This is a genomic window from Pseudomonas floridensis, assembly GCF_002087235.1.
Lineage (GTDB): Bacteria > Pseudomonadota > Gammaproteobacteria > Pseudomonadales > Pseudomonadaceae > Aquipseudomonas > Aquipseudomonas floridensis.
The window spans coordinates 1-57,671 of sequence record NZ_MUIO01000004.1; the positions used below are offsets into that span (position 1 = coordinate 1).

At 59.8% G+C, this 57,671-nt stretch carries 46 protein-coding genes, 2 tRNA genes and 1 pseudogene (1 of these 49 running past the window's edge); 35 read left to right on the forward strand and 14 right to left on the reverse strand.

Annotated elements, in window-relative coordinates; all coding sequences use genetic code 11:
- The 4 genes from BZK31_RS01535 to BZK31_RS01550 form a co-directional block, all read right to left on the reverse strand.
- A partial coding sequence (locus BZK31_RS01535; protein WP_083181049.1) for a molecular chaperone occupies positions 1-1,368 on the reverse strand: 1,368 nt, incomplete at its 3' end.
- 180 nt (positions 1,369-1,548) lie between these two features.
- On the reverse strand, positions 1,549-2,427 hold the full coding sequence (asd, locus tag BZK31_RS01540) for an archaetidylserine decarboxylase (RefSeq protein ID WP_167377822.1): 879 nt from the start codon (positions 2,425-2,427) through the stop codon (positions 1,549-1,551).
- Between the two features lie 52 nt (positions 2,428-2,479).
- The gene (locus tag BZK31_RS01545; protein WP_083181000.1) at positions 2,480-3,295 is read right to left on the reverse strand and encodes a rhodanese-like domain-containing protein; all 816 of its coding nucleotides are present in this window, start codon (positions 3,293-3,295) and stop codon (positions 2,480-2,482) included.
- A gap of 45 nt (positions 3,296-3,340) precedes the next feature.
- Positions 3,341-4,873 (reverse strand): HDOD domain-containing protein, encoded by a 1,533-nt coding sequence (locus BZK31_RS01550; RefSeq protein WP_083181001.1) that lies wholly within the window; start codon positions 4,871-4,873, stop codon positions 3,341-3,343.
- 206 nt (positions 4,874-5,079) lie between these two features.
- Here BZK31_RS01550 and motA point away from each other — a divergent pair, with 206 nt between their 5' ends.
- Positions 5,080-5,931 carry a flagellar motor stator protein MotA gene (gene motA / locus BZK31_RS01555; RefSeq protein ID WP_083181002.1) on the forward strand — a complete coding sequence of 284 codons (852 nt, stop codon included), beginning with the start codon at positions 5,080-5,082 and terminating at the stop codon, positions 5,929-5,931.
- A 3-nt stretch (positions 5,932-5,934) separates the two neighbouring features.
- The gene (motB, locus tag BZK31_RS01560; protein WP_083181003.1) at positions 5,935-6,966 is read left to right on the forward strand and encodes a flagellar motor protein MotB; all 1,032 of its coding nucleotides are present in this window, start codon (positions 5,935-5,937) and stop codon (positions 6,964-6,966) included.
- Positions 6,967-7,023: 57 nt separating this feature from the next.
- Here motB and rsgA read toward each other — a convergent pair whose 3' ends face one another.
- Positions 7,024-8,055, reverse strand: a complete 1,032-nt coding sequence (gene rsgA, locus BZK31_RS01565; RefSeq protein ID WP_083181004.1) for a small ribosomal subunit biogenesis GTPase RsgA — start codon at positions 8,053-8,055, stop codon at positions 7,024-7,026.
- 109 nt (positions 8,056-8,164) lie between these two features.
- On the opposite strand from rsgA, the gene orn reads away from it, so the two are divergent.
- A complete protein-coding gene (gene orn, locus BZK31_RS01570; protein ID WP_083181005.1) occupies positions 8,165-8,698 on the forward strand; it encodes an oligoribonuclease in 534 nt (177 codons plus the stop codon).
- A gap of 112 nt (positions 8,699-8,810) precedes the next feature.
- Complete coding sequence (locus BZK31_RS01575) at positions 8,811-9,422, forward strand: trimeric intracellular cation channel family protein (protein WP_024695743.1); 612 nt, start codon at positions 8,811-8,813, stop codon at positions 9,420-9,422.
- A gap of 49 nt (positions 9,423-9,471) precedes the next feature.
- Here the strand turns inward: BZK31_RS01575 and queG are convergent, their stop codons facing one another.
- Positions 9,472-10,551: a tRNA epoxyqueuosine(34) reductase QueG gene (queG, locus tag BZK31_RS01580; RefSeq protein ID WP_083181006.1), complete on the reverse strand. Its 1,080-nt coding sequence runs from the start codon at positions 10,549-10,551 to the stop codon at positions 9,472-9,474.
- Between the two features lie 63 nt (positions 10,552-10,614).
- On the opposite strand from queG, the gene BZK31_RS01585 reads away from it, so the two are divergent.
- The 13 genes and pseudogenes from BZK31_RS01585 (at position 10,615) to BZK31_RS30440 (ending at position 25,698) form a co-directional block, all read left to right on the forward strand.
- On the forward strand, positions 10,615-12,105 hold the full coding sequence (locus BZK31_RS01585; RefSeq protein ID WP_083181007.1) for an NAD(P)H-hydrate dehydratase: 1,491 nt from the start codon (positions 10,615-10,617) through the stop codon (positions 12,103-12,105).
- On the forward strand, positions 12,093-12,563 hold the full coding sequence (gene tsaE / locus BZK31_RS01590) for a tRNA (adenosine(37)-N6)-threonylcarbamoyltransferase complex ATPase subunit type 1 TsaE (protein WP_167377820.1): 471 nt from the start codon (positions 12,093-12,095) through the stop codon (positions 12,561-12,563). The genes BZK31_RS01585 and tsaE overlap by 13 nt, the downstream gene beginning before the upstream one ends.
- A 14-nt stretch (positions 12,564-12,577) precedes the next feature.
- Positions 12,578-14,002: an N-acetylmuramoyl-L-alanine amidase gene (locus tag BZK31_RS01595; RefSeq protein WP_083181009.1), complete on the forward strand. Its 1,425-nt coding sequence runs from the start codon at positions 12,578-12,580 to the stop codon at positions 14,000-14,002.
- Positions 14,003-14,034: 32 nt separating this feature from the next.
- Complete coding sequence (gene mutL / locus BZK31_RS01600; protein ID WP_083181050.1) at positions 14,035-15,987, forward strand: DNA mismatch repair endonuclease MutL; 1,953 nt, start codon at positions 14,035-14,037, stop codon at positions 15,985-15,987.
- Positions 15,988-16,959: a tRNA (adenosine(37)-N6)-dimethylallyltransferase MiaA gene (gene miaA / locus BZK31_RS01605; protein WP_083181010.1), complete on the forward strand. Its 972-nt coding sequence runs from the start codon at positions 15,988-15,990 to the stop codon at positions 16,957-16,959.
- Between the two features lie 91 nt (positions 16,960-17,050).
- Positions 17,051-17,311: an RNA chaperone Hfq gene (hfq, locus tag BZK31_RS01610; protein WP_024687522.1), complete on the forward strand. Its 261-nt coding sequence runs from the start codon at positions 17,051-17,053 to the stop codon at positions 17,309-17,311.
- 12 nt (positions 17,312-17,323) lie between these two features.
- Complete coding sequence (gene hflX / locus BZK31_RS01615) at positions 17,324-18,625, forward strand: ribosome rescue GTPase HflX (RefSeq protein WP_083181011.1); 1,302 nt, start codon at positions 17,324-17,326, stop codon at positions 18,623-18,625.
- 96 nt (positions 18,626-18,721) lie between these two features.
- Entirely contained in the window at positions 18,722-19,897 is a 1,176-nt protein-coding gene (gene hflK / locus BZK31_RS01620; protein WP_083181012.1) for an FtsH protease activity modulator HflK, read from the forward strand.
- A complete protein-coding gene (gene hflC, locus BZK31_RS01625; protein WP_083181013.1) occupies positions 19,897-20,766 on the forward strand; it encodes a protease modulator HflC in 870 nt (289 codons plus the stop codon). The genes hflK and hflC overlap by 1 nt, the downstream gene beginning before the upstream one ends.
- Positions 20,767-21,049: 283 nt before the next feature.
- Positions 21,050-22,237 (forward strand): ATP phosphoribosyltransferase regulatory subunit, encoded by a 1,188-nt coding sequence (locus BZK31_RS01630; RefSeq protein ID WP_083181014.1) that lies wholly within the window; start codon positions 21,050-21,052, stop codon positions 22,235-22,237.
- Between the two features lie 54 nt (positions 22,238-22,291).
- Positions 22,292-23,584: an adenylosuccinate synthase gene (locus BZK31_RS01635; RefSeq protein WP_083181015.1), complete on the forward strand. Its 1,293-nt coding sequence runs from the start codon at positions 22,292-22,294 to the stop codon at positions 23,582-23,584.
- A 995-nt stretch (positions 23,585-24,579) separates the two neighbouring features.
- Positions 24,580-24,792, forward strand: a pseudogene (locus BZK31_RS30435) (methyl-accepting chemotaxis protein); the annotation flags it as partial.
- A gap of 201 nt (positions 24,793-24,993) precedes the next feature.
- A complete protein-coding gene (locus tag BZK31_RS30440) occupies positions 24,994-25,698 on the forward strand; it encodes a methyl-accepting chemotaxis protein (RefSeq protein ID WP_425273284.1) in 705 nt (234 codons plus the stop codon).
- Positions 25,699-25,860: 162 nt separating this feature from the next.
- Here BZK31_RS30440 and BZK31_RS01645 read toward each other — a convergent pair.
- A tRNA-Leu gene (locus tag BZK31_RS01645) sits at positions 25,861-25,947 on the reverse strand.
- A gap of 161 nt (positions 25,948-26,108) precedes the next feature.
- A tRNA-Leu gene (locus tag BZK31_RS01650) sits at positions 26,109-26,195 on the reverse strand.
- A 223-nt stretch (positions 26,196-26,418) separates the two neighbouring features.
- Between BZK31_RS01650 and rnr the strand changes: the two genes are divergently transcribed.
- The 8 genes from rnr (at position 26,419) to BZK31_RS01690 (ending at position 36,194) form a co-directional block, all read left to right on the forward strand.
- Positions 26,419-29,052: a ribonuclease R gene (gene rnr, locus BZK31_RS01655; protein ID WP_083181017.1), complete on the forward strand. Its 2,634-nt coding sequence runs from the start codon at positions 26,419-26,421 to the stop codon at positions 29,050-29,052.
- Positions 29,049-29,810 (forward strand): 23S rRNA (guanosine(2251)-2'-O)-methyltransferase RlmB, encoded by a 762-nt coding sequence (gene rlmB / locus BZK31_RS01660; RefSeq protein ID WP_083181018.1) that lies wholly within the window; start codon positions 29,049-29,051, stop codon positions 29,808-29,810. Before rnr ends, rlmB begins: the two co-directional genes overlap by 4 nt.
- Positions 29,811-30,121: 311 nt before the next feature.
- A complete protein-coding gene (gene rpsF, locus BZK31_RS01665) occupies positions 30,122-30,547 on the forward strand; it encodes a 30S ribosomal protein S6 (protein WP_004883583.1) in 426 nt (141 codons plus the stop codon).
- Between the two features lie 28 nt (positions 30,548-30,575).
- Positions 30,576-30,806, forward strand: a complete 231-nt coding sequence (gene rpsR / locus BZK31_RS01670) for a 30S ribosomal protein S18 (RefSeq protein WP_002551829.1) — start codon at positions 30,576-30,578, stop codon at positions 30,804-30,806.
- Between the two features lie 39 nt (positions 30,807-30,845).
- Positions 30,846-31,742 carry a YybS family protein gene (locus BZK31_RS01675; RefSeq protein WP_083181019.1) on the forward strand — a complete coding sequence of 299 codons (897 nt, stop codon included), beginning with the start codon at positions 30,846-30,848 and terminating at the stop codon, positions 31,740-31,742.
- A 19-nt stretch (positions 31,743-31,761) separates the two neighbouring features.
- Positions 31,762-32,208, forward strand: a complete 447-nt coding sequence (gene rplI / locus BZK31_RS01680; protein WP_004883587.1) for a 50S ribosomal protein L9 — start codon at positions 31,762-31,764, stop codon at positions 32,206-32,208.
- A gap of 122 nt (positions 32,209-32,330) precedes the next feature.
- Entirely contained in the window at positions 32,331-33,725 is a 1,395-nt protein-coding gene (gene dnaB, locus BZK31_RS01685) for a replicative DNA helicase (RefSeq protein WP_083181020.1), read from the forward strand.
- Positions 33,726-33,878: 153 nt separating this feature from the next.
- Positions 33,879-36,194 carry a YgiQ family radical SAM protein gene (locus BZK31_RS01690; RefSeq protein ID WP_083181021.1) on the forward strand — a complete coding sequence of 772 codons (2,316 nt, stop codon included), beginning with the start codon at positions 33,879-33,881 and terminating at the stop codon, positions 36,192-36,194.
- Between the two features lie 61 nt (positions 36,195-36,255).
- Here the strand turns inward: BZK31_RS01690 and BZK31_RS01695 are convergent, their stop codons facing one another.
- Positions 36,256-37,587, reverse strand: a complete 1,332-nt coding sequence (locus BZK31_RS01695; RefSeq protein ID WP_083181022.1) for an endonuclease/exonuclease/phosphatase family protein — start codon at positions 37,585-37,587, stop codon at positions 36,256-36,258.
- A gap of 54 nt (positions 37,588-37,641) precedes the next feature.
- On the reverse strand, positions 37,642-38,574 hold the full coding sequence (locus BZK31_RS01700) for a hypothetical protein (RefSeq protein WP_083181023.1): 933 nt from the start codon (positions 38,572-38,574) through the stop codon (positions 37,642-37,644).
- Between the two features lie 542 nt (positions 38,575-39,116).
- Here BZK31_RS01700 and BZK31_RS01705 point away from each other — a divergent pair.
- The 4 genes from BZK31_RS01705 to azu all read left to right on the forward strand — a co-directional run bounded on the left by BZK31_RS01705 (position 39,117) and on the right by azu (position 46,679).
- Positions 39,117-42,395 carry a transglutaminase family protein gene (locus BZK31_RS01705; protein ID WP_083181024.1) on the forward strand — a complete coding sequence of 1,093 codons (3,279 nt, stop codon included), beginning with the start codon at positions 39,117-39,119 and terminating at the stop codon, positions 42,393-42,395.
- Between the two features lie 86 nt (positions 42,396-42,481).
- A complete protein-coding gene (locus tag BZK31_RS01710) occupies positions 42,482-44,989 on the forward strand; it encodes a circularly permuted type 2 ATP-grasp protein (protein WP_083181025.1) in 2,508 nt (835 codons plus the stop codon).
- The gene (locus BZK31_RS01715) at positions 44,989-45,879 is read left to right on the forward strand and encodes a transglutaminase family protein (protein WP_083181026.1); all 891 of its coding nucleotides are present in this window, start codon (positions 44,989-44,991) and stop codon (positions 45,877-45,879) included. The genes BZK31_RS01710 and BZK31_RS01715 overlap by 1 nt, the downstream gene beginning before the upstream one ends.
- A 353-nt stretch (positions 45,880-46,232) precedes the next feature.
- Entirely contained in the window at positions 46,233-46,679 is a 447-nt protein-coding gene (gene azu, locus BZK31_RS01720) for an azurin (protein ID WP_083181027.1), read from the forward strand.
- A gap of 61 nt (positions 46,680-46,740) precedes the next feature.
- On the opposite strand, the gene nadE is transcribed toward azu, so the two are convergent.
- The 3 genes from nadE to BZK31_RS01735 all read right to left on the reverse strand — a co-directional run bounded on the left by nadE (position 46,741) and on the right by BZK31_RS01735 (position 49,823).
- A complete protein-coding gene (nadE, locus tag BZK31_RS01725; protein ID WP_083181028.1) occupies positions 46,741-47,568 on the reverse strand; it encodes an ammonia-dependent NAD(+) synthetase in 828 nt (275 codons plus the stop codon).
- Between the two features lie 25 nt (positions 47,569-47,593).
- The gene (gene pncB / locus BZK31_RS01730) at positions 47,594-48,817 is read right to left on the reverse strand and encodes a nicotinate phosphoribosyltransferase (RefSeq protein ID WP_083181029.1); all 1,224 of its coding nucleotides are present in this window, start codon (positions 48,815-48,817) and stop codon (positions 47,594-47,596) included.
- A 100-nt stretch (positions 48,818-48,917) separates the two neighbouring features.
- Complete coding sequence (locus tag BZK31_RS01735) at positions 48,918-49,823, reverse strand: LysR substrate-binding domain-containing protein (protein WP_083181030.1); 906 nt, start codon at positions 49,821-49,823, stop codon at positions 48,918-48,920.
- 521 nt (positions 49,824-50,344) lie between these two features.
- Here BZK31_RS01735 and BZK31_RS01740 point away from each other — a divergent pair.
- From BZK31_RS01740 to BZK31_RS01765, 6 genes are all read left to right on the forward strand, one after another.
- Positions 50,345-51,481, forward strand: coding sequence for an ABC transporter substrate-binding protein (locus tag BZK31_RS01740; RefSeq protein ID WP_083181031.1), 1,137 nt, complete (start codon positions 50,345-50,347; stop codon positions 51,479-51,481).
- Positions 51,482-51,653: 172 nt separating this feature from the next.
- Complete coding sequence (locus BZK31_RS01745) at positions 51,654-52,568, forward strand: ABC transporter permease subunit (protein ID WP_083181032.1); 915 nt, start codon at positions 51,654-51,656, stop codon at positions 52,566-52,568.
- Between the two features lie 2 nt (positions 52,569-52,570).
- Positions 52,571-53,872 carry a high-affinity branched-chain amino acid ABC transporter permease LivM gene (livM, locus tag BZK31_RS01750; RefSeq protein ID WP_083181033.1) on the forward strand — a complete coding sequence of 434 codons (1,302 nt, stop codon included), beginning with the start codon at positions 52,571-52,573 and terminating at the stop codon, positions 53,870-53,872.
- Positions 53,869-54,744, forward strand: coding sequence for an ABC transporter ATP-binding protein (locus BZK31_RS01755; RefSeq protein WP_083181034.1), 876 nt, complete (start codon positions 53,869-53,871; stop codon positions 54,742-54,744). The genes livM and BZK31_RS01755 overlap by 4 nt, the downstream gene beginning before the upstream one ends.
- Positions 54,741-55,457 (forward strand): ABC transporter ATP-binding protein, encoded by a 717-nt coding sequence (locus BZK31_RS01760; protein ID WP_083181035.1) that lies wholly within the window; start codon positions 54,741-54,743, stop codon positions 55,455-55,457. The genes BZK31_RS01755 and BZK31_RS01760 overlap by 4 nt, the downstream gene beginning before the upstream one ends.
- 751 nt (positions 55,458-56,208) lie before the next feature.
- Complete coding sequence (locus BZK31_RS01765; protein ID WP_083181036.1) at positions 56,209-56,973, forward strand: SDR family oxidoreductase; 765 nt, start codon at positions 56,209-56,211, stop codon at positions 56,971-56,973.
- On the opposite strand, the gene BZK31_RS01770 is transcribed toward BZK31_RS01765, so the two are convergent.
- A protein-coding gene (locus tag BZK31_RS01770; RefSeq protein ID WP_083181051.1) for an AGE family epimerase/isomerase crosses the window boundary here: on the reverse strand, positions 56,974-57,671 show its 3' portion. Its footprint extends 517 nt past the window's final position; 698 of the gene's 1,215 nt are visible here — the last part of the coding sequence; the start codon falls outside the window, past its right edge; the stop codon is at positions 56,974-56,976.

A 57,671-nucleotide genomic window follows, 5' to 3' on the forward strand; every position in this document is an offset into this window, starting at 1 on the left:
CCCCACCAGCTCGCCGGCCTGCAACTGTTGCGGCACTTCCTTGTGCCACGCCAGGCAATAGCCGCCCGGACTGTGGTTGACGATATTGAGGTCGAACGTCGGGAAGGTGTGCTGCGCGTTGGAAGCGGCGTCACCCTCCATGTCGGACTTCTGGTATTCGATTTCCTCGTAGGGCAGCAGCACGGACGAGGTATTGCCGCGCTGCGTATCGAACGCCGAGGACCAGGGGTCGTCATCGTTCTCGTTGACCACCTTGAGCGCAAAGTCGGCAACGTTGCTGGCGGTTTTCAACTGCAAGAGCTGGCTGAACGACTTCTGCCCGGCCACGTAGTAATGCAACGCGCTCATGCCAATGCACAACTTCAACGTGCCCTGGCCTGCAGTGCGCTGAAAAGTGCGCTCGGCGACATCGCCCCAGGCGGCTGCCAGATGCTGGAGCAGATCCGTGTTCACGCCGGTCGGTATCAGCAATTTGGTGGGGCCGCGCTGATCATCCGGCAGAGCCAGGTAATGATTGATCGCATCCGCCAGTGCCATTGGCTGAATCCCGAGCATCTTCGGCAGTTGCTCATCGCTGAACAGGGTGCGATACAGCGGCGGCTTATCGGACGTCGGGTCCAGAGCCAGCAGGCTGTGCCCATCGGCTGGCACCTGCAATGTCACCATCGCACTCCACGCTTCGAGCGCGTCGGCCAGTTTACCGATGTTCAACTGGCGCATCTGATTGCAGCGCGAGCAGCCCATCAGCAACGCAATCACGTAGGTCTGCTCTGCGGACAGCGTACGGGTGTGATGGGCCAGCGGCTCGTCTACCGGTGTGCGATGCAGCTGGAACTGGCGGGCGATCTGATAGAGCTGGTGCAGTTCGAGCCACAGGCCGTCCTGCACCGGACAGTACAACTGATTGGCGCGAATCAGCGGTCCGTTCAGTCCGTGCAGCGCTCGTTGCAGGGCGGTGGCCAGCATCGGACTCTGGTCCTTGCTGTAGCGCGGCGCGATCTGCTGAATGACTTGCTTGTAGCCGGTTGCCAGATGATTCTGCAACGCCTGACACAGGTTGGCGACCTTGCGCGGACGCTCGTCGAGCACGATGGCCTGATTGAGAAAGTGCCGTTCCAGGTGCTTGCAGACGAAATAGACTTCCGGGCGCAACAACTCCAGCATTTGCAGGCGGTTGTCGCTGGGCGTGATCAACTGATTGAGTTCGGCCAGTCCCTGATAGAGCTGACGGGCCATCTCGCCCAGATTCGCTTTAGGCAGCCGGGAGATCCAGCGTTTAAGGTCGCGGGGCGTGGCTTCACTGAATGACAGGCTCGACTGCGTTGGCGTGGGTGCACGCAACAGCAGAGGAAGGCTCAAATTACTCATGTGACAGGCGAACTCCAACGACTCACTGGCCCGAACGGTGGCTTCAAATCGGCTGCCGGTCACATCTCGCGGAGTGGATGTGGAACCCGGCGCCGATGAAAGTGCGACGTATCCTACTGCACCGATGGCCTGACTTTACCAGTAACGCTGCTGAAGCGCAGCTATTATGGCCTGAAGCCATCAAGCCTCGACGGGGTTCGCCGGAACCGCGAGCGCCTGACCCATCTGAACCTTGGACAGAGCGCTCAGTTGTTCAGCCCATTTCACCTGATTCGGGCCGAACAGCACGATAGCCGTGGAGCCCAGCTTGAAGCGGCCCATCTCGGCACCTTTCTCCAAGTGGATCGGCGCGCGTGCGGCTTCGTCATAACTGACGGTTTTCAGCTCACGCTTGGGGGGTGTGACCAGTCCGGCCCAGACGGTTTCCACCGAGGCGACGATCATTGCGCCGACCAGCACGACGGCCATCGGACCGCGTTCGGTGTCGAACAGGCAGACAACGCGTTCGTTACGGGCGAACAGCTCCGGGACATTTTCGGCAGTGGTCTGGTTGACCGAAAAGATCCGGCCGGGAACGTAGACCATTTCGCGCAGGGTGCCGGCCAGCGGCATGTGCACGCGGTGGTAATCCTTCGGCGACAGGTAGACGGTGGCGAACTCACCGCCCATGAACGGCGCGGACAGCTTCGGGTCGCCGCCGAGCAATTCCAGCACGCTGAAGCTGTGGCCCTTCGCCTGGAAGATGCGGCCGTGATCGATGGAGCCCAACTGGCTGATGGTGCCGTCGGCGGGTGACAGCACTGCGCCTGGCGTGGTGTCCAGCGGGCGAGCGTCGGCCTTAAGAGCGCGGGTGAAGAACGCGTTGAAGTGCTCGTAGGCGGTGATGTCCTCAACCAGAGCCTGCGACATGTCGACCTGATAGCGACGCACGAACCAGGCGGTGAACGCATTTTTGAACCAGGTCACGCGGCATTCGGCAACGAGACCGGCCAGACGGGACAGCAGGTGATGCGGTAACAGGTACTGGCTGAGGATAAACAAACGATCTTTCATTGATATTCCTGAACGTGATAAAGAAGCTGCGCGGCTCACCGCAGTGAGCCGGCCCTGATCATTTTTCGACCGGTGTGTCCGGGTGATTGCCCCATTCGCCCCACGAGCCGGCATACGCTTTGACCCTTGGATAGCCCAGCGCCTTGGCCACCAGATAGGTGAAGCCTGAACGATGGTGAGTCTGACAGTGGGTGATCACTTCCTTGTCGGACGTGATACCCAGGTGGTTGAGAATCTGCGGCATGTCCTCGCGGATACGCAGGTTGCGCGTCTTGTCCATGCCCGCGGTCCATTCGAAGTTGACGGCGCCCGGCACATGACCGCCCTTGGCTGCCAGCACTTTTTCACCCGAGTATTCGGTCGGACCGCGTGCGTCCCAGATCGCCAGATCGGCAGCGCCCAGACGGCTTTGCAGGTATTCACGGGTCGCGGTGGGTTCTTCGTGCAGCTTCAGCTTGACCGGGCCGCCGGCCGCATGCGGCACGTCTCGGCTCAGCGGCAGCGATTGCGCTTCCCAGGCCAGTACTCCGCCGTCCACGTAGTGATAACGGTGATGACCGATCACATCCAGCAGCCAGATAAAGCGCCCGGCCCAGCCGCCGCCTTCGTCGTCATAGACGACATAGACCGCGTCGGGGTTATGGCCCAGCTCGCCGAACAGTTTTTCAAGATCGCAATGCGCGGGCAGCAAGCCAGGCGCAGGCGGTTGGCCGAGCTGGGTACGCTTGGGATCAACGAAGTGCGCGCCAGGAATGTGCCCGGTGTCGTAGCGAGCACTGCTGGTCAGGTCCACCAGAATCAGTTCCGGGGCCTCCAGGCGCTCAAGCAGATCGTTGGGCTCGATGACCAACGGTAAGCCAACGAATACGGACATTTGCAGCCTCCGATGTAAAGAAAGATGCGAATTGTACGCCAGCCCTCATGCTTTGCGATGACTAAAAATGCCCAGTGCCCGCTCAATGCATTGCGCGGTTTTTCCGAATGCCTGAACTGAAATTTCCGACAGCGCGCCGCCACCCTGATCGGCGACCACCAGCATCATCACCTTGCCGTTGCTGCTCAATGAGCGAATCAGCCAGTGGTGGCCGCTGAACAGGCTTTTCAGTGGCGCAGGCAGCAGGGCAGAGAACTGCGCGATGTTGGCTGGCGTCATGCGCAACTGGGTCGGCTGGGTCAGGAGCCGTTGCAGAACGGTGCTTTCCTTTATAAAGAGCTGCATGGCTGCGGCTTCCGGTGGCACTCCGGCGCACTGATGCACGCGCAGCACCGTGCCGGTCTTGTCCAGCATCAGCAGCATGACGCGCTGCATGCCGCAGGCGACAAAGGCTTCGCGTGCCGAGGTGGTCAGGTGCATGGCGTTGATGAAGGGCGTGGGATCCTGCAGCAGTTCGGCGCATTGCTTGCGCCAGAGTTGCAGGGCGTCGGCCGAGGGCGGCGGCGCGGGTTCATTGTCTCGCCTTACTCGGCGTGCATCCCATGGCCAGATCAGTGATTCGGCCGGATGCCACAGATCCTTTTCATGATGAGCGCGCGCACTGCTTGCCGCATTCTGGTGGGCCTGCTGCTGCACCTCGCTCAACGGCTGCTGCAGATACAGGCTGGTCAGCCGCTCCCAGCGCAGGCAATGCGGGCTGTCCCACGCGTGTTGAGCGGCCAGGGCCAGGCCGTTGCCCAGCAATACGGTATTGGCTGGCTGGTTCAGCCAGCGCCGCAGATTCGGGTCGGCATCCATCATCTGTTGTTGATGCAAAGGGTCGTCGTCGCGTGCGATGCGCAACACCTTGACCAATTCGCGTCGTTCGCTGAGCAGCAGCTTATAGCCGCGTGTGACCCAGACCGGCAGGCGCCAGAACTCAGCCAGCGCCAGGCCCAGTTCCAGCAGATTGACGCCGAACAGTTCTTTTTCGACGGCAATGCTGGAGTGGCCTTTGTGAATGACCCGCAGTTCCAGCTCTTCGAGCAGCTTGGGATAGGCGAGGGCGATGGGCCACAACGGCGCCAGAAACAGCAGGCTGCCCAGATGAATGTCTTGCCACAGGCGCGCCAGGCGGCTGGCGAACAAGCCGCTGGCCTGCTGCGTGGCGTGCTGGCTGATCAGGACCAGTTGCCGAAAGACGGCCGGAATCTCGTCAGGCTGCCTGGCTGGCAGGCGACCTAGCAGAATTTCGGTACGCGCCAGCCCCAACCGGTTGATCGCGATTTCCAGGCTTTCAGCCTGTTCGGTGATCCCGTGAGTATGGTGGTTGGCCTCGCGCATGACGCTGAGCACAAGCGCAGGGCTTTCCTGCATCATTTCCGCGATTTCGCGCAGCGAACGACGGCTGTCGTTCAGGGCGGCACGGACCCGGTCATGGCTGGCGGCAGGTACGGGCAGATCAACGCCATCAAGCTGCCTGACCCAGGCTTCAAGCGTTTTTGGAATCGGCAGATGTGCGGGTTGCTTTGTCGACATTCGATGGCCTGTACAGCTGATTATCGAGCTGGGAGGCTGCCAGCGTTCAGGGGCGCAACAGCCATTTTCGGTCCCGCGATTCCGGACCGAACTGGTTTTTAGCAAGAACTGACTATAGTCTGGCCCAGTTAGGCCGATAAGGAGAAGAAGAGTTTCAAGAACTTCCGGACTGTCCCTGAACCCGACTCAGTAAAGTATTTTCTCCTATGGCTAAAATTATCGGCATCATTGTCGTTTTCGCGAGTGTCCTCGGCGGATACGTCCTGTCTCACGGCAAGATCATGGCCCTGTTTCAGCCTTACGAAGTGCTGATCATCGGCGGTGCTGCGCTGGGTGCATTCCTGCAGGCCAACCCCGGCCACATGACCATGCACGTGTTCAAGAAGTCGCTGAAGATGTTCGGCACGCGCTTCACGCACGCTTATTACCTCGAAGTGCTGGGCCTGGTTTACGAAATCCTCAACAAGAGCCGCCGCGAAGGCATGATGGCGATTGAAGGCGATATCGAAGAACCCGCCTCCAGCCCGATCTTCGCCAAATACCCCGGTGTGCTTAAAGACGAGCGCATGACTGCCTACATCTGCGATTACCTGCGCATCATGTCTTCCGGCAACATGGCGCCTCACGAGCTTGAAGGCTTGTTCGACATGGAACTGCTGAGCATGAAGGAAGAGCTCGAGCATCCTTCCCATGCCATCACCGGTATTGCCGACGGCATGCCCGGTTTCGGTATCGTCGCGGCGGTACTGGGTATCGTGGTGACCATGGCGTCCCTGGGTTCCGGCGACAAGGCGGCCATCGGTATGCACGTAGGTGCGGCCCTGGTGGGTACATTCTTCGGTATTCTCGCGGCCTACGGCTTCTTTGGCCCGCTGGCCACGTCCCTGGCTCACGATGCCAAGGAAGAAATGAACGTCTACGAATGCATCAAGGCTTCCCTGGTGGCTTCGGCATCCGGCATGCCGCCTTCGCTGGCCGTCGAGTTCGGCCGTAAAGTGCTGTATCCGTTGCATCGCCCCAGCTTCAGTGAGCTGGAACAAGCGGTTCGCGGTCGCTAAGCCATGGAAAATAATCAGCCGATAATCATCAAGCGCGTCAAGCGCTTCGGTGGAGGGCATCACGGCGGCGCCTGGAAAATCGCCTTTGCCGACTTCGCGACGGCGATGATGGCGTTCTTCCTGGTGCTGTGGCTGATGTCGTCCGCCACGCCCGAACAGTTGATCGCTGTGGCCGGTTACTTCAAGGACCCGGTCGGCTTTTCCGACAGTGGCTCGCCTTACGTGATCGATCTGGGCGGTTCGCCCGAGATGTCGCCCAACCAGACGCTTAATCCCGAGGTGAAAACCACGCCTTCTCCGGACACTGTGCCGATCGAATCCGACAACGCCGAATCCAAGGCCGAGGAAGTCGAGCAGGAACGTCTGGAAATGCTGCTTCAAGAACTGCAGAACAAGGTTGAAGAGAACCCGCAACTGCAGAAGTTCAAGGACCAGATTCTGTTCGAGATCACGCAGGACGGCTTGCGCATTCAGATCATGGATGCCGATAACCGCCCGATGTTCGACTCCGGCAGTGCGCGTCTGAAGCCGTACTTCGAGGACATCTTGCTGGCGATGGCCGATACCATCAAAAGTGTGCCGAACAAGATCAGCATCAGCGGTCACACCGACGCCACGCCATTCATAGGCAATGGCGGGTTCGGCAACTGGGAACTGTCTGCCAACCGGGCCAACGCCGCACGCCGCGCCCTGGTTGCGGGCAGCTATCCGGATTCGCAGGTGGCACGGGTTGTCGGCTATGCCTCGTCGGCGCTGTATGACAGTGCAAACCCGACCAATCCGGTGAACCGTCGCATCGATATCGTGGTGCTGACCAAAAAGGCTCAGCAGCGTATCGAAGGTGCCCAGAATTCCGGTGGTGCACCCCAAACGGCTCCGGCCCCGGCTGCCCCACCAGCACCGGGTGCAGCGCCAGGTGCGTCAGCCGCACCGGCACCGGTCGATCCGCAGGCCTATGCACAGCCGCACGAGATTCGGCAGAAGCTGAATATCTTCGAGCAGGGCACATTGAAGGTCGAACCGGCGCAGAACTGAGCCAGAGCCCATACGAAAACGCCGCGATCATCGCGGCGTTTTCGTTTCAGGCGTTGATCAGTAACTGTCTTCCGGCAGGCTGGCGATGATCGAACGATAGCTGTTCATGCGCTGCTGCTGCACGCGTCCGTCTTCCAGCGCCTTGAGCAGGGCGCAGCCCGGCTCGCGGTCATGCTTGCAGTCGCGGAAACGGCAGGTGCCGATCAGATCGTTGAACTCGATGAAACCGGCTTCCACATCAGCGCGGCTCACGTGGCCCAGACCGAATTCACGGATGCCGGGTGAGTCGATCAGATCGCCGCCACGCGGGAAGTGGAACAGTCGCGCGGTGGTCGTGGTATGCGTGCCCTGTCCGGACAGTTCGGACAAGGGACCGACGCGTGTTCCGACTTCCGGCAGCAGGCTGTTGACCAGCGATGACTTGCCGACGCCGGACTGACCCACAAACACACTGATGTGCCCGTCGAGGCGCGCCTGCAACTGTTGCATGCCGTCGCCCTGATGCGCGGACACTTCCAGCACCGGATAACCCAGCGTGCGATAGACCGCCAGCAACGCATTGAGCGCCGGGGCGTTCTGTTCGTCGATCAGGTCAGCCTTGTTGAGCAGCAACAGCGGGTGAATCCCGGCGTGCTCGGCAGCGACCAGGTAGCGGTCGATCAGGTTGGCGTGAGGCTCCGGCATTGGCGCGAACACGATCACGATCAGATCGACGTTGGCCGCCACTGGCTTGAGCTGACCGCGTGAGTCCGGGCGGCACAGTTCGGTGCTGCGCGGCAGTTGCGCAACGATGACGCCGATGCCCTGATTGCCGGCACGCCAGACAACCCGGTCGCCGGTGACCAGCGCGGGCAGGTTGGCGCGCAAGTGACAGCGGAACACCTGGCCGATCTGCTCGCCTTCCTGGGCCTCGACTTCGACCTGAACGCCGAAGTGGGCGATCACCAGGCCGGTCTGTTCCGGGCCCAGATCACCGCCTTCCAGTGTTTCGAGCGCGACAGACTCGCGTTTCGCGGCGCGGGCGGCACGTTCGCCCTGAATCTTTTCGATGCGCCAGTTCTGACGACGATTGAGTTGGCGTTTGGCCATGGGTGTTCCGATGTGATGTAGCTGATGAATTAAGCAGTACGGTGAATCGGGCGGCAGTCTAGCACGGCCGGGTAAGCTAAACTGCGCGCCTACGCTGAGGAGTCATCACATGCAGAACAAGCAGAACCTGATTTGGATCGATCTGGAAATGACCGGTCTGGACCCTGATAACGATGTCATCATCGAAATGGCCACGATCATCACCGACAGCGAGCTGAACACGCTTGCCGAGGGCCCGGTGCTCGCTATTCATCAGAGCGATGAAACGCTGGCCCGGATGGACGAGTGGAACACGCGCCAGCACGGCGGTTCGGGCCTGACCCAGCGCGTACGTGAAAGCTCGGTGACCATGGCCGACGCCGAAGCGCAGACGCTGGCGTTCATCATGCAGTGGGTGCCTGAGCGCAGTTCGCCGATCTGCGGCAACAGCATCTGCCAGGATCGCCGCTTCCTCTATCGCCACATGCCGAATCTGGAAAACTACTTCCACTACCGCAATCTGGACGTCTCGACGCTCAAGGAACTGGCGGCGCGCTGGTCGCCCAACCTCAAGTTCCAGAAAGGCAGCACCCACCTGGCACTGGACGACATTCGTGAGTCGATTGCCGAGCTGCGTTTCTACCGCGAGCACTTCATCAAGTAATACTCGGTGCCTGTGCAGTGAGCGCGCCCTCGCTGCACTCTTTCAGTGCGTAAGCCTTTCGGTGCACAACGGCGCTGGTTAAACTGCGCGCCCTTGCCGCAGAGTCGCCGCCATGTTGCTGATGCTTTACCTCATAGCCATTACGGCCGAAGCCATGACCGGTGCGCTCTCGGCCGGACGGCGTGGCATGGACTGGTTCGGCGTGGTGCTGATTGCCTGCGTCACGGCATTGGGCGGCGGTTCAGTGCGCGATGTGCTGATCGGTCACTACCCGCTGACCTGGGTCAAGCATCCGGAATATCTGGTGCTGACCAGCGTAGCGGCGCTGGTGACCATTTTCATCGCTCCGTTGATGCGCCATCTGCGCTCACTGTTTCTGGTGCTCGACGCGCTGGGTCTGGTGGCCTTCACCCTGATCGGCTGCATGACCGCGCTGGAGGCCGGACACGGCATGCTGATTGCCTCGGTGTGCGGGGTCATCACCGGCGTCTTCGGCGGCATCCTGCGGGACATCTTCTGCAACGACATCCCGCTGATCTTCCGCCGTGAACTGTACGCCAGTGTGTCATTCCTGGCGGCGTGGTGTTTTCTGCTATGCGGCTACCTGGAACTGCCTGCCGAACAGGGCGTGCTGATCACCCTGTTTGGCGGCCTGCTGCTGCGCCTGTTGGCGATCCGTTTTCACTGGGAAATGCCCAAGTTCGTTTACAAAGATGAACCGTGAGCGAGCGCTGCCGAAGACGGTGATCGTGCCTGCGCTCTGCGGGCATTCGCTAGCGCCCATGCCTGCTCAGCGCCCACTCCACATGCTCCCTGACCATCTGCGACGGGTACTCGCGGCGCATCTCCAGCGCCTCGATCACCACAATGGTCGAGGGCGCATTGCCCAGTCCGACTGCCAGATTGCGTAGCCAGCGCTCATACCCGGCGCGGCGCAGGGGCGAGCCTTCGGTGCGGCTTAGAAAGGTGTCCTCGTCCCAGAGAAACAGTTCGGCCAGTCCGGCATTGTCCAGATTGTGACGCGGCTGGAAATCGCTCTGATCGGTCGGGCGGGCGAAGCGGTTCCAGGGGCAGACGATCTGGCAGTCATCGCAGCCGAACACCCGGTTGCCGATCAGGGGGCGCAGCTCTTCGGGAATCGCGGTCTTCAGCTCGATGGTCAGATAGGAAATGCAGCGCCGCGCATCCAGCACGTAAGGACCGACGAAGGCGGCCGTCGGGCAGATGTCCAGACAGGCCGTGCAGCGTCCGCAATGCTCGGTCGCATGAGGGGCATCGACCGGCAACGGAATGTCGACGAACAATTCGCCCAGAAAGAAGAAACTGCCCGCCTTGCGATTGAGCACCAGAGTGTTCTTGCCGATCCAGCCCAGCCCGGCCTGCTCGGCGATGGCTTTTTCCAGAACCGGTGCGCTGTCGACGAAAGCCCGAAAGCCGAACGGGCCAATCGCCTGCTGAATGCGTTCGGCCAGTTGCTGCAGGCGTTTACGAATGAGCTTGTGGTAATCGCGACCCAGGGCATAGCGTGACACATAGGCTTTTTCCGGCTCGGTCAGGCGGCGGGCCATCTCGGTGTCGCCCGGCAGATAGTCCATGCGCAGTGACACCACGCGCAACGTTCCCGGCACCAGTTCGTCAGGATGGGAACGTTTGCTGCCATGGGCTGCCATATAGTCCATTTCGCCGTGATAGCCCGCATCCAGCCAACCCTGTAAATGCTGCTCGTGCTCGGCCAGGTCCAGGCCTGCGATGCCGACTTCCTGAAAACCCAGCTCACGGCCCCACGCCTTGATCGATTGCGCAAGGGTGACAAGGTCGTCAGAAGTGGGATGTTCAGCAGTAATAGCGGACATGCGCAGAGAGAAACCAGAGCCAAGGTGCGTATAATTCTGCCAGACATCGGAGTCCAGAGACGCATGTTAGACACGAAAGCTGATTTACCCGACGCGCTGTACAGTGCTGCGCAGGTCCGCGACCTCGACGCTCGGCTGATTGCCGCTGGCACGCCAGGCTTTGAATTGATGCAGCGTGCCGCTCATGCGACCTGGCGGGCGATCCGCAGACGCTGGCCCGAGGCGAGTGAGCTGACGGTGCTGGCCGGGCACGGCAACAACGCAGGCGATGGTTATCTGGTCGCCTCTCTGGCACACAAGACCGGTTGGCAGGTGCGCGTGCTGGCCGTGGGCGATCCGGCAGCCCTCAACGGCGACGCCGCGCAGGCTCATGCCGCTGCGGCAGGGGTGGATATCCAGCGCTGGGCAGGTCAGCCGCTGGCCGGGATTGTCGTGGATGCCTTGCTGGGCACTGGCCTTCAAGGCGATGTCCGCGAACCGTATCTGTCCGTCATCAACACCATCAATGCCAGTGGCCTGCCGGTGGCGGCGGTGGATATTCCATCGGGGCTGTGTGCTGACACCGGGCATTGTCTGGGTGTGGCCGTTCGCGCCGATCTCACCGTGACCTTCATTGGTCTGAAAATGGGCTTGCTGACCGGTGATGCCCCCGACCTGATCGGGCAATTGGTTTTCGACAATCTGCAGGCTGAGCCTGCGGTGGTTGCGCAGGCCCCGGTCACGGCAAGGCGCCTCGACCCAGCGAGCCTCCCGGCGCTGGCGGGCAGACCCCGCACCGCACACAAAGGGTTGTACGGGCGGGTTCTGGTCATTGGTGGCGATCACGGGTTTGGAGGCGCCGCACTGCTGAGTGCCGAAAGTGCGCTGCGCAGTGGTGCGGGCATGGTGACGCTGGCGACCCGTGCCGAACATGTACCCGCAGCGCTGACTCGCATGCCGGAAATCATGAGTGCCGGCATCAGCTCGGCGAACCAGCTTATGGGCCTGATCGAGGCAGCCAGCATTTTGGTGGTGGGGCCGGGGCTGGGTCAGGACAGTTGGGGGCGCAGCCTGCTGTCGGCAGCGGCCAACGCGGATCGCCCCCAGGTCTGGGACGCTGATGCGTTGAATCAACTGGCAACCGGTCGGGTGGCGCTGCCCGTCAACAGTGTCATCACTCCGCATCCAGGTGAAGCGGCGCGTCTGCTGGGCCTCAGTACTCAGGACGTGCAGGCTGATCGTGCCGCTGCCGCCCATGCGCTGGCTCGCAAATTCAACGCCGTGTGCGTATTGAAGGGGTCGGGAAGCCTGATCGCCGATGCCGATGGCCGAATGGCTTTGTGTGATCGGGGGCATCCGGCGATGGCCACTGCGGGTCTGGGCGATGTGCTGGCCGGTCTGATCGGCGCGCTGATGGCTCAGCACATGAAACCATTCGAGGCGGCCTGTCTGGCGGTGTGGTTGCATGCCAGCGCCGGTCAGGAAATCGGTGCTTCGGGGCGCGGCATGGCGGCCAGCGATATTATTCCGGCCATTCGTCAGTTATTGGAGGAGCTGAAACCGTGTCTGATTTAACGCTTCATCTGATCGGGGAAGAGGCCATGACGAACTTCGGTGCGCGCCTGTCGCAGGTCACCGAAGGCGTGGGCGTGATCTTTCTCGAAGGCGATCTGGGTGCGGGCAAGACCACGATTTCGAGGGGCTTGATTCGTGGATTCGGGCATGCGGGCGCGGTCAAGAGCCCGACCTTCACCCTTGTCGAGCCCTATGAAATAGGTGCCATCAAGGTCTTTCACTTTGATCTCTATCGTCTGGTCGATCCAGAGGAGCTGGAGTTCATGGGCGTGCGTGACTACTTCGACGGTGACTCACTTTGTCTCATCGAATGGCCCCAGCGTGGTGCAGGCTTTTTGCCAAAGCCTGACCTGACCATTACCATTAGGCCGCACGGAGAAGGTCGTTCCGTGATACTGAGCCCCACGGGTTCGCGTGGCGAACGCTGGTGTGCCACTTTGGCTTTGGAATTCAAATAGATATGGGGTTAGGTATGCGCATGCGCGCGCTGGTTACTGTAGTAGGTCTGCTGTTGATGGCCTTGGCTGTCGAAGCGCTGGCCGCTACGCAAGTACGAAGTGTCCGCTTATGGCGAGCGCCGGATAACACGCGCTTGGTTTTCGACCTGTCGGGACCTGTCCAGCACAGCGTATTTACCCTGACTTCACCTGATCGTCTGGTGATCGACATCAACGGCGCGACACTGGGCGGACCACTCAACGTATCCACCGCCAACACGCCGATCACCAGCATGCGTTCCGCGCAGCGCACGGCGACCGACCTGCGCGTGGTCATCGACCTGAAAAAGGCAGTGACACCCAAGAGTTTCACTCTGGCGCCGAATCAGCAGTACGGCAATCGCCTTGTCGTGGACCTGTTCGACAATGCTGCCGACGCCAACCCCACGCCTGTGCCCACCATTGCAGACACCCCTGCGAACACTGCGCCAGCGGTGCCGATCAGCCCGTCCAAGCCCGAAGTCAAGCTGACGCCTGTGCCCAATGGCAAGCGCGATATCGTGGTGGTGATCGACGCCGGTCATGGCGGCGAAGATCCGGGCGCGTCCGGCAGGGGCGGTGAGAAAGAGAAGAATGTGGTGCTGTCGATTGCACGGGAGCTGCAACGCCAGATCAATGCCGAGAAGGGCTACCGCGCCGAGCTGACGCGCACCGGCGACTACTTCATCCCATTGCGCAAACGCACCGAGATCGCCCGTGCCAAAGGGGCCGACTTGTTCGTTTCCATTCACGCCGACGCTGCGCCTTCGACGGCGGCCTTTGGTGCATCGGTCTTTGCTCTGTCTGATCGCGGTGCCACATCCGAAACCGCGCGCTGGCTGGCGGACAGTGAAAACCGTTCCGACCTGATCGGTGGTGCCGGTGCCGTGAGTCTGGATGACAAGGACCGCATGCTCGCAGGCGTACTGCTTGACCTGTCCATGACCGCGTCCCTGTCGTCGAGCCTGAACGTGGGCCAGAAGGTCCTGAGCAACATCGGTCGGGTGACCTCGCTGCACAAGTCCCGTGTCGAGCAGGCCGGCTTCATGGTACTCAAGTCGCCGGATATCCCGTCGATTCTGGTCGAAACCGGCTTCATCTCCAATGCCAACGAAGCCAACAAACTGTCGTCGGCCTCGCATCAACAGGCACTGGCGCGCTCCATCAATTCCGGTGTGAAGCAATTCTTCCAGCAGAATCCGCCACAGGGCACCTACATTGCCTGGCTGCGTGACAACGGCAAGCTGGCCCAGGGGCCGCGCAATCATGTGGTGCGCTCCGGCGAAACGCTGGCCATGCTGGCTGCGCGTTACGACATGAGTGTGGCTACGTTGCGCAGCGCCAATGCCCTGAAAACCGATGAGTTGCGCGTCGGTCAGGACTTGAGAATTCCAAGCGCCGAGGTTGCGACACAGCCATGAGCGAGGAAACAGCCATGAGCGATGAGGCGACCATGAGCGATCTGCTTCTCGACGGCGCCCGCGAAGGTGCCGATCAGATCACGCTGAATGCGGCCCGTATCGAACTGCTCAGTCCGCGGCTGGCCAACCAGATCGCTGCGGGTGAAGTGGTCGAGCGGCCTGCGTCGGTAATCAAGGAGTTGCTGGAAAACAGCCTTGACTCCGGTGCGCGCCGCATTGATGTCGATGTCGAACAGGCGGGCATCAAGCTGCTGAAAGTGCGCGACGATGGCAGCGGTATTTCTTCCGATGATCTGCCGCTGGCACTGGCCCGTCACGCCACGAGCAAGATTCGCGATCTGGAAGACCTCGAACGTGTGATGAGTCTGGGTTTTCGCGGTGAGGCGCTGGCGTCCATCAGTTCGGTCGCACGCCTGACCCTGACGTCCCGCACCCGCGATGCCGATCAGGCCTGGCAGGTCGAAACCGAAGGTCGCGATATGGCCCCTCGCGTGCAGCCTGCCGCGCACCCGGTCGGTACGTCGGTGGAAGTGCGCGACCTGTTTTTCAACACGCCTGCCCGGCGCAAGTTTCTTAAGGCCGAAAAGACTGAATTCGATCATCTGCAGGAAGTGATCAAGCGCATGGCGCTGGCGCGTTTCGACGTGGCTTTCCACCTGCGCCACAACGGCAAGACCATACTCAGCCTGCACGAGGCCCACGACGACACGGCCAGAGCGCGTCGCGTGTCGGCCATTTGCGGGCCGGGCTTCCTGGAACAGGCATTGCCCATCGAGATCGAGCGCAATGGTCTGCATCTGTGGGGCTGGGTCGGATTGCCGACCTTCTCGCGCAGTCAGGCAGACCTTCAATATTTCTTCGTCAACGGCCGCGCCGTGCGAGACAAACTGGTCGCCCATGCGGTGCGTCAAGCGTATCGCGATGTGCTGTTCAACGGGCGTCATCCGACCTTCGTGCTGTTTTTCGAGGTCGATCCGGCGGCCGTAGACGTCAACGTTCACCCGACCAAGCACGAAGTCCGCTTCCGCGATGGACGCAATGTGCATGATTTCCTGTATGGCACCTTGCACCGCGCTCTAGGTGATGTGCGTCCGGAAGATCAGGTGTCCGGTAGCGCGCCGGTCACCGCGATCGTACGCCCGACCGGCCCTGAAGCAGGCGAGTTCGGGCCGCAGGGCGAGATGCGTCTGGCCAACAACGTACTGGAACGGCCGCAGGGCGAATCCTATACACGTCCCGCGGACACCGGCTCAGGCTCAGGCGGCGGCTACCAGTATCAATATTCGCCACGCCCTGCGTCGGGTGCTCCGGTGGCGGAGGTGCAGAGCGCCTATCGCGAGTTCTTCGCGCCGCTGCCCAGCGCCATCACGTCTGCCTCGTTGCCCGAATCAGCGGCCGACATTCCGCCACTGGGCTATGCACTCGCGCAGCTCAAAGGCATTTATATCCTGGCTGAAAACGCCCACGGGCTGGTGCTGGTGGACATGCACGCCGCTCACGAGCGGATCATGTACGAACGCCTGAAAATCGCCATGGCCAACGAAGGCCTGAGCGGACAGCCGTTGCTGGTACCCGAATCCATCGCAGTCAGTCAGCGCGAAGCGGATTGTGCCGAAGAGCACATCACCACGTTCCAGCGTCTGGGCTTCGAACTGCAGCGCCTGGGTCCTGAAACGCTGGCTATCCGACAGATTCCTGCCTTGCTCAAGCAGGCCGAAGCCAACCGGCTGGTCAGTGATGTGCTGGCGGACCTGATGGAATACGGCACCAGCGACCGGGTGCAGGCGCATATGAACGAACTGCTGGGCACCATGGCCTGCCACGGCGCGATCCGTGCCAACCGCCGTCTGGCAATTCCGGAGATGAACGGGCTGCTGCGCGACATGGAAAACACCGAGCGCAGTGGGCAATGCAACCATGGACGTCCGACCTGGACCCAGATGGGTCTCAACGACCTGGATAAATTATTCCTGCGCGGTCAATGAATGAATGCTTTACCTCCGGCCATCTTTCTCATGGGTCCAACCGCTGCGGGCAAGACTGACCTTGCCATTGAGCTGACCAGGGTACTGCCGTGCGAACTGATCAGCGTAGATTCGGCGCTGGTCTACCGCGACATGGACATTGGCACGGCGAAGCCTTCGAAAGCGCAACTGGCTGAATTCCCGCATCGTCTGATCGACATCCTCGACCCGTCCCAGAGCTACTCGGCGGCCGATTTTCGTACCGATGCCTTGACCGCCATGGCTGAAATCACCGCACGGGGAAATATTCCTTTGCTGGTGGGCGGCACTATGTTGTATTTCAAGGCTCTATTGGACGGGCTCGCCGATATGCCGGCGGCCGATGCAGCGGTCCGGGCACAGCTCGAAGCCGATGCGCTGGCCCACGGCTGGCAGTCGTTGCACGATCAATTGGCGGTGGTCGACCCGGTGTCGGCTACCCGTATTCACCCCAATGATCCGCAACGCCTGATCCGTGCGCTGGAGGTGTATCGCGTCAGCGGGATGAGCATGACTGCACATCGCGAGCAACAAACTGCGCAAAGTACCGAAGCGGCCGCATCAGGGCGTCAGCAATTGCCCTATACTGTCGCCAGTCTTGCGATAGCTCCGGCTGATCGCAAGGTGCTGCATGACCGCATCGCACTACGTTTTTTGCAAATGCTGGACCAGGGGTTTCTGGACGAAGTACTGGCATTGCGCTCACGAGGCGACCTGCATTCAGGTCTGCCGTCGATACGAGCCGTCGGTTATCGCCAGGTCTGGGATCACCTGGATGGAAAGCTGACACGGGACGAAATGCAGGAGCGCGGCATCATCGCAACCCGGCAACTGGCCAAGCGGCAATTCACCTGGCTACGCAGTTGGGAGAATTTACACTGGCTGGACAGCCTGTCTTGCGACAATCTGCCACGCGCCTTGAAATACCTGGGATCGGCCTCCATATTGGGCTGAGTCCTTGCAATAGCCGTCTATCCTTGGGGGGTGGCCGGTAAGCCAATCGAATTCGATTTATTATTTATTGATCCTTAAAGGAGTGCGGCACATGTCAAAAGGGCATTCGCTACAAGACCCTTACTTGAATACCTTGCGTAAAGAGAAGGTCGGGGTATCGATCTACCTGGTCAACGGTATCAAGCTGCAGGGCACGATCGAGTCATTCGACCAGTTCGTCATTTTGCTGAAAAACACTGTCAGCCAGATGGTCTACAAGCACGCTATTTCCACCGTCGTACCGGTTCGCCCGATTCGTCTGCCTAGCGCTACTGACGCTGATGGCGGCGATGCCGAGCCAGGTAACGCCTGATAGGAGTCTGCCTTGTTCTTTGAGCGCCACAGTGGTGGTGAGCGGGCCATTCTCGTTCATCTGGATAATCAGGACCCTGAGGCGCGCGAAGATCCGCAGGAGTTTCAGGAGTTGGCCATGTCGGCCGGTGCCGATACCGTCGCGTTTATCAACGTGCCGCGTCATCGGCCATCTGCCAAGTTCCTGATCGGCTCTGGCAAGGTCGAGGAGCTTCGCGACCAGGTCAAGGCCGAGCAGGCCGACATCGTGATCTTCAATCACACCCTCACGCCCAGTCAGGAACGTAACCTCGAACGCGTCTTCGAGTGTCGCGTGCTTGACCGCACCGGTCTGATTCTGGACATCTTCGCCCAGCGGGCTCGTACTCACGAAGGCAAGTTGCAGGTTGAACTGGCCCAGCTTGAGCACATGAGTACCCGTCTTGTTCGCGGCTGGACCCACCTTGAGCGACAGAAAGGCGGGATCGGCTTGCGCGGCCCGGGTGAAACCCAGCTCGAAACCGACCGTCGTCTGCTTCGGGTTCGCCTTCGACAGATCAAGGGGCGGCTGGAAAAAGTTCGCAGTCAGCGTGATCAGGCCCGTCGTGGTCGTCGTCGCGCCGACATTCCTTCGGTTTCGCTGGTGGGCTACACCAACGCCGGCAAATCGACGCTTTTCAACGCCGTGACCGATTCGGACGTGTTCGCCGCCGACCAGCTCTTCGCCACACTCGACCCTACTCTGCGTCGTCTGCAGCTCGACGACCTGGGGCCTGTGGTGCTGGCGGATACGGTGGGCTTCATTCGCCATCTGCCGCACAAGCTGGTCGAAGCCTTTCGCGCCACGCTCGAAGAGTCGAGCAACTCCGATTTGCTGCTGCACGTGATCGACTCGCACGAGCCTGATCGCATGTCGCAGATCGAGCAGGTCATGGCCGTGCTCGGCGAGATCGGGGCCGAGGGCTTGCCGATACTCGAGGTCTATAACAAACTCGATCTGCTTGAAGGCGTGGAGCCGCAGATACAGCGCGATGCCGATGGCAAGCCGCAACGTGTCTGGCTGTCTGCGCGTGACGGTCGTGGTCTGGACCTGCTCAAACAGGCGGTAGCCGAACTGCTGGGTGACGATCTGTTCGTCGGCACCTTGCGTTTGCCTCAGCGTCTTGCCCGACTGCGTGCCCAGTTTTTCGAACTGGGCGCTGTGCAGAGCGAGACGCATGACGAGGAAGGCTCGAGCCTGCTGGCAGTGCGTATACCGCGCGTTGAACTCAATCGTCTGGTGACTCGCGAAGGATTGCAGCCGCTGGAGTTCATCGAGCAACACACTTTGCAATAAAAGCACGAGAAAGCCGTTGTACGGCTTTCGCGGGCATTCTGTAGCATGGGGCGGCGCGCCGAAGGTGCGTCTTTGCTTTATCAGATGGAGAGCGCTATGGCTTGGAATGAGCCGGGTGGCAACTCGAATAATCAAGATCCCTGGGGTGGTAAACGCCGTAACGGCGACCGCAAGGGACCACCTGATCTCGACGAGGCCTTCCGTAAGCTGCAGGAAAGCCTGAATGGGTTGTTCGGCGGCGGTAAGAAACGCAGTGGTGACGGCAGTGGCGGTAGTTCAGGCGGCGGTGGCGGCTTCGGCCTGCTCGGCATTGGCCTGGTCGTGCTCGTCGCTTTCTGGCTCTACAGCGCGATCTATGTCGTCGACGAGCAGGAGCAGGCAGTCGTACTGCGTTTTGGCCAGTACCACGAAACCGTGGGCCCGGGCCTGAACATCTATTTCCCGCCGTTCGACCGCAAGTACATGGAAAACGTGACGCGCGAGCGTGCCTACAGCAAGCAGGGCCAGATGCTCACCGAAGACGAGAACATCGTCGAAGTGCCGCTGACCGTGCAGTACAAGATCAGCAACCTCCAGGACTTCGTGCTGAATGTCGATCAGCCTGAAATCAGCCTGCAGCACGCCACCGAAAGTGCGCTGCGCCATGTCGTGGGTTCCACGGCGATGGACCAGGTGCTGACTGAAGGCCGTGAGCTGATGGCGAGCGAAATCAAGGAGCGCCTGCAGCGCTTCCTCGACACCTATCGCACCGGCATCACCGTCACTCAGGTGAACGTGCAGAGCGCTGCCGCACCGCGTGAAGTGCAGGAAGCGTTCGACGACGTGATCCGCGCCCGTGAAGACGAGCAGCGCGCCCGCAACCAGGCCGAAAGTTATGCCAATGGCGTGATCCCGGAAGCCCGTGGTCAGGCTCAACGTATCCTCGAAGATGCCAACGGCTACCGCGATGAAGTGGTCTCCCGCGCCAAGGGTGAGGCTGATCGTTTCACCAAGCTGGTCGCCGAATACCGCAAGGCACCTGAGGTGACCCGTCAGCGTCTGTATCTGGACACGATGCAGGAAGTCTTCAGCAATACCAGCAAAGTGCTCGTGACCGGTGATAAAGGGCAGAACAATCTGCTGTATCTGCCGCTCGACAAGATGATGGAAAACAGTCGCAGCGGTACCGGTAACACCCCGTCTACCGGCAGTTCATCCACGACTGGAACTGACGTCGGTGTTCGGGCGGCCGATACTCAGCAGCGCGATGTACGTACCAGGGAGAGTCGCTGATGAGCAATAAATCACTGATCACCCTCATTGTTGGTGTGGTGCTGGCAGTCATTGCCTGGAACAGCTTCTACATCGTGTCCCAGACCGAGCGTGCGGTGCTGCTGCAATTCGGTCGTGTGGTACAGGCCGATGTGCAGCCGGGCCTTCATGTGAAGGTTCCATACGTTAACCAGGTGCGCAAGTTCGATGGTCGTCTGCTGACCCTCGATGCGCCGACTCAGCGTTTCCTGACGCTTGAGAAGAAAGCCGTGATGGTCGACGCCTACGCCAAGTGGCGCGTGAAGGATGCCGAGCGTTTCTACACGGCGACTTCCGGTCTGAAGCAGATTGCCGACGAGCGTCTGTCACGGCGTCTGGAGTCCGGCCTGCGTGACCAGTTCGGCAAGCGCACCCTGCACGAAGTCGTGTCGGGCGAGCGTGACGCGCTGATGGCTGACATCACCGGTTCCCTGAACCGCATGGCCGAGAAGGAACTGGGTATCGAAGTGGTCGACGTCCGCGTCAAGGCCATCGACCTGCCCAAGGAAGTGAACCGCAGTGTCTTCGAGCGCATGAGCACCGAGCGTGAGCGCGAAGCCCGTGAACACCGCGCCAAGGGCAACGAACTGGCGGAAGGCATCCGTGCCGACGCCGATCGTCAGCGCCGCGTATTGCTGGCTGAAGCCTATCGCGAGTCTGAAGAGGCGCGTGGTGATGGTGATGCTCAGGCCGCTGCGATCTACTCCAGGGCCTATGGCCAGGACCAGGAGTTCTACGCGTTCTATCGCAGCCTGCGTGCCTACCGTGAAAGCTTCGCGAACAAGAGCGACATGCTGGTGCTTGACCCGAACAGCGAATTCTTTCGCTATCTGGAAAAAGCCAAGCCGTAAGACACGGCTGCAATAAATCACCCGCCGGGCGGCAAAACTGCCCGGTGGGGTGATCGTACGGTAAAACGTGTGTATCATGCGGCAGCCGGGAAATTCCCGGCTTTTTTGCGTCTGCACGATTGATTGGCTGTCGCCTGACTGGCGAATGGCAAGATTTTTCGAGGAAAGTGGTCTGCAAGGCCTGTCTCGGGTGTTTGTCGTGCCCGTCATACAGCGCATCACTTTCTGCTTCACTCAAGGCTGGCCTCGAAGCTGGCCGCCCGGATCACAGGGGAATGGCGTAATGGCAACGGTTGACCGCTGGCTGCTACCAGATGGCATCGAAGAAGTACTGCCGCCGGAAGCGGCGCGTATTGAAGTAGCGCGCCGTCAGGTGTTGGATCTGTTTCAGAGCTGGGGCTATGAGTTCGTCGTCACCCCGCATATCGAGTATCTGGAGTCCCTGCTGACTGGCGCGGGCTCGGATCTGGATCTGCGCACCTTCAAGGTCATCGATCCGCAATCCGGTCGGCAGATGGGCTTTCGTGCCGACATCACGCCACAGGTTGCGCGGATCGATGCCCACACCCTCAAGCGTGAAGGGCCGAGCCGCCTGTGCTATGCGGGCAGTGTTCTGCATGCCCAGCCGCGTGCGCTGTCATCCTCGCGCAGCCCGATTCAGCTAGGTGCCGAGCTGTACGGTGATGCAAGTCCAAGCAGTGACGTTGAAGTCATCAGCCTGATGCTCGCCATGCTGCAACTGGCCGATGTGCCGGATGTGCACATGGATCTGGGGCATGTCGGCATTTACCGTGGTCTGGCGCGTGCTGCCGGTCTCTCGGGCGAGGTCGAGCAACAGCTGTTCGACGCGCTGCAGCGCAAGGCCATCGACGAAGTCATCGCGCTCACGGCGAACCTGCCGCAAGACCTGGCCGCGATGCTGCGAGCGCTGGTCGACTTATGTGGTGGTCGCGAAGTGCTGGCTGCGGCCCGTGACCGTCTGGCCGGTGCGCCCGCGCCGGTGCTGGCGGCGCTGGACGATCTGCTGAGCATCGCTGATCGTCTTGCAGCGCGTTTCCCGCAGTTGCCGCTGTATTTCGATCTCGGTGAGTTGCGCGGCTATCACTACCACACAGGTGTGGTGTTCGCGGTGTTCGTGCCGGGTGTTGGTCAGTCGATTGCCCAGGGCGGTCGTTATGACGATATCGGTGCCGACTTCGGGCGCGCCCGTCCGGCAACCGGTTTTTCCACTGACCTGAAAACCCTGGTCACGCTGGGGCAGGCAGAAATCGTATTACCGTCCGGTGGCATCTGGATGCCGGACAGTACGGATGCGGCACTCTGGCAGTTGGTGTGCCAGTTGCGCAGCGAAGGTCAGCGTGTGGTTCAGGCCTTGCCTGGGCAGCAGGCGAGCGCCGCGCGTGAAGCCGACTGTGACCGGCAATTGATTCAGCATGGCGAGCACTGGCAGGTAATGCCGCTGGCTTCTTGAGTATTCCTGCCGGCCGCCGCCGGCACCAAGTTTGCGTGAATGAGGACGAGTGTTATGGGTAAGAATGTCGTAGTCCTGGGCACCCAGTGGGGTGATGAGGGCAAAGGCAAGATCGTTGATCTGCTGACCGAACATGCTACCGCCGTAGTTCGTTACCAGGGTGGCCACAACGCGGGCCACACCCTGGTGATCGACGGCGAGAAAACCGTATTGCACCTGATTCCGTCCGGTGTGCTGCGCGAAGGCGTGCAGTGCCTGATCGGTAACGGTGTGGTGGTGGCTCCCGATGCACTGCTGCGCGAAATCATCAAGCTGGAAGAGAAGGGTATTCCGGTGCGCGAGCGCCTGCGCATCAGCCCTTCCTGCCCGTTGATCCTGTCGTATCACGTTGCGCTGGACCAGGCGCGTGAGAAGGCCCGTGGCGAGTTCAAGATCGGCACGACCGGTCGCGGCATCGGCCCGGCTTACGAAGACAAGGTCGCACGTCGCGGCCTGCGCATCGGCGATCTGTTCCACCGTGAGCGTTTTGCCTCCAAGCTGGGCGAGCTGCTGGACTACCACAACTTCGTGCTGGTCAATTATTACAAAGAGCCTGCGATCGATTTCCAGAAGACACTCGACGAGTGCATGGAATACGCAGACCTGCTCGAGCCGCTGATGCTGGACGTGACCGCCACGCTGCATGAGATGCGTCGCGACGGCAAGGACATCATGTTCGAAGGCGCCCAGGGTTCGTTGCTGGACATTGACCACGGTACCTACCCGTACGTCACCAGCTCCAACACCACGGCTGGCGGCATCGCCACCGGTTCGGGTTTCGGTCCGATGTACCTGGACTACATTCTGGGCATCACCAAGGCTTACACCACTCGCGTGGGTTCGGGTCCGTTCCCGACCGAGCTGTTCGATGACGTGGGTGCGTTCCTGGCCAAGCGCGGTCATGAGTTCGGTGCAACCACCGGTCGCGCACGTCGTTGTGGCTGGTTCGATGCCGTGATCCTGCGTCGCGCTATCGAGATCAACAGTATCTCGGGCCTGTGCCTGACCAAGCTGGACGTGCTCGACGGTCTTGAAACCATCAACATCTGTGTGGGTTACAAGAACGAAAACGGTGCCGTCATCGAAGCGCCTACCGATGCCGACAGCTACATCGGTCTGGAGCCGGTCTACGAGCAAATGCCAGGCTGGAGCGAGTCCACCCTTGGCGTTCAGACGCTGGAACAGCTGCCAGCCAATGCGCGCGCCTACATCAAGCGTGTTGAAGAGCTGGTCGGTGCGCCTATCGACATCATCTCGACCGGTCCTGACCGCAACGAAACCATCGTTCTGCGTCACCCGTTCGCGTGATACGTCAGTAGCTGCAAAAGAAGGGTCGCCATGTGCGGCCCTTTTTCATGCCTGGCCGTTTTGCTCCGCGATCGTCTTTGCTCGCAGAACCGTGATGCGCATCACGGCACGGCCTTTGCTGAACAACTGACGGGAAAGTGCCATTATTTTATTGGCGCTCAAGGTGGAAGGATTCTCCTGTGTCGGCTGTGTTATCGCTTTTGCAAAGTCGTTTGCTGCGTCCGGTCTTTATAACTCTGGGCGTCGCCCTTTTGGTGCAGGTGGTGGTGGCGGTTGCGCTCACCCGGAGCACGGTCACCGCCCTCGAGGCGGAGCTTGCCAATCGTCTGGGGGTAGATTCGCAACACGTATCCTCGGAGCTCGAGCGGGCGAGTAGTGAAGTGACATCAAGTCTGGACGCGCTGTCTTCCAGTACGCGTCAGCGGCTCAGTGCCGGACTGTCGTCGCGCCTCAAGGAAGAGCAGGCGCAACTGCGGGCCACGCTGGAAAAGGACCTCAAGGATTCGGCCACTGACATGGCCGAATTGCTGGCGGCAGTCGCGCCGCGCGCCATGTGGGACAACGACACGCCGACACTTTCCGAGTTTGCCCGTCGGGCGCAGCGTAATCCCAACGTGCTGTTCGTGGTGTATGACGACGCGGCGGGCGAGCACCTGACGCGTTATATGAATCGTGACAACCCGCTGGTCAAAGCGCTTCTCGCCAAAGGGGAGGGCGAGCGGGCGATGGACAAGATTCTCAGCGCTGCGCGCAATGATGCCTCGGTGTATTACGTCGAGGCCTCAATCAGCCCCAATGGCGTTGAAATCGGCAAGGTACGCATGGGCGTTTCCACAGCCTCGGTCGAGGAGAATCTCGCGGCGCTGGACAAGCGCTTCGCCACGTTGATTGCCAGTGGTGAGCAATTGGTTTCGGACAGTCTGGCGGGGGCTTCCAAAGACAGCTCTGCGGCGTTGCGCACCCGTTTGGAATCGGCGCAGACGGCAGCCACTGCAATGGCCAGCAACACCCGATCTGCTGTTCAACAGGCGGCACAGGAGTTGCGCTGGAAAATCGGCGTCGGCCTGGCGCTGATCGGCTTGTGCGTCTTGCTGTTGCTAGCCGTTGTGCTGGGTCGCCGCGTTGTCAGCAAGCTGCACCTGTTGATTGCCGCGCTCAACGACCTGGCCGCAGGCGAGGGTGATCTGACCCGCCGGGTTAAGCTTGCGAGCAATGACGAAATCGGCGACATGTCCGCCGCCGTCAACCGGTTCATCGACAAGCTCCAGCCGATAGTCCGCGAGGCGGGCGAAGTCGCGCAACTGACCGGCGTCGAGATTGGTGCCATGAGCCAGCGCAACGCGGGGGCCGATGCCGCCGCTGCATTGCAGCGCGATGAGGTGGCAGCCAGTCTTCAAGCATTGGCGCAGATGGCAGGCGAGGCTCAACAGGAAAGTCAGGTCATGCAGGAGGCGCTGCGTCAGGTCATCGACATCAAGCAGGCGACCGATGAGAACACGCGTACCTCCAATCAGGTGGGCGGATTGATCGAGGCGCTGGCCGGTCAGGTTGAAACCGGCGCTCACGTCATCGAACGTCTGGCACAGCAAAGCCAGCAGATCGAAGTCGTGCTGGAAGTCATTCACGGCATTGCTGAACAGACCAACCTGCTGGCGCTCAACGCCGCCATCGAGGCGGCCCGAGCGGGCGAGACAGGTCGTGGCTTTGCGGTGGTCGCCGACGAGGTTCGTGCCTTGGCCAGCAAGACCCGGAGTTCGACTGGCGATATTCAAGCGCACATCACCAAATTGCAGGCAGGCGCCAAAGAGGCCGTCGCGACCATCGGTCTTGCCGGGCGTCAGGCCAAGGAAGGTCTGGCAGTGCTGCGTGACAGTGCTCGCCTGCAGCAAAGGGTACAGACGTCAGTCGAGCAGGTTCATGCGGCCATCGGTCTGGCCACCCGCGCAGCTGAACATCAGGCACAGGGCGCGCAAGCAGTGAGAGGGCGTGTTGAGGTGATTCACGCCCAAGCCGAAAAGGCGGCTCAGGCAGTAGTTGAGACGACAGCAAGTGGCCGGACGCTGGACGCGTTGTCGGTGCGGTTGAGGGCGAGTCTGGGGCAGTTCAGGGCGTGATGGGATCGCGTTGGCTGGAGGCTGGCTGATCACGTATCTGTCAGCGTTTTCTAAGCCTGCCGTGAAGGCAGTCTGTAACCGGTGAGGTTACCGCTTTGTACGGGCGAATAATTTGAATATTTCAAATAAAAAAACCGAGCCATTGGCTCGGTTTTTTGAATATGGTGCCCAGAAGAAGACTCGAACTTCCACGACCTTGCGGTCACCAGCACCTGAAGCTGGCGTGTCTACCAATTTCACCATCTGGGCAGATCAGCGACGTCTCCGTTGCTGATGGGGCGCACTATACGGCGATCGTTTTGTTCTGTAAACCCCTGTTTTGATTTGATAATCAAAACCCTGGAATGCAAAAACCCGCTTGCGCGGGTTTTTGTGAAGCATCAACCTGTTGTAGGCTTATGCTTTGAATATGGTGCCCAGAAGAAGACTCGAACTTCCACGACCTTGCGGTCACCAGCACCTGAAGCTGGCGTGTCTACCAATTTCACCATCTGGGCAAATCTTCAGGCATCAACCTGTCGATGGCGCGCACTATACGGAGCCTCTTTTGGGCTGTAAAGCCCGTCAGTGAAAAAAACTCCAAAAAATTCGCCAGCGGTGTGGATCGGGTGTTTCAGGGCAGATCGAGGCGTTCCGGATGAGTTGTTTGAGCGTGAAATTTCCCGTTTCATAAGGTCTATGCCAAACTAACCCGCATATATACAAGGTGAAAACTATCTAATGGCCGATTGGCAGTCCCTCGATCCCGAGGCCGCTCGTGAAGCGGAAAAATACGAAAACCCTATTCCCAGCCGTGAGCTGATCCTTCAGCACCTCGCCGAGCGTGGTTCGCCGGCAAGTCGCGAGCAACTGGTCGAAGAGTTCGGCCTGACCACCGAAGATCAGTTCGAGGCTCTGCGTCGTCGCCTTCGTGCGATGGAGCGCGATGCTCAATTGATCTATACCCGACGCGGCACCTATGCCCCAGTGGACAAGCTCGACTTGATCCTCGGCCGCATTTCCGGTCACCGCGACGGTTTTGGCTTTCTGGTCCCCGATGACGGTTCCGACGACCTGTTCATGAGTCCGGCGCAGATGCGTCTGGTGTTCGACGGCGACCGTGCGCTGGCGCGCGTTTCCGGTCTGGATCGCCGTGGGCGTCGTGAAGGCGTGATCGTCGAAGTCATCTCGCGTGGTCACGAAACCATCGTGGGTCGCTATTTCGAAGAAAGCGGCATCGGGTTCGTGATTCCCGACAACCCGAAGATTCAGCAGGAAGTGCTGGTGACGCCGGGTCGTAATAACAACGCGAAGATCGGTCAGTTCGTCGAGGTGAAGATCACTCACTGGCCAACGCCGCGCTTCCAGCCGCAAGGTGACGTGGTTGAAGTGGTGGGCAACTACATGGCGCCCGGCATGGAAATCGATGTCGCGCTGCGCACTTACGACATCCCCCACGTTTGGCCTGAAGCCGTGCTCAAGGAAGCAGCGAAGCTCAAGCCGGAAGTCGAGGACAAGGACAAGGAAAACCGCGTCGATCTGCGTCATCTGCCGTTCGTTACTATCGACGGTGAAGATGCTCGCGACTTCGACGATGCGGTCTACTGCGAAGCCAGGCCCGGCAAGCTGCGCCTGTTCTCGGGCGGCTGGAAGCTCTACGTGGCGATTGCCGACGTATCGAGTTACGTGAAGATCGGTTCGGCGCTTGACGCGGAATCCCAGGTGCGTGGCAACTCGGTGTACTTCCCCGAGCGCGTCGTGCCGATGCTGCCTGAGCAGTTGTCCAACGGTCTGTGCTCGCTGAATCCGCATGTCGATCGTCTGGCCATGGTGTGCGAAATGACCATCTCCAAGACTGGCGAGATGACGGATTACGTATTCTATGAAGCGGTCATTCACTCTCACGCTCGCCTGACCTACAACAAGGTCAGCACGATTCTCGAACAGCCGAAAACCGCAGAAGCCAAGAGTCTGCGTGGTGAATACGGCGACGTGGTTCCGCACCTCAAGCAGCTTTATGCGCTGTACAAAGTGCTGTTGGGCGCACGTCATGTGCGCGGTGCCATCGACTTCGAAACGCAGGAAACCCGGATCATCTTCGGTTCCGAGCGCAAGATTGCCGAGATTCGTCCGACCACTCGCAACGACGCTCACAAGCTGATCGAAGAGTGCATGCTGGCGGCCAACGTTGCCACGGCCGAGTTCCTGAAGAAGCACGAAATTCCAGCGCTGTACCGCGTGCACGATGGTCCGCCGCCAGAGCGCCTGGAAAAGCTGCGCGCGTTCCTGGGTGAGCTGGGTCTGTCCTTGCACAAAGGCAAGGAAGGGCCGACGCCGAAGGATTATCAAGCGCTGCTTGAGACCGTTCGCGACCGTCCTGACTATCACCTTATCCAGACCGTGATGTTGCGTTCGTTGAGTCAGGCGGTCTACAGCTCCGACAACAACGGCCACTTCGGTCTGAACTACGAAGCGTACACGCACTTCACCTCGCCGATTCGTCGTTACCCGGATCTGCTGACCCACCGTGCGATCCGCAGCGTGATCCGTTCCAGGCAGGATACGCCGCACGTGCGTCGTGCCGGTGCGGCGAGCATTCCGAAAGCGCGCATCTATCCGTACGACGAAGCGTTGCTGGAACAGTTGGGCGAGCAATGCTCGATGAGTGAGCGCCGTGCCGACGAGGCCACCCGCGACGTCGTCAACTGGCTGAAATGCGAGTACATGAAAGACCGCGTAGGCGAGTCGTTCCCGGGCGTGATCACCGCCGTGACCGGCTTTGGTCTGTTCGTCGAACTGACTGATATCTACGTGGAAGGTTTGGTGCATGTCACGGCGTTGCCCGGCGACTACTACCATTTCGATCCGCTGCATCATCGTCTGGCAGGCGAGCGTACCGGTCGCAATTTCCGCTTGGGTGACACTGTGGAAGTGCGCGTCATGCGTGTCGATCTGGATGAGCGCAAGATCGACTTCGAAATTTCCGAGAAGTCTGCCGCGACAACATCGGCACCAGGTCGCAAGCGCCGTGGTCAGGAAACTGCAGCACCGGCGAGCACTGAAAAGGAAAAGGCTCCGGCCAAGTCCGGTCGTCGTACTGCGGCGACCAAAGAAGCGCCGGTCGAAGCTTATCGGCCGAGCGACGCTGCGGCGAAAAACGCAGAAGTGCGCAAGAGTCGTGAAATGAAGAAAGCCCTGCTGGCTGAAGCAAAGGGTGGTAGCAAGGCATCGTCGGGAAAGTCTGACAGGCCCGCTTCGGGCTCTGCGCCATCCTCCGGCAAAACCAGTAAACATCGCAAAGGTGGCTCGTCGAAAACGGGCGCCGCGTCATCGTCCAAAAGCGGTAGCGTTCGTAAACCCAAGGCCAAGTCATGAGTCAGCTGGAAAAAATCTACGGCGTGCATGCCGTGGAATCTTTGCTTCGTCATCACCCGAAGCGCGTCAAGCACATCTGGCTGGCGGAGGGTCGTAACGACCCGCGCGTTCAAGTGTTGGTCGAGCTGGCGAGCGAGAATCGCGTCACCATCGGCCAGGCCGAGCGTCGCGAAATGGATGCATGGGTCGAAGGTGTGCATCAGGGAGTCGTCGCTGATGTTAGTCCGAGCCAAGTCTGGGGTGAGGCGATGCTCGATGAGCTGCTCGATCGCACCGAGGGCCCGCCTCTGCTGCTGGTACTTGACGGTGTGACCGACCCGCACAACCTGGGTGCGTGCTTGCGTACGGCCGATGCCGCTGGTGCGTTAGCCGTTATCGTGCCCAAGGACAAGTCTGCAACGTTGACGCCTGCTGTGCGAAAAGTGGCGTGCGGTGCTGCGGAAGTGATTCCGTTGGTGGCGGTGACGAATCTGGCACGTACGCTGGAAAAGCTTCAGCAGCGTGGTCTGTGGGTTGTAGGCACGGCGGGGGAGGCTGAGCAGGAACTCTATCAGCAGGACCTGACCGGCCCGACGATCATCATCATGGGCGCGGAAGGCAAAGGCATGCGTCGCCTGACCCGTGAGCACTGTGATTATCTGGTGCGCCTGCCCATGGCCGGTAGTGTCAGCAGCCTGAACGTCTCGGTGGCAACCGGCGTTTGCCTGTTCGAAGCGCTGCGTCAGCGCAGCGTCAAGGCGACCGGCAAGAAAGGCTGAGCCACTTGGCCGGCGTGCCCGCAAATAGCTGAATTTCAGTCGCTGATTATCTGGCGGATGTATCGGGTTATTTGTGAGCACGCTCATTGCCGCGTCCAGCGCTCGGCTTGCCCCGGCGATCCTCTCGGGTGCTGTGCGTCCTGCTCAAATAATCACCAATTACCTTGCGCCTCCCCGGACCCTTCTCTACAATTGCGCCCCTTGCTGTCATGGCAGGCGCGCATGTGCCTGTCCCTGAGCAAGACCAACAGTGTCATTCACTCCTTGTCTGACCGCTTTCGGCGGCAGGCTACAACCCGTAAGGAGCATTCATGCGTCATTACGAAATTATCTTTTTGGTCCACCCGGATCAAAGCGAGCAAGTCGGCGGCATGGTAGAGCGTTACACCAAGCTGATCGAAGAAGACGGCGGCAAAATCCACCGTCTGGAAGATTGGGGCCGTCGTCAACTGGCTTACGCAATCAACAATGTTCACAAGGCTCACTACGTGATGCTGAACGTTGAGTGCTCTGGCAAGGCTCTGGCCGAGCTGGAAGACAACTTCCGTTACAACGATGCTGTGATCCGTAACCTGGTCATCCGTCGCGACGAAGCCGTTACCGGCCAGTCCGAGATGCTCAAGGCTGAAGAAAACCGCAGTGAGCGCCGTGAGCGTCGTGACCGTCCTGAGCACTCCGACAGCGCCGATGGCGATGACGGCGACAACAGTGACGTTAGCGATAACGCTGACGAGTAATCCACGGACCTTTTGAGGAGCCAATTACATGGCACGTTTCTTCCGTCGTCGTAAATTCTGCCGCTTCACCGCTGAAGACGTCAAAGAGATCGATTACAAAGATCTCAACACTCTGAAAGCCTACGTATCCGAGACCGGCAAAATCGTTCCAAGCCGTATCACTGGTACCAAAGCACGTTATCAGCGTCAGCTGGCCACCGCTATCAAGCGCGCCCGCTTCCTGGCCCTGCTGGCCTACACCGACAGCCACGGCCGCTGAGACCAGGTAGTCGACAAAACGTAACAAAGGATAGAAAGCATGCGTGCCTTGGCTGAATTCATCATGCGCGGCCGCATGCAAGCCACTCTGGTAGTGGCTGGATGTGCGGCATTGCCGCTGTTTTTCTGGTTGAGTGCTGCCGCAGGTTGCCTTGTGCTTCTGCGGCGCGGGTTCAGCGATGCCGTTGGTGTCCTGTCCTGGGCTCTGCTGCCGGCCTTGGTCTGGTGGTATTTCGGCGAACCGCGTACAGCCATGGTGCTGGCCGGTTCGCTGAGCTTGGCAATGGTGTTGCGTGCCAGCGAGTCCTGGGTCCGCGTGCTGCTGGTCAGCGTAGCGTTGGGTGTGGTGTATGCAGTGGTGCTGGGCGCGGTTTTTCGCGAACCCATTGAAGCGATGTCGCAGGAGTTGCAGAAACACCTGCCGGCCATGCTCTCTGGGCTCTACGAGCAAATGAACGTAGAAGAGCGCGCGCGTCTGGCGGCACTGATTGCTCCCGTCCTGAATGGCCTGATAGCGGCTTTGCTGCAAATCGTCAGTGTGCTGAGCCTGATTCTTGGGCGCTACTGGCAAGCGTTGTTGTACAACCCTGGTGGTTTCGGGCGCGAATTTCGCGCTGTGAGACTTCCGCTGGTGCCCGCGTTGGTGCTGTTGGTGTGCATGCTGGCGGGACCGAATTTCGGTCCGCAGATGGCAATGCTTACACCGCTCTGCAGCGTACCGCTGGTATTCGCAGGGCTGGCATTGATACATGGCCTGGTCGCTGAAAAGCGCCTGTCCAGGTTCTGGCTGGTAGGGATGTACATCACACTGCTGGTGTTCATGCAACTGATCTATCCGTTGCTCGTGGTGATAGCCATTGTCGACAGCCTGATTGATTTTCGCGGTCGCCGGGTATCGAAAGATTCCGGCAATGGCCCTGCGAACGGTGAAGGTTAAAAGTTAAGAGGATTTCCACATGCAACTGATCCTTCTGGAAAAAGTCGCCAACCTGGGCAACCTGGGCGACAAAGTAAACGTTAAGGCCGGTTACGGTCGTAACTACCTGCTGCCTTACGGCAAAGCCACCGCTGCAACCGCTGCCAACCTGGCTGCGTTTGAAGAGCGTCGCGCCGAGCTGGAAAAACTGGCTGCAGACAAGAAAGCATCTGCCGAAACTCGCGCTGCCCAACTGGCTGAGCTGGAAGTGACCATCACTGCCACCGCTGGTGACGAAGGCAAGCTGTTCGGTTCGATCGGTACTCACGACATCGCTGATGCACTGACCGCCTCTGGCGTTGAAGTTGCAAAAAGCGAAGTTCGTCTGCCGAACGGCACTATCCGCAACGTTGGTGAATTCGACGTAGCCGTGCACCTGCACAGCGACGTAGAAGCGACCGTACGCGTTGTCGTAGTGGCTGCTTAAGCAGTACGTAATCGTCTGGCGGCATCGCCGTCAGAGGATTAACATCGGGCACGATCCTGTTCACAGGTCGTGCCCTTTGTCTTTGTGGCATTCCATTCTGTAAACCTCGAATTCAAGTGGCCATGAACGATATTTCCAGCCCTGAGCAATACGATCTGCAAACCGCTGCCCTCAAGGTGCCGCCACATTCCATCGAGGCCGAACAGGCTGTGCTCGGTGGTCTGATGCTGGACAACAACGCCTGGGAGCGGGTACTCGATCAAGTCTCGGATGGCGATTTCTATCGACATGACCACCGCCTGATCTTTCGCGCTATCGCCCGACTGGCGGACCAGAACAGCCCGATCGACGTGGTCACGCTGGCCGAACAGCTGGACAAGGAAGGGCAGACCTCTCAGGTCGGCGGCCTTGGCTACCTCAGTGAGCTGGCGAAAAACACCCCATCGGTCGCCAACATCAAGGCGTATGCGCAAATCGTCCGTGCGCGGGCGACCTTGCGGCAATTGATCGGTATCAGCACTGAAATTGCCGACAGCGCGTTCAACCCGGAGGGGCGTACTGCCGAGGAGATTCTCGACGAGGCCGAACGGCAGATCTTTCAGATCGCTGAAGCGCGTCCCAAGACGGGGGGGCCGGTCAGCGTCAATGACCTGCTGACCAAAGCCATTGATCGCATCGATACGCTGTTCAACAGCGATAACGCGATTACGGGTCTGTCCACCGGCTATACCGATCTGGACGAAAAGACCAGCGGCCTGCAGCCAGCCGACCTGATCATCGTCGCCGGTCGTCCGTCGATGGGTAAGACCACCTTTGCCATGAACCTCGTCGAGAACGCCGTGCTGCGCAGCGACAAGGTGGTGCTGGTCTACTCGCTCGAGATGCCAGGCGAATCGCTGATCATGCGTATGCTGTCGTCGCTCGGACGTATCGACCAGACCAAGGTGCGTGCCGGTCAACTGGATGACGACGACTGGCCGCGCCTGACGTCGGCGGTCAATCTGCTCAATGACCGCAAGCTGTTCATCGACGACACGGCCGGTATCAGCCCTTCGGAAATGCGCGCGCGTACCCGGCGTATCGTGCGTGAGCATGGCGACATCGCGATGATCATGATCGACTACCTGCAGTTGATGCAGATTCCCGGTTCGAGCGGCGACAACCGGACCAACGAGATTTCCGAAATCTCTCGCTCGTTGAAAGCCCTGGCCAAGGAATTCAATTGCCCGGTCATCGCCCTCTCGCAGCTGAACCGCTCTCTGGAGCAACGTCCCAACAAGCGCCCGATCAACTCCGACCTCCGGGAATCCGGAGCGATCGAGCAGGACGCCGACGTCATCATGTTCGTGTACCGCGATGAGGTGTACCACCCGGAGACCGAGCACAAGGGCATTGCCGAAATCATCATCGGCAAACAGCGTAACGGGCCAATTGGCACCACACGCCTGGCGTTCATCGGTAAGTACACGCGCTTCGAAAACCTGGCGCCGGGCAGCTACAACTTCGACGACGATTGATGTCGGTCGACGATGAATCCCGGTGAGGCTGAACGGCACGACCCGCAATCCGCATGCTCCACTCAATTCCGACCATCGCCGTCGGATTTGATCAAAAAATGTGCTATATTCCGCGCCCGCGATTTTTCCAACGTGCAAACGTAGGTCCTGAACATGCAAGCAGCCAAGCCGTTATTTGACTATCCCAAGTACTGGGCCGAATGTTTCGGACCAGCACCCTTCCTGCCCATGAGTCGGGAAGAGATGGATCAGCTTGGCTGGGATTCCTGCGACATCATCATCGTGACCGGTGATGCGTATGTGGATCACCCGTCCTTTGGCATGGCGATCATCGGCCGACTCCTTGAGTCCCAGGGCTTTCGCGTGGGCATCATTGCCCAGCCCAACTGGCAGTCCAAAGACGACTTCATGAAGCTCGGCGAGCCGAACCTGTTCTTCGGTGTCGCTGCTGGCAACATGGACTCGATGATCAACCGTTACACCGCGGACAAGAAAATCCGCTCCGATGACGCCTACACACCGGGCGGAATGGCGGGCAAGCGCCCGGACCGTGCGAGTCTGGTTTACAGCCAGCGCTGCAAGGAAGCCTACAAGCACGTTCCGATCGTGCTCGGCGGCATCGAAGCATCCCTGCGCCGTATCGCGCATTACGACTACTGGCAGGACAAGGTTCGCAACTCGATCCTGATCGACGCCTGCGCCGACATCTTGCTGTATGGCAATGCCGAGCGTGCAATCGTTGAGGTTGCTCAGCGTCTGTCGTGGGGCCACAAGATCGAAGAGATCACCGATGTGCGCGGCACCGCGTTCATTCGCCGCGACACGCCGCAAGGCTGGTATGAAGTCGACTCCACGCGTATCGACCGTCCGGGCAAGATCGACAAGATCATCAACCCGTACGTCAATACTCAGGACACCGAAGCCTGCGCCATCGAGCAGGAAAAAGGTCCGGTTGAAGACCCTAACGAGCCGAAGGTTGTGCAGATTCTTGCCAGCCCGCGCATGACCCGTGACAAGACGGTCATCCGTCTGCCATCGGTCGAGAAGGTTCGTAACGATGCCGTGCTGTATGCTCACGCCAACCGCGTGCTGCACCTGGAAACCAACCCGGGCAATGCTCGTGCGCTGGTGCAGAAGCATGGCGAGGTGGACGTCTGGTTCAACCCGCCGCCCATTCCGATGACTACCGAAGAAATGGACTACGTGTTCGGCATGCCTTACGCACGCGTTCCGCATCCTGCGTACGGCAAGGAGAAGATTCCCGCCTACGACATGATCCGCTTCTCGGTGAACATCATGCGTGGCTGCTTCGGCGGCTGCACCTTCTGCTCGATCACCGAGCACGAAGGCCGCATCATTCAGAACCGTTCCGAAGAGTCGATCATTCGTGAAATCGAAGAGATCCGCGACAAGGTCCCTGGCTTCACGGGCGTCATTTCCGACCTCGGCGGGCCGACCGCGAACATGTATCGCATCGCCTGCAAGAGTCCGGAAATCGAATCCGCATGCCGCAAGCCGTCCTGCGTGTTCCCCGGCATCTGCCCGAACCTGAACACCGATCACTCATCGTTGATCCAGTTGTATCGCAGCGCTCGTGCCCTGCCAGGCGTGAAGAAGATTCTGATCGCATCCGGCCTGCGCTACGACCTGGCCGTTGAGTCGCCTGAGTACGTCAAGGAACTGGTGACCCACCACGTGGGTGGTTACCTGAAGATCGCCCCGGAGCACACCGAGGAAGGTCCGCTCAATCAGATGATGAAGCCGGGCATTGGCAGCTATGACAAGTTCAAGCGCATGTTCGAGAAGTACACCAAGGAAGCGGGCAAGGAGCAGTACCTGATTCCTTACTTCATCGCAGCCCACCCCGGCACCACCGATGAAGACATGATGAACCTGGCCTTGTGGCTCAAGGGCAATGGTTTCCGTGCCGACCAGGTGCAGGCGTTCTACCCGTCACCGATGGCCACGGCCACCGCGATGTATCACTCGGGCAAGAACCCGTTGCGTAAGGTGACTTACAAGAGCGACGCGGTGACCATCGTCAAGAGCGAGGCGCAGCGTCGTCTGCACAAGGCGTTCCTGCGTTATCACGATCCGAAAGGCTGGCCGATGCTGCGCGAAGCGCTGGAGCGTATGGGCCGTGCCGATCTGATCGGGTCGGGCAAGGATCAACTGATTCCGCTGCATCAGCCTGCAACCGACAGCTATCAGAGTGCACGTCGCAAGAACTCGACCCCCGCAGGCAGTCACAAGGTGGCGAAGGCAGCGAAAACCACGCTGATCCAGACCCAGCATACCGGTTTGCCGCCTCGGGGTAGCGACGGCAGCAAGCCGTGGGACAAGCGTGAAGAAGCCAAGGCCGCTGCCATGGCGCGCAACAAACAGGCTGCCAAGGAGCGGATGGAAGCGGCCAAGGGTGGTAAGGGCAAGGGCGGCAAGCCAGCGCGCAAACCCGTCGTTCCGCGCTAGTCGCCTTACGAGATCAGTCCCTTCCCTGCATGAGGCGGAAGGGGCGGTCTGACTCCACCTGTCAGGGAAAGCTGAACTCGTAGCTGACCGCCAGATGGTCCGAAGGACCCATTGTGTCGATGCGACCGCTTCGCGGCGTTTCAGAAGTGCCATTGGCAACCGCGTAATCCAGCATGGCCTGTGGCGCAGTACTTGGGTGAGTTGAACCGTTGGCCATGACCAATTGCGCGATGTCGGGTGGAGATATCCAGTTTCCGCGTCGTGCAGGATATGCGGTGTTCGACACCCTTGGATCCCTGTTGAAATCTCCCACAAGAATATAGGGGGTTTGCGTGTGCCAGCTGATTTCCCTGAGCATACGGGGTGCATTCGGGCCGCCGCCTGAGATAGCGTGGAAGCTGAATACCGTAACTGTCTCGGGGTTTACGGCACTTTGCCTGCGGATTTGCACGCCCAGTGCGGGACGGGTGACAGGCGCCCCGTTACTGTCGGGCAAGCCATCGGACACCACGACCATATCCCGTACATCAATGTCTCTATTGGCAGGAACCACAATCGCGAGATTGACGCGAAGCCGCTGAACATCCAGAAAAAAGACATGGTAGGTCTCGGGACGGGAGGCGGTTCCAGCCTCCCAAATCAACTGATCCACCCTATAAGCGGTGCCAAACTGGTCCTGCAATGACAAGCGAGTGATGAGCCTTGAAGAGAAAGGGCTGACACCTGCTTCCTGAATCGCCACCACGTCGTTGGCCCTCGCCAGTTCAAGAACCTTGGTTCGCCATTTGGTATTGGATGTCTCAGAAGTGCCTTGCATATTCCAGGTGGCCACACGAATTTGCTGAGTTGTCGTTGCGTGCAGCCTGCCAAGCTCGATGTGCTGAGTGTTGACGTACCGTCGAATGCGCGCATGGTAATAATCCCTGATCGCCCCCATCATCCGGATGTGAGCAGGCCAGGGTCCATAGGCAGCACCGACGATAATTTGTAGCATTCTCAACGGGTCGTTTGCGTCCAGAAGCAGCGGGCCGTCGGGGGATCGCAGGCCGTTCATGGTGAAGGCATGATGGATGCGGTACAGGTTGAGCAAAACGGCGTAGCCGTCTGCACGGGTGCCTGCATTCAACCTCACAATGAAGGTGCTATCGTTGTAAAGGCGACGAAACAGGAGCGTCATGTGTGACGCGTAGTCAGCCTGCATGTTGTCATTGTCGCTGCGCATGAGCAGCCTGGAAAAAGAGTAGGCCAGGTAAGCACTGGTATGTATTGCACTGGTGGGGACGGTGCTCAGCAGGTCCATAATGTCGGTAATGACAACTTCAAGTTGGGTTTGGATATCACCGTCATGAAGATGTGTGTCAATGTACAGGCGTAGACGGTCATCGACGGGCATTGAGTGCCCTCCAGATAAATGATGAAGATGGAAGTCTTATTTAAATGAGCAGGGTTAAGCGGGCAGCGTACTTTCCAGGTACGTCGCGATGAGTAGGCCATCCTGCGTATCGAGTGAGGGAGATCCGCTCGCGCTCAGCCCGCGGCTCAAAACAACCGGACTGAGTGCGTTGCCGTCATAACCGTATTGATGCAATTCCGATGAAGACGTTGATGATAAATTGCAGAAGACGAGTTTCAGGAGGCCATTGTGTATGGTAATGCCGGGAGAGTGAGCGAAGTCGGCTCCAATAAAAGCGATAGGGCTCGTCCAGGCCTCGCCATCACTTTTCAGTAGAAAAAAGCCTCCGTTCTTGTCTTTGTAAATGATATGGATCAACCCCTGATAAGTGATTGCCACCGGACTTAAATAAGTGGAGATTGTGTCGGACTCATTTTTCTTCAATAACGCGGGTTTGGTCCATTCTTTCATGTCTGTGGTCTGGATATACCAGATGTTGGGACTGTCATGCAGTTTGAAGAACATGTAAAGCACGTCGTTCAACTGAGCAAACGTCGCGGACTGCTCGATGTTCAGGTTGAGCCTGTGCACAGGGAGGAATGCTGCGTGGCTATCGCTCCAGGCCCTGATGACCGTTGATGCGGAATCATCGGTGTAGACCAGCCACAACTTCTTGTTAAAGGAGACAAGGCTCGGGACATTGGTTTTATTGCCAATGATTTCCGGGGCATCGTGTACTTCATTGGTTGCAGGCTCCTCTTCTGGTGTCTCTGTGGTGCTGCCGGAGAAATGTTTCAGCTGGAGTGGCGTGCCCCAGGGTGCAAACTGCGGCTTCATGACATACATGACTCTGCGCCCTTCGCCCAGATAAGCGCAAAATAATGAGTCATTGTGAAGCGCGGTCCTGCAGCCTGACACGGCGTCGTCGGTAATCGTGTTGAATTCACTCAGTATGCCGTGGATGTTTGCAGCGCTGTTCAATTTCATGTGGGCTACTCATTGTTGAGGTGAGAAGCAATTAGATAGCGTTGAATGGAGCGTTTCTATCGGACCTCAGTCGGCGTTGTGTAGGAATGGGCTTTGTTTAACGATCACTTTGTTGGGCGTGTCCGAAAGGTGGTAGTTATATATAGGTTTGATAATTATGTTCTGCTAAAAATCCGGTTTTTATGCGTGTCTCGATCGCTGTGTTCAGTGCATGTCCGGCCTTTGGATCAGGCTCGATTGAGGAGCGTCGGTAGATCCCATGATTCGCACGCGTCACGCTGCATGCGGGCACGTCCCGCAGGACAGCCTTGCAGATCCGCTCAGTCGGACGGCGCGCGCAGACCCCGTGACCTCTTTTCGGCGAGCGGTTTAATAAATTTTCATCCCTATGCCTTGTTTCTGTGCAACCCTTGCACCACGGAGCAGGGCAGGCGCTTTAATGGTGCCTGGTTTTGTCTCCCCGTCGAGTAACCACCGTATTTGCCCGGATGGCATAAGTCTTGCGCGGATTATTTACCGTTCAGGCTCGCAGGAGGCACGCCGTGTCGATTCATATTGCCTTGCACCATGTCACGCATTACCGCTACGAACGCGCCGTCGAACTGGGACCGCAGATCGTTCGCCTGCGTCCGGCAGCCCATAGCCGCACGCGTGTGCTGTCCTATTCGCTGAAAGTGCAGCCTGAAAACCACTTCATCAACTGGCAGCAGGACCCGCAGGGTAACTACCTGGCGCGGCTGGTGTTTCCCGAGAAAACCGACGAGTTTCGTGTCGAGGTCGATCTGGTCGCCGAGATGGCGGTGTTCAACCCGTTCGATTTCTTCCTCGAACCGTATGCCGAGAACATCCCTTTTCTGTACGCCAGCGAAGAACAGCGCGAGCTGGCGCCGTACCTGGAAAAGCTGCCGCTGACGCCGAAATTTCAGGCGTATCTGGACAGCATCAGTCGTGAGCCGATACCTGCGATCGACTTCCTGGTCGGGCTCAATCAGCGTCTGAGTCAGGACGTTGCGTACTTGATCCGCATGGAGCCGGGTGTGCAGACGCCCGAGTACACGCTGGAACATGCCTCCGGTTCCTGCCGTGATTCGGCGTGGTTGCTGGTGCAACTGCTACGTCATCTGGGCATGGCGGCGCGTTTTGTGTCCGGTTATCTGATCCAGTTGAAGGCCGATGTGGCAGCGCTGGACGGTCCGTCCGGCACTGACGTCGACTTCACCGACCTGCACGCCTGGTGCGAAGTGTATCTGCCCGGCGCTGGCTGGGTCGGCCTGGACGCCACGTCGGGGCTGTTCGCGGGTGAGGGGCATATTCCGCTGGCGTGCAGCCCGGAACCGTCTTCCGCCGCTCCTATCAGCGGTCTGGTCGAGCCTTGCGAAACGCAGTTCAGCCACGAGATGTCAGTTGAGCGGATCTGGGAAGCGCCGCGCGTTACCAAACCGTACACCGAAGAACAATGGCAGGACATTCAGGCGCTCGGTCATCAGATCGACGCCGATCTGGCCAGAGAGGACGTGCGCCTGACCATGGGCGGCGAGCCGACGTTTGTGTCCATCGACGATCGCGATGGCGCGGAATGGAACACCGCAGCGCTCGGCCCTCGCAAACGCGAGCTGTCGGCGGAGCTTTTTCAGCGCATGCGCGACCATTACGCGCCGCTGGGCATCGTGCATTTCGGGCAGGGCAAATGGTACCCGGGCGAGCAACTGCCGCGCTGGTCGCTGAACTGTTTCTGGCGCAAGGACGGTCAGCCGGTCTGGCGCAACAACGCGTTGATCGCCAGCGAGACGCAAAGTTATGGCGCGACGGGCGAACTGGCCGGACGCTTTTTGGCCAGCGTCGCCGAGCGCCTGAAGCTGCCGACCCGCTTCGTGTTCCCGGCCTACGAAGACAATTACTATTACCTGTGGCGCGAAGGCGCGTTGCCGGTGAACGTGAGCGCCGAAGATTCAAGGCTCGGCGACGAAATGGAGCGGGCGCGCTTGCGCAAGGTCTTCGCCCAAGGGCTGGACAAGGTCATCGGCCAGGTGCTGCCACTGGCGCGCACCGCCAAAGGTGACAGTTGGCAGAGCGGTCGCTGGTATCTGCGCGATGATCACTGCCGTCTGGTGCCGGGCGATTCCGCACTGGGCTATCGCTTGCCGCTGGCCTCGCAGCCGTGGGTCAAGGCAGCCGAATACCCGTTCATTCATCCGACGGACCATAACCAGGAATTTCCCGAGCTGGCCGACAGCGACTCGCTGATCGCACAGCTCAGGTCTTCCGACACCGACGCCGAACGCGCGCCCGAGATCGATGAGTCGGCCGATTGGCTGACTCGCACCGCGTTGTGCGCCGAAGCACGTGACGAACGCCTGTATGTGTTCATGCCGCCGTTGCAAAAGCTTGAGGAATACCTCGAGCTGGTCGCAGTGATCGAAGCGACCGCTGAAGAACTCAACTGTCCGGTGCTGCTGGAAGGCTACGAGCCGCCGAGCGACCCGCGTCTGTGCAACTTCCGTATCACCCCGGATCCGGGCGTGATCGAAGTCAACGTGCAGCCGTCCGCCCGTTGGGACGAACTGGTGGAGCGCACCGAGTTTCTGTATGAGCAGGCGCGTCTCACGCGCTTGACCACCGAGAAATTCATGATCGACGGCCGCCATACCGGCACCGGCGGTGGCAACCACTTCGTCATGGGTGGGGCGACGCCCGCCGATTCGCCCTTCCTGCGCCGTCCTGACCTGCTGCGCAGCCTGATCAGCTATTGGCACAATCACCCGTCGCTGTCATATCTGTTTTCCGGTCTGTTCATCGGCCCGACGTCTCAGGCACCGCGAATCGATGAAGCGCGTAATGACTCGCTGTACGAGATGGAAATCGCCTTCTCGCAAATGCCCGCGCCTGGCGAAGACGTTGCGCCGTGGGTCGTTGACCGGTTGCTGCGTAACCTGCTGATTGACGTGACCGGCAACACGCACCGTGCCGAGTTCTGTATCGACAAGCTTTACTCGCCTGACGGTGCCGCCGGGCGTCTGGGGCTGCTGGAACTGCGTGCCTTCGAAATGCCGCCGCATGCGCGCATGAGTCTGGCGCAGCAGTTGTTACTGCGTGCGCTGGTCGCACGTTTCTGGCGCGAGCCTTACGCACCCGCCAAGCTGGCACGCTGGGGCACGCAACTGCATGACCGCTTCATGCTGCCGCACTTCATCGAACAGGATTTCGCCGACGTGGTGGCCGATCTCAATGCCGCCGGTTATCCGGTGCGGGCCGACTGGTTCGCTGCGCACCTTGAGTTCCGCTTTCCGAAAGTGGGCGATTACGCGGTCAACGGTATTCAGCTTGAGCTGCGTCAGGCGCTTGAACCCTGGCACGTACTGGGCGAAGAGGGCTCGGGTGGCGGCGCGGTGCGCTACGTGGACTCGTCGCTGGAGCGCCTGCAAGTGCACCTCAGCGGTCTGCCACCGCAGCGCTACATGCTGACCTGCAACGGTGTCCCGGTGCCTTTGCAGCCGACCGGCCAGGCCGGCGAGTTCGTTGCGGGCGTGCGTTATCGCGCCTGGCAACCCGCCAACTGCCTGCAACCGACCATCGGCGTGCACGCGCCGTTGGTGTTCGACCTGCTCGACACCTGGATGCAGCGCTCACTGGGCGGCTGCGAGTATCATGTCGCCCATCCGGGCGGGCGCAACTACGAAACCCTGCCGGTCAACGCCAACGAAGCGGAAAGCCGTCGCATGTCGCGTTTCTTCCGCATTGGCCATACGCCCGGCAAGTTGGCGGTCCCGTCGCTCAACATTAACGACGAACTGCCGATGACGCTGGATATGCGCCTGCATTAAAACAGTGGCTCTATGAATCGGGTGCGCACGGACGCGGCGCCCGATTGCGCTATCTGAAGTCCTTATGCTGCCCTGCCGAGCCTGCCATGCCCGACCTGCTTGACCGATACCCGCTGTCCGAGGGTACCTACCACGAGATGCTCGATGCCGATGGCTCGGTACGTCCGCACTGGCGGCGTCTGTATGAGCACATGCGTCGCAGCTCGCCCGCGCAACTGACTCAGCGTCAGGCCTTGCTGACCCGGCAGATCCAGGAGAACGGCGTCACCTACAACGTATACGCCGATCCCAAGGGTGCCGATCGTCCGTGGGAGCTGGACCTGCTGCCGCATATCATTCCGGCGGACGAATGGGCGCACGTGGCCGCAGGTATCGCGCAACGCGGGCGTCTGCTCAATGCCGTGCTTGCCGATCTGTACGGCCCGCAGACCCTGATCGCTCAAGGTCTGTTGCCTGCCGAGCTGGTGTTCGGGCACAACAACTTCCTTTGGCCGTGCCAGGGGGTGAAGCCGCCCGAAGGCACGTTCCTGCACATGTATGCCGTGGACCTGGCGCGCACGCCGGATGGCCGCTGGTGGGTGACCGCTGATCGAACCCAGGCACCGTCCGGTGCCGGTTATGCGCTGGAAAACCGCCAGATCGTCGCCCGTGCCTTGCCGGAAACCTACCGTGATCTTCAGGTCAGGCATTTATCCGGTTTCTTCGGTGCCTTGCAGCAGACGCTGGCGCGACAGGCACCTACCAGCAACGAAGCACCGTTGATCGTGCTGCTGACGCCGGGGCGTTTCAACGAAAGCTATTTCGAGCATTTGTACCTGGCGCGGCAGTTGGGTTATCCGCTGGTCGAGGGGGGGGACCTTACCGTGCGTGACGCCACGGTTTATCTGAAGACCCTCAGCGGCCTGCGCAGGGTGCACGCGATCATGCGCCGTCTGGACGACGACTTCTGCGATCCGCTCGAACTGCGCACCGACTCGGCGCTGGGCGTGCCGGGGCTGCTTGAGGCGGTTCGGCGGGGCAATGTGCTGGTGGCCAACGCGCTGGGTAGCGGAGTTCTGGAATCGCCCGGTCTGCTGGGTTTTCTGCCGAAGATCTGCGAGTACCTGTTCGGCGAAGAATTGATCCTGCCTTCAGTGGCGACCTGGTGGTGTGGCGAGCCGCCGGTGCTGGCGCAGGCGCTGGAAAAGCTGCCTGAGCTGTTGATCAAGCCGGCGTTTCCATCACAGCACTTTGTGCCGGTGTTTGGCCGTGATCTGAACGAAGAACAACGCAAGGCACTGGCGGCGCGCATGCAGGCCCGGCCTTACGCCTACGTCGCGCAGGAACTGGCGCAACTGTCCCATGCGCCTGTGCTGCAGGCCGACGGTGAGGCCTTGCAGCCGCGCGCCATTGGCATGCGGGTCTACGCCGTGGCCGCGCTGGATGGCTATCGTGTGCTGCCGGGCGGTCTGACACGGGTCGCGGCCGAAGCCGATGCCGACGTCGTCTCGATGCAGCGTGGCGGTGCCAGCAAGGACACCTGGGTGCTCGGCGAGCGCTCCTTCAGCGGCGAACACCCCGGCGAGCCCTGGAAAGGCCAGCGCGCTCTGGGTGTGTATGACCTGATCCGGCGTGATCCCTATCTGCCGTCGCGGGTCGTGGAAAACCTGTTCTGGTTCGGGCGCTACTGTGAGCGTTGCGATGACAGTGCGCGCCTGCTGCGCATCATGTTCACCCGTTATGTCGACGATGATGACCCGCAGGCGTTGCAGGCGGCCGTCACCCTGGCCGAGAGCCTGGGTATGCTGCCCGAGGCCGAAGAGGACGAAACCCTCCAACAGCGTCTGCTGACCGCGCTGGTGGGCGAGGACTGGCCATTCAGCCTGCGCGCCAATCTGCAGCGTCTGCAATGGGCTGCCTCGCAAGTGCGCGGCAAGCTGTCCAGGGAGAACTGGCAGGCGCTGGTCGAGTTGCAGCGTGAGGCCATGAGCCTGGAAACCGAAGAGCCTGACTTCGGCGAACTGCTGGATTTCCTCAACCGGCTGGTGATGTCGCTGGCGGCGTTGTCCGGCTTTGCGCTTGATGACATGACCCGTGATGAAGGCTGGAGCTTTCTGATGATAGGGCGGCGTATCGAGCGCCTGAAATTTCTCAGCACCAGCCTGGCGGCGTTTTTGCGCGGCACGACGGTCTCGGATCAGGCGGGCCTCGAATGGCTGCTGGAATTGGGTAACAGCAGCATCACTTATCGCTCGCGTTACATGGCCGTGCCGCACCTGATTCCGGTGCTGGACCTGTTGCTGCTGGACGATCAGAACCCTCACGCCGTGCTTTTCCAGCTCAAACTGGTACAGCGTTCGTTGCGCCGCCTGAGTGACAACTTCGATGCGCCCCGCGATAACAGCCTGGCCGTGCTGGCGCAGCGTCTGGCCAGCTTCGATCTGGGCAGTCTGGAAAACCCGTTGTTCGGCCAGAGCAGCATCGACGCCGTGCTCGACGGGCTCGCCGACTTGCTTCAGGGCATTGGCGAAAGCGCCGGACAGGCGTCCGATCGCCTGGCCTTGCGCCACTTTGCCCACGTCGATGACGTCAGCCAACGCACGGTATCTGTCTGATGAGCGCGCTTTACCAGATTTTTCACGACACCCATTACAAATACGACAGCCCTGTCTCGCTGGCCCAGCAATTGGCGCATCTGTGGCCCCGCAGCAGTCCGTGGCAGCGTTGCACCGAGCAGAGCCTGGAGATTTTTCCGGCGCCCACCACGCGTCGTGACGAACTGGACGTCTTTGGCAATCCATTGACCCGGCTGGCGTTCGAGCGTCCGCATGATGAATTGCAGGTCAATGCGCGCCTGCAGATCGAAGTGCTGGAGCGGCCATATCTGGACTTCAATCTGTCGCCGGAATGGGAAGTCACCCGCAGTGCACTGACCTACAGCGCCAAGCCGATGACTGCGGACATTCTGGACGCCTGCCGATATCGCTTCGAATCACCCTATGTGCACCTCAAGCGCTCTTTCGTCGAGTTCTCACAGGACTGCTTTCCGCCAGGGCGACCGTTGTTGCTGGGAGTGCAGGCACTGATGGAGAAGATCTTCAGTGAGTTCACCTTCGACAGCGAGGCGACCCAGGTTGCGACGCCGTTGGTGGAAGTGCTCGAGCGGCGGCGCGGGGTCTGCCAGGACTTCGCGCACCTGATGCTGGCGTGCCTGCGCTCTCGTGGGTTGGCGGCGCGGTATGTGAGCGGTTATCTGCTGACCCAGCCTCCGCCGGGGCAGCCCAGACTGATCGGCGCGGACGCCTCGCATGCCTGGGTTTCGGTGTTCTGTCCAGCGTCCGGCTGGGTGGATTTCGACCCGACCAACAATGTGCAGCCTGCGCTCGAACACATCAGTCTGGCGTGGGGGCGCGATTTTTCCGACGTGTCACCACTGCGTGGCGTGATTCTCGGTGGCGGCACTCACGACCCGGAAGTGCGGGTCACGGTCATGCCCGTCGCCTGACGCTGTGGTAATTCCACGCGTGCGCAAAACGTTCATTACCCGATGCTCATCGATTCAGACTCGCGCACGATCATAGGCGTCGTGTGGACAACGGGCGCTGGCGCCACAGGCATAGGCGGCAAGCAAACTGCGAAACAGACTCGATATCGGCATGACCGGCTTTCCTTGAGAAGAGGTAATGGACCGATGGTAAAGTGGCGGCCGATGTCTGACTGTTTGATTATTTCGATGAGCGCGATAGGCCGTGAAGTCGCGGTGCCGTGACGTCTTTTTCATCGGACGGGGCCGGAACCCTTTTCCTGCCCGAGCACTCTCTTTTCAACGCAAAGAAATTACCTGCCCTGGAGATTCAAATGATTCGCAAGCTTGTAGCGATTTCCCTGTTGACGCTGGCCAGTGGTCAACTGCTGGCGGCTGAGTGCTCTGCCACTGTCGACTCGACTGACCAGATGATGTACGACACCAAGGCCATCGAGATCGACAAGAGCTGCAAGACCTTCACCGTCAACCTGACCCACTCCGGCAGCCTGCCGAAGAATGTCATGGGGCATAACTGGGTGTTGAGCAATAAGGCCGATGCCCAAGGCATTGTGACTGACGGCATGAGTGCCGGTATCGACAAGGAATATCTCAAGGAAGGAGACACTCGTGTGATAGCCCACACCAAAGTGATTGGTGCTGGTGAGAAAGACTCGGTGACCTTCGACGTGTCGAAGCTCGATCCGGCAGAGAGCTACGAGTTCTTCTGCACCTTCCCGGGCCACATCGCGATGATGAAGGGTGCCGTCACGCTGAAATGATCCTGGCCTTCCGGGACGCACGTGTCCCGGAAGGCGTTCAGACTCCACTCCGGGCGCGGCGTTACGGCGCGTAAGGCAGTTCGCGCTTGTGCTGGGTCTTGGCGTAGGTGTCGCAGATGATTCTGAACGCCTCTTCGCGCACTGGCTGCCCGTGCAGGAATGCGTCGATCTCGGCGTAGGTCACGCCATGCGAGGCTTCGTCCGGTTTGCCGGGCGACAGGTCTTCCAGGTCTGCGGTCGGCACTTTCTCGACCAGCGATTCCGGTGCGCCGAAATGGCGAGCGATGGCCCGCACCTGGTTTTTCACCAAGCCGCTGAGCGGTGCCAGGTCGCATGCGCCGTCGCCGAACTTGGTGAAGAAACCCATCACGGCTTCCGCCGCGTGGTCGGTACCGATCACCAGCCCCTGATAAGCCCCGGCGATGGTGTACTGCGCGACCATGCGCATGCGCGCTTTGGTGTTGCCGAGCACGAAGTCCACCGCGCTGGCGGGGTGTTCTTCGAAGGCTCTGACTTCACCGGCAAGCGCTTTGACGCTCGGCCCGATATTCACGGTGTGGCGCTCGTCCGGTTCGATGAAGTCCACTGAAGCCTGTGCTTCGTGCTCGTCGGCCTGCACCAGATAGGGCAGGCGCACCGCGACAAAGCGATAACCTGTATCGCCGGTACTTTCACGCAATTCCTTGACGGCGCGCTGGGCGAGCAGGCCTGCGGTCAGCGAATCGACGCCACCGCTGATGCCGAGCACTAGCGTCTTCAGGCGAGCGTTTTGCAAGCACTGCTTGATGAAATCGACACGGCGGGCGACTTCGGCCTCCAGGGCATTCTGGTCCGCGAAAGGTGGCTGGACCTTGAGCTGTTCAGCAATCTGGCGCTGTACGGCGTGCATGATTCACTCCTCGTAAGTAGACGATTCAAACGGGTTTATCAGAAGGCGGCAGATCCGGCACTTTGAACACGTGACGCAGGTAAGCAACGAAGTTAGGGTCCTTGCATTGCGCCTTGCCGGGTTCATCGGAAATCTTCGCTACCGGCTGGCCGGCGCAAGCGGTCATTTTCAGGACCATGTTCATGGGCGCGATACCGGGGACATCTGCCGTCAGATTGGTGCCGATACCAAAGCTGACATTGATGCGCCCGCGCAGTGCCCGGAAAATCTCCAGCGCCTTGGGCAGGTTCAGACCATCGGAAAATACCAGCGTCTTGCTCATCGGGTCGATACCCAGCTTCTGGTAATGCAGGATGCATTTTTCGGCCCACTTCACCGGATCACCCGAGTCGTGCCGCAACCCGTCGAACAGTTTGGCGAAGTACAGATCGAAGTCGTTCAGGAACGCGTCCGTCGTGATGCAGTCGGTCAAGGCGATACCCAGCAGCCCTCGGTATTCGCGCACCCAGCAGTCGAGGGCGGCGATCTGGCTGTCGATCAGACGCGGCCCCAGTTGCTGATGCGCCATGATCCATTCATGGGCCATCGTGCCGAGCGGTTTCAGGTCGAGCTGGCGGGCCAGGTGCACATTGCTGGTGCCCACGAACTGGCCCGGAAAGTCACTTTTGAGCACCCCCAGAATCTCTTCCTGGACGCGATAGGAAAAGCGTCGACGCGTACCGAAGTCCGCAACCTTGAGCTCGGCCAGCTCATCAGATGAGGCGTGGGTGGTCAGCCATTCGAACTTGTCGTACAGACGTTCACGCGCTTGGCTGAGGAGGATTTTCGGGTAGCGGTGCCGGTTGCGCACCTCGCTGACGATCGCCAGCAGCGGTACTTCGAACAGGATCACGTGCAACCACGGGCCGTGCAGACGAATGCACAGCTCATCGTTTTCGATGCTGGTTTTCACGTAGCGGGTGTTGAAACGGAACAGGCCCAGAAAGCGCAGAAAGTCGGGCTTCATGAAGGTGATGCGTTCCATGAAAGCCAGATGCTCAGGGCTCAGCGACAGTTCACACAGCAGCTCGATCTGATGCCGGATTTCGTCCAGATACGGACGCAGGTCTTCGCCATTGCGGCAGCGAAATTCCCACTCGACATCGACGTTGGGGTAGTTGTGCAGCACGGCCTGCATCATGGTCAGCTTGTAGAAATCGGTGTCGAGCAGACTTTGCACGATGCGATTGGAAAAGGCGCTCTCGCTCATTGTTTCGGGGTCTCCAGAGCCGCCGGAAAACGTTGGGCTCGCGACTTCCTGTCGTGTTGCCACGGAAAGCTCACGGCCTGCTGGGTGGGCATTGTCGCCCCTAAGTTGCCGGGTGATCCAACTGTTCGAGCATCCATTGCAGAAAAACCCGAATTTTCGGCACGTCGGCGGTGTGTTCCGGATAGGACAGGTAGTACGCACTGTTGGTGCTGGGCAATGCGAAATCCCAGGGAATGACCAGCTTGCCGTCGGCCAGTTCTTCCTCCACGAGAAACCGCGGCAACAGTGCGACCCCGCAGCCGACCTGCGCTGCGCGAATGCACATATAGAACGTTTCAAAGCGCGGTCCGTGGTAGCTGTGATCGGTGCGATGACCCTGACTTTCAAACCATTCATGCCAGGCCTGTGGGCGAAATGCATTTTGCAGCAGCACCAGATCGCTCAACTGTGTGGGGTCGCTCAGAGGTGCTTTGGGCAGGCTCTCGGGGGCGCATACAGGAATCAGCTCTTCGCCAAACAGCTTCACGCTTTCAGCACCGGGAATTGCTCCCTGACCGAAGTAGAACGAGACGTCGCAACGGCCTTTGATCAGGTCGTCCGATTCCTGCTCATTAAGCAGATCCAGATGGATGTGCGGATGACGCAGGCGCCAGCCTTTGAGGCGCGGCACCAGCCAGCGTGCGCCAAAAGTCGAGGGTGTGGAGACGCGCAGCACTTCGGTTTCCCCTCCATAGGAGCGCAGAAAATGCGTGGACATCTCGACCTGATTGAGGATCTTGCGCACTTCCGCCAGATACAGCGCCCCGGCCGGCGTCAGTTGCAGACGGCGACGTACGCGCTGAAACAGCAAGTGCTGCACCAGTTCCTCCAGTTGTGCCACCTGCTTGCTCACTGCGCTCTGCGTCAGATTCAGTTCCTCGGCAGCACGGGTGAAGCTCAAATGCCGGGTTACCGCCTCAAAGCATTGCAGCGCAGCGATCGAGGGCAGGTGACGTTTATTGAGCATGGAGAGGCTTCTCTTGTTACGGGTTTTGTCTGGCAGCGCAGGCGCGTCGGGTGCCGTGGTCACCATGAATAATCGGAATGATATCTCGCCTAAAGGTCGTTTGTTGCCTGTACGCGGTCCGGTTATTACTACCCTGCGCATCATGGCAGAGTGGGGAGGTTCTATCTGCTGCCGATGCATTGTCCGCAGCATTTTTCGGCGAATCCACTAGCCTCAAATGGTGCGTCTCGTAGCGTTTGCGCACCGGCCGTGTGCACTTCGGTGACGCAGGCGGTTACAGATGGGTTGTCCCTTGGTCCGGCACGGGGTTGCTATTTCCGTCTGTTCTGGTTGCTCTATTTCATTTGAAGGTTGCACCTTTGATGATTTATCAGGTTGCACGGCCAGCGCGCATGAGATCAGGTCATTGAATGGCAAGAAAAACATGACTTTTGCTTCACTGAAAAAGTCATGGCACGCCCCTTGCTCTGTGCTACGACGTAGTCGCTGTGCCAACTAAAAAAACTCCAGGAGCACCACTCATGTCGCATACGTTTTACAGGAAAGGTTTTCTGACAATCGCAGTAGCCACTGCGTTGGGCGTGTCTTCGTTTGCTCAGGCTGACGTGAAAATCGGTGTGGCGGGGCCGATGACAGGTGCCAATGCCGCGTTCGGTGAGCAGTACATGAAGGGTGCGCAGGCCGCTGCCGACGCGATCAACGCTGCAGGCGGTGTGAATGGGGAAAAGATCGTACTGATCAAGGGTGACGATGCCTGTGAGCCGAAACAGGCTGTGGCCGTTGCCAACCGCCTGGTGGATCAGGACAAGGTCATCGGCGTTGTCGGCCACTTCTGTTCGTCCTCGACCATCCCGGCTTCCGGGGTCTACACCGATGCCGGGGTTATCGCGATCACACCCGGTTCGACTAACCCGCAGGTCACCGAGCGTGGCCTGAAAGAGATGTTCCGCATGTGCGGCCGTGACGACCAGCAGGGTGTGGTTGCGGGGGATTACATCGTAGACGTCCTGAAAGGCAAGAAAGTGGCTGTCATTCACGACAAGGACACCTACGGTCAGGGCCTTGCAGATGCGACTCAGACCCAGTTGAAAAAGCGCGGCGTGACGCCGGTGCTTTACGAGGGCCTGACCCGTGGCGAGAAAGACTTCAGTGCGCTGGTGACCAAGATTCGCTCGACCGGTGCCGATGTTGTGTATTTCGGTGGCCTGCACCCTGAAGCCGGCCCGCTGGTCCGTCAGATGCGTGAGCAGGGCCTGAAGGACGTCAGGTTCATGTCGGACGACGGCGTGGTGACCGACGAACTGGTCACCACCGCTGGTGGCGCTCAGAACGTCGATGGTGTCTACATGACTTTCGGCGCCGACCCGCGCATGCTGCCTGACAGCAAGGCCGTGGTTGAACAGTTCCGTAAAGGCGGCACCGAGCCTGAAGGCTACACCCTGTACGCGTACGCTTCGATTCAGGCATTGGCTGCCGGTTTCAATGGTGCCAAATCCAACAAGGGTGATAAGGCCGCCGAATGGCTCAAGGCGAACCCGGTCAAGACCGTTATGGGCGAAAAGGCCTGGGATGCCAAAGGCGACCTGAAAGTGTCTGACTACGTGGTTTACCAATGGGATAAAGACGGTAAATACCACCAGCTTGAAAAACAGAAATAAGCCGGATTGCGTTCAGCTGCGCTTGCCTTGGGCAAGCCCGGCCTGAGCGGTAGACGGGCTCGCCCATGAGCGGGCCTGCAACCTTCTGTTATTTCGGGTCTGCTCGCCGCGTCTCGCGAGGACGCGGTGGGGGGGCATGCTGAGCTGCCTTTCAAGTGTGTGAGCGTGCGTGATGGACGGTATCTTCCTGCAGCAAATGATCAACGGGCTGACACTCGGGTCTGTCTACGGTCTTATCGCCATCGGCTACACGATGGTCTACGGCATCATCGGCATGATCAACTTCGCCCACGGCGACGTTTATATGATCTCCGCCTACCTGGCCGCGATCGGCCTGGCGGTTCTGTCTTTCTTCGGACTGGAATCCTTTCCGTTCCTCATCCTCGGAACGCTGATCTTCACCATTGTGGTGACGGGCGTTTACGGGTTCGTGATCGAGCGTGTGGCCTACAAGCCGCTGCGCAATTCGACGCGGCTGGCTCCGCTGATCAGCGCCATCGGTATCTCGTTGATCCTGCAGAACTACGCGCAGATCAGCCAGGGCGCTCGCCAGCAAGGCGTGCCTACGTTGCTCGAAGGCGCCTGGCGCTTCGAGATCGGCAGCGGCTTCGTGCAGATCACCTACACCAAGATCTTCATTCTTATCGCCGCTTTCGTTGGCATGGGTGTGCTGACTTACATCATCAAGTACACCAAGCTGGGCCGCATGTGCCGCGCCACCCAGCAGGATCGCAAGATGGCGTCGATCCTGGGGATCAACACCGACCGGGTCATCTCCTACGTGTTCATCATCGGTGCTGCCATGGCGGCACTGGCAGGTGTGCTGATCACCATGAACTACGGCACCTTCGATTTCTACGCCGGTTTCGTCATCGGCATCAAAGCGTTCACCGCCGCGGTACTCGGCGGAATCGGTTCGCTGCCGGGCGCGATGCTTGGCGGGCTGATTCTGGGCGTTGCCGAGTCGCAGTTCTCCGGTCTGGTCAACTCCGATTACAAAGACGTGTTCAGCTTCGGCCTGCTGGTGCTGATCCTGATTTTCCGTCCTCAAGGCCTGCTGGGTCGCCCACTCGTGGCGAAGGTATAAGTATGTCTGCTCCTATCGCTAAACCTGTTGATATCAAGAAAAGCCTGATCGATGCCGTGGTGGCGGGCCTGCTGGCGCTGATTGTGTTCGGCCCCATCGTCGGCATCGTGCTCGATGGCTACAGCTTCAATCTGCAACCGACTCGTGTGGCGTGGCTGGTGGCCGTGGTCATGGCCGGGCGCTTCCTGATGAGCCTGTTCCTGCAAACGCCCAGAGGTGTTCGCATCTCCCAGGGCTTCGAGAGTTCAGGCTCCGGCGTGCATGTGCTCAAGCCTGATCACAAATCGAGTCTGTACTGGATCATCCCTGCGCTGGTTGTGATCGCCATCGTGTTTCCGATCTTCGCCAACAAGTACCTGCTGACCGTGGTCATCCTCGGCTTGATCTACGTGCTGTTGGGTCTGGGCCTGAACATCGTGGTCGGGCTGGCCGGTCTGCTGGACCTGGGGTACGTGGCGTTCTACGCCATCGGCGCCTATGGTCTGGCGCTGGGTTATCAGTACCTCGGACTGGGTTTCTGGTCGGCGCTGCCACTGGCGGCGATTGCCGCCGCACTGGCCGGATGCATTCTGGGTTTCCCGGTGCTGCGCATGCACGGTGATTATCTGGCCATCGTGACCCTGGGCTTCGGCGAAATCATTCGTCTGGTGCTCAATAACTGGCTGTCGTTTACCGGTGGGCCGAACGGCGTACCGGTGCCTTCACCGACATTCTTCGGTCTGGAGTTCGGGCGTCGCGCCAGAGATGGGGGAATTCCGATCCACGAATATTTCGGCTTCGATTACAACCCGGACCTGAAATTCCTGTTCATTTATGCGGTGCTGTTCCTCGTCGTGCTGGCGGTGCTGTTCGTCAAGCATCGCCTGACGCGCATGCCGATCGGCCGTGCGTGGGAAGCGCTGCGAGAAGACGAAATCGCCTGTCGCTCGATGGGCCTCAATCACGTGCTGGTCAAGCTGTCGGCCTTCACCATTGGCGCATCGACGGCCGGGCTGGCGGGCGTGTTCTTTGCCAGCTATCAGGGCTTCGTCAACCCGACGTCGTTCACCTTCTTCGAGTCGGCACTGATTCTGGCGATCGTGGTACTGGGTGGCATGGGTTCGACCGTAGGCGTGGTCATTGCGGCCTTCGTGCTGACGGTGACGCCTGAACTGCTGCGCGGGTTCTCCGAATACCGTGTGCTGCTGTTCGGCATTCTGATGGTGCTGATGATGATCTGGCGGCCTCGTGGCCTGATCCGCATAAGCCGTACCGGTGTGGTTCCGCGCAAAGGTGCGCTGGTCGAACAAGGAGCCGCGCAATGAGCAACGAAGTGATTCTTTCCGTCGAGCACCTGATGATGCATTTTGGTGGCATCAAGGCACTCAGCGATGTGAGCCTTGAAGTGCGCCGCAATTCGATCTTTGCCCTTATCGGCCCCAACGGCGCAGGCAAGACCACCGTGTTCAACTGCCTGACCGGTTTCTACAAGGCCACCGGCGGACGGATCGAGCTGCACACCCGTGGCAAGACCACTGACGTCATCAGGCTGCTGGGCGAATCGTTCAAAGCGCGTGATTTCGTTTCGCCGAAAAGCTTCCTGAGCCGGGTCTACTACAAGATGTTTGGCGGTACTCACCTGGTCAATCGGGCAGGGCTGGCGCGGACGTTCCAGAACATCCGTCTGTTCAAGGAAATGTCGGTGGTCGAGAACCTGCTCGTCGCCCAGCACATGTGGGTCAACCGCAGCCTGATCAGCGGGATTCTCAACACCAGGGGCTATCGCAAGGCTGAAGAGGACGCGCTCAACACCGCGTTTTACTGGCTCGAAGTGGTGGACCTGGTGGACTGCGCCAACCGCCTGGCGGGGGAGCTGTCCTACGGGCAGCAACGCCGTCTGGAAATCGCCCGCGCCATGTGCACGCGGCCGCAGGTGATCTGCCTGGACGAACCGGCTGCCGGTCTCAACCCGCAGGAAACCGAGGCTTTGAGCGGCATGATTCGCCTGCTGCGTGATGAGCACGACATGACCATCGTCCTGATCGAACACGACATGGGCATGGTGATGGGGATTTCCGATGACATTGTGGTGCTGGATCACGGCAACGTGATTGCCGCAGGCCGACCGGAGCAGATCCGCAACGATCCGAAAGTGATCGCGGCGTATCTGGGCGCTGATGAAGAGGAACTGGTATGAGCAAGCCGATCCTCGAGCTGAAAGAGATCGATGTGTTTTACGGGCCGATCCAGGCGCTCAAGAACGTTTCGCTGCACATCAATGAAGGCGAGACGGTAAGCCTGATCGGTTCCAATGGCGCAGGCAAGTCCACGCTGCTGATGTCGATCTTCGGTCAGCCGCGCGCAGCCAGCGGGCAGATCATCTATCAGGGCACCGACATCACCCAGAAGTCGTCGCACTACATCGCCTCCAACGGCATCGCGCAATCCCCGGAAGGGCGGCGCGTGTTCCCCGACATGTCGGTCGAGGAGAACCTGATGATGGGCACCATCCCGATTGGCGACAAGCACTCTGCCGAGGACATGCAGCGCATGTTCGACCTGTTCCCGCGCCTCAAGGAGCGGCGCAACCAGCGTGCGATGACCATGTCCGGCGGCGAACAGCAAATGCTGGCCATCGCCCGTGCATTGATGAGCCGACCGAAGCTGTTGCTGCTCGATGAGCCTAGCCTGGGGCTGGCGCCGATCATCGTGAAGCAGATCTTCTCTACGCTGCGTGAACTGGCGGCGACCGGCATGACCATCTTTCTGGTCGAGCAGAACGCCAACCATGCCCTCAAGCTGTCTGACCGCGCCTACGTGATGGTCAACGGCGAGATTCGTCTGTCAGGCACGGGGCAGGAATTGCTTGTCAATGAAGAGGTCAGGAACGCGTATCTGGGCGGGCACTGATTCATCACCGGATACGCTGTTCATACGTGAGCCCCAGGTGTCATGCACCTGGGGCCATCGTTTTTCAGAATTGTGGAAAACAATTTTGACGCGGGCCGCAAGTGCGACATAAAACCGCTGCAAATGCTTGTTTTGTCACGGTTTCGACTTGTTCAGGTTTACTGTGGATCCGACTGTTAATAACTTGGGAGTATTTAGCTACAGCCCTTTATATACAAGGGCTGTAGCGAGGTGTTCAATAATCGTACAGTCATTTTCAGGCGTTCTTTCAGGCCATTTGTCAACAGGTCGAGAGCTGGTTGTTCATACAGTTTATCGAGGGCCACAACCTGTGGATAAGTCTGTGGGCAAGCATTGGAAAGAGTGGGGTAGGCGGCATCGGGACTGGGCTGTAGGCCATCATGGCTACACCGGCAGATAAACGTCGTGTCGGCATGCCTTTCAAAGTCAAGGGAAAAACGTTGCAAGGCGTGCTGCAGGCCCCGGTTTACGTGTTGTGCAGGCTTGCAGAGTTGCCCCCAGAGTTTGTGGGTCTGACTGTGGATAACGTGGGCAAAACTGCTCACAGGCCTTGCTGCATATGGCTTTGCTGAAGTTGTGCATTTTTTGTACAGCGGCGCGACAGGGGTGGGCGATTTATCCCCAGGCTTGCTCCGGAGCGTCGGTGACGGGCATTCTTCCTTTTTGACTTTATCGAGTAACAGGCTGCGGCTTATACATCCGCAGGCTGCGCCATGTTCAGGAGAACGAGATGACTTCCACCGTATTCATTACAGGCGCTACATCCGGATTTGGAGAGGCGTGCGCTCGCCGCTTTGCCGAGGCAGGCTGGTCGCTGGTGTTGACCGGCCGCCGCAAGGACCGCCTGGATGCGTTGAGCGCCGAGCTATCGAAGCAGACCAAGGTTCACACGCTGGTCCTGGATGTGCGCGACCGTACAGCCATGGAAAGCGCCATCGCCGAACTGCCGGAAGACTTCGCGACGATTCGTGGCCTGATCAACAACGCCGGGCTGGCGCTTGGGATCGATCCTGCACCCAAGTGCGATCTGGATGACTGGGACACCATGATCGACACCAACGTCAAAGGCCTGGTTTACACCACGCGCCTGCTGTTGCCTCGGCTGATTGCTCACGGTCGCGGCGCCAGCATCGTCAATCTGGGCTCGGTCGCGGGCAACTACCCGTATCCGGGCGGCAACGTGTATGGCGGCACCAAGGCGTTCGTGGGTCAGTTCTCGCTCAATCTGCGTAACGACCTGATCGGCACCGGCGTGCGGGTGACCAACCTGGAGCCCGGACTGTGCGAAAGCGAGTTCTCGCTGGTGCGTTTTGGCGGTGATCAGGCCAGGTACGATGCGACCTATGCCGGTGCAGAACCGATCCAGCCGCAAGACATCGCCGACACGATCTTCTGGATCATGAACACGCCGGCGCACGTCAACATCAACAGCCTGGAATTGATGCCGGTCAGTCAGACCTGGGCAGGCTTTGCGATCGACCGCAATCGCGGCTGATCAACCTCGTTCGGGCGCAGGCGGCGGGAAGGCCGTGACGAAGCGGTTTTCCTGGTAGTCCGCCAGCCCAATGTAACAGGTCGCCAGATGGTAAGGCGTGGTCGACGGCATGTCGCTGCGGCTGACGGTGCCGTCAGTGTCGATGCACTCGTACCAGCCCGCGCCGTGCAGAAAGCGCTGCTCGAACGCGGTCAGTTGCCCGCTCAGGCTGGATTCGCACGCCGGACGCAGCGCCATCGCACGCAGATACTCGGCCTGCGCCCAGATGCGCTGGGTGCCGTCGAGTACCTTGCCGTCCAGTGTCAACATCGCCGTGACTGCGCCATTCTGCGGATCGACGCCCTGTGCCTGGGCATACGCAAAGGCGCGGGTCATTGAGGTGTGCAGCGGCCTGCCGTGCATCTCGGGTGAAGATTCCAGCAGGAAGAACCACTCGAACTGATGCCCCGGCTCATACCAGTTATCCACAGCGCCCAGCGGTTTCTCCAGCATCACGCCGGTCGTTTTATCCACAAAGCGCTGCTGCATGTTGACGGCCAATGCGTCCATCGCCGACTGGGTCGCCGGGTCGGCGCGCACCGACAACGTTGCCAGAAAGGCTTCGGCCAGATGCATCAACGGGTTCTGTAAAGGACCCGTGCCCAGTGCCGACCAGTCTTGATCCAGTTGCGCTTCGTACAGGCCAGTGCCGTCGGTAA

Excerpts from the sequence above, each read along its gene's own strand:
- BZK31_RS01545 (WP_083181000.1), bottom strand. The coding sequence starts at position 3,295 with ATGTCCGTATTCGTTGGCTTACCGTTGGTCATCGAGCCCAACGATCTG.
- BZK31_RS01550 (WP_083181001.1), bottom strand. The coding sequence starts at position 4,873 with ATGTCGACAAAGCAACCCGCACATCTGCCGATTCCAAAAACGCTTGAA.
- motA (WP_083181002.1), top strand. The coding sequence starts at position 5,080 with ATGGCTAAAATTATCGGCATCATTGTCGTTTTCGCGAGTGTCCTCGGC.
- motB (WP_083181003.1), top strand. The coding sequence starts at position 5,935 with ATGGAAAATAATCAGCCGATAATCATCAAGCGCGTCAAGCGCTTCGGT.
- rsgA (WP_083181004.1), bottom strand. The coding sequence starts at position 8,055 with ATGGCCAAACGCCAACTCAATCGTCGTCAGAACTGGCGCATCGAAAAG.
- orn (WP_083181005.1), top strand. The coding sequence starts at position 8,165 with ATGCAGAACAAGCAGAACCTGATTTGGATCGATCTGGAAATGACCGGT.
- BZK31_RS01575 (WP_024695743.1), top strand. The coding sequence starts at position 8,811 with ATGTTGCTGATGCTTTACCTCATAGCCATTACGGCCGAAGCCATGACC.
- queG (WP_083181006.1), bottom strand. The coding sequence starts at position 10,551 with ATGTCCGCTATTACTGCTGAACATCCCACTTCTGACGACCTTGTCACC.
- BZK31_RS01585 (WP_083181007.1), top strand. The coding sequence starts at position 10,615 with ATGTTAGACACGAAAGCTGATTTACCCGACGCGCTGTACAGTGCTGCG.
- BZK31_RS01595 (WP_083181009.1), top strand. The coding sequence starts at position 12,578 with ATGCGCATGCGCGCGCTGGTTACTGTAGTAGGTCTGCTGTTGATGGCC.
- mutL (WP_083181050.1), top strand. The coding sequence starts at position 14,035 with ATGAGCGATCTGCTTCTCGACGGCGCCCGCGAAGGTGCCGATCAGATC.
- miaA (WP_083181010.1), top strand. The coding sequence starts at position 15,988 with ATGAATGCTTTACCTCCGGCCATCTTTCTCATGGGTCCAACCGCTGCG.
- hfq (WP_024687522.1), top strand. The coding sequence starts at position 17,051 with ATGTCAAAAGGGCATTCGCTACAAGACCCTTACTTGAATACCTTGCGT.
- hflK (WP_083181012.1), top strand. The coding sequence starts at position 18,722 with ATGGCTTGGAATGAGCCGGGTGGCAACTCGAATAATCAAGATCCCTGG.
- hflC (WP_083181013.1), top strand. The coding sequence starts at position 19,897 with ATGAGCAATAAATCACTGATCACCCTCATTGTTGGTGTGGTGCTGGCA.
- BZK31_RS01630 (WP_083181014.1), top strand. The coding sequence starts at position 21,050 with ATGGCAACGGTTGACCGCTGGCTGCTACCAGATGGCATCGAAGAAGTA.
- BZK31_RS01635 (WP_083181015.1), top strand. The coding sequence starts at position 22,292 with ATGGGTAAGAATGTCGTAGTCCTGGGCACCCAGTGGGGTGATGAGGGC.
- BZK31_RS30440 (WP_425273284.1), top strand. The coding sequence starts at position 24,994 with ATGGCAGGCGAGGCTCAACAGGAAAGTCAGGTCATGCAGGAGGCGCTG.
- rnr (WP_083181017.1), top strand. The coding sequence starts at position 26,419 with ATGGCCGATTGGCAGTCCCTCGATCCCGAGGCCGCTCGTGAAGCGGAA.
- rlmB (WP_083181018.1), top strand. The coding sequence starts at position 29,049 with ATGAGTCAGCTGGAAAAAATCTACGGCGTGCATGCCGTGGAATCTTTG.
- rpsF (WP_004883583.1), top strand. The coding sequence starts at position 30,122 with ATGCGTCATTACGAAATTATCTTTTTGGTCCACCCGGATCAAAGCGAG.
- rpsR (WP_002551829.1), top strand. The coding sequence starts at position 30,576 with ATGGCACGTTTCTTCCGTCGTCGTAAATTCTGCCGCTTCACCGCTGAA.
- BZK31_RS01675 (WP_083181019.1), top strand. The coding sequence starts at position 30,846 with ATGCGTGCCTTGGCTGAATTCATCATGCGCGGCCGCATGCAAGCCACT.
- rplI (WP_004883587.1), top strand. The coding sequence starts at position 31,762 with ATGCAACTGATCCTTCTGGAAAAAGTCGCCAACCTGGGCAACCTGGGC.
- dnaB (WP_083181020.1), top strand. The coding sequence starts at position 32,331 with ATGAACGATATTTCCAGCCCTGAGCAATACGATCTGCAAACCGCTGCC.
- BZK31_RS01690 (WP_083181021.1), top strand. The coding sequence starts at position 33,879 with ATGCAAGCAGCCAAGCCGTTATTTGACTATCCCAAGTACTGGGCCGAA.
- BZK31_RS01695 (WP_083181022.1), bottom strand. The coding sequence starts at position 37,587 with ATGCCCGTCGATGACCGTCTACGCCTGTACATTGACACACATCTTCAT.
- BZK31_RS01700 (WP_083181023.1), bottom strand. The coding sequence starts at position 38,574 with ATGAAATTGAACAGCGCTGCAAACATCCACGGCATACTGAGTGAATTC.
- BZK31_RS01710 (WP_083181025.1), top strand. The coding sequence starts at position 42,482 with ATGCCCGACCTGCTTGACCGATACCCGCTGTCCGAGGGTACCTACCAC.
- BZK31_RS01715 (WP_083181026.1), top strand. The coding sequence starts at position 44,989 with ATGAGCGCGCTTTACCAGATTTTTCACGACACCCATTACAAATACGAC.
- azu (WP_083181027.1), top strand. The coding sequence starts at position 46,233 with ATGATTCGCAAGCTTGTAGCGATTTCCCTGTTGACGCTGGCCAGTGGT.
- nadE (WP_083181028.1), bottom strand. The coding sequence starts at position 47,568 with ATGCACGCCGTACAGCGCCAGATTGCTGAACAGCTCAAGGTCCAGCCA.
- pncB (WP_083181029.1), bottom strand. The coding sequence starts at position 48,817 with ATGAGCGAGAGCGCCTTTTCCAATCGCATCGTGCAAAGTCTGCTCGAC.
- BZK31_RS01735 (WP_083181030.1), bottom strand. The coding sequence starts at position 49,823 with ATGCTCAATAAACGTCACCTGCCCTCGATCGCTGCGCTGCAATGCTTT.
- BZK31_RS01740 (WP_083181031.1), top strand. The coding sequence starts at position 50,345 with ATGTCGCATACGTTTTACAGGAAAGGTTTTCTGACAATCGCAGTAGCC.
- BZK31_RS01745 (WP_083181032.1), top strand. The coding sequence starts at position 51,654 with ATGGACGGTATCTTCCTGCAGCAAATGATCAACGGGCTGACACTCGGG.
- livM (WP_083181033.1), top strand. The coding sequence starts at position 52,571 with ATGTCTGCTCCTATCGCTAAACCTGTTGATATCAAGAAAAGCCTGATC.
- BZK31_RS01755 (WP_083181034.1), top strand. The coding sequence starts at position 53,869 with ATGAGCAACGAAGTGATTCTTTCCGTCGAGCACCTGATGATGCATTTT.
- BZK31_RS01760 (WP_083181035.1), top strand. The coding sequence starts at position 54,741 with ATGAGCAAGCCGATCCTCGAGCTGAAAGAGATCGATGTGTTTTACGGG.
- BZK31_RS01765 (WP_083181036.1), top strand. The coding sequence starts at position 56,209 with ATGACTTCCACCGTATTCATTACAGGCGCTACATCCGGATTTGGAGAG.